Here is a 55,204-nt window from a genome sequence, read left to right on the forward strand (position 1 = left end):
CACGGCTCCTCCGGGGGGTCGGACGGGTACGGAGAGTGAGCCAAACGGTGGGCCGTCTGGGCCCGCCCGTGCCCGGGCGAGGGGCGGTTCGTCGTACCCACGACCCGTTCCGAGAGGATCTCCATGATCTCCGCTCGTCGCCTCACCGCCGCCGCGGTGGTCGCCGCCGGTCTGGTGGCCGCCGGTGCCGCCACGGCCTCCGCCGCCACCACCTCGGCCGCCGCCCCGAACGCCCGGATCGCCTGCGCGGCCGACTTCCAGGCCCACCTGGCCAAGGCCGTCGCCCTCGAGGCCCCGAACGCGGGCGCCGTCTTCGACACCCGCACCCCGGGCCGGGAAGCCTCCTAGTACCGGCAGTCCCGCCACCGACTCCTCGTCACCTGCACCTAGGAGCACCTGATGGACGCCAAGGGCGTGCTCGACACCACCCCAGCTGCCGAAACCGCACCGAAGTGGTGCCCGAGCGGACAGGCCCACGCGCCCGAGTCGGTCGTCCTCGGCGTCCGCTCGCAGGAGGACGGCGGCGTCACCTACCTCGCCGAGCCGATTCCCGCCGCCGAGGCCCTGCCGCTCATCCCCGAGGGGATCGAGCCGACCCGGGTGCTGCGCTTCGCCTCGCACTGCGTCAGCGCCTGTTCACACCGGTCCGGCAGCGAGTGCACCCTGATCTCCAAGATCCGCACCCTGCCGCCGAAGGCCGATGCGAACCTGCCGCACTGCCACCTGCGGCACGACTGCAAGTGGTGGAGCCAGGTCGGCGCCGAGGCGTGCGGGCGCTGCCCGGCAGTCGTCACCACCATTCTCGCCACCGAGACCACGGTCGGCATGGCCGCCGACCCCTCGGTCACCCCGGAGCAGCTCCAGGAGTGGATCGCCGCCAATCCGGCGGGGCCGTCCGGAAGTTGAGCTCCACTGCCCTGTTCCGTCCGACCTGAGAGGAACCTCATGACTCCCGTCCGCAGCCGCACCGGCCGCAGCACCCGCACGGTCGACTTCCACGCCCACCTGGCCAAGGCCGTCGCCATGGAGACCCCGAACGCCGGCGCCGCGTTCAACCAGCACCGCCAGGGCGTCCCCGTCCGCCGCACCGCCCGCGCCGAGTTCCAGGCCCACCTGGCCAAGGCCGTCGCCATGGAGGCCCCGAACGCCGGCGCGGTGTTCGAGGCCAACCGCCTCGGCAACTGGAACGTCGACTGACCGTCACCGTCCGGTAGCTGACGGGCCGCGATGTCCGAAAGCCGCCAGCAGCTGCCGCCCGCCCGGCACAGACTCGTGTCCTGGCCCGCCCGCACGGGGTGGGCCAGGACACGGGAGGCGGATTCCGCATGCACGTCGCACCAGGTCTGAAGGTGCTCTACTTCGGCACGCCGGTGGTGCTGGTCAGTTCCCTCAACGAGGACGGCACAGCCAACCTGGCGCCGTTCTCCTCCGCCTGGTGGCTCGGGCAGTACGGCATGCTCGGCATCGGCAATTCCGCCAAGACGGCCGAGAACCTGCGCCGCTCGGGCGAGTGCGTGCTCAATCTGCCCTCGGCGGCCCAGGTGGACGCGGTGGACCGCCTGGCCCTGACCACCGGGCGCCGCGAGGTCTCCCCCACCCGGGCGGCCCAGGGGTACCGGTACCAGCCGGACAAGTTCGCGGTGGCCGGGCTGACCGAGCAGGCCGCCGAGCTGGTCGCCCCGCCGCGGGTGGCCGAGTGCCCGGTCCAGCTTGAGTGCCGGGTCACGGCGGCGCACCCGTTCGGGCCGGGCGGCTTCGCCACCGGCTTCGAGGTCGAGGTGCTACGCGCCCACGTGGCCGAGGAGTTGGTGATCCCGGGCACCGCGTACGTCGACCCGGTGGGCTGGGATCCGCTGATCATGAAGTTCTGCGAGTTCTTCGGGGGCGGCGAACCCGTGCACCCCTCCCGGCTGGCAGCGGGCTGGCAGATGCCGCACCGGCTGGCACCGGCCGAGTAGCGCCGAGGGAATCCCCGGGAACTGACTCGCACACACGGCCGACAGCTCTGAGGACGGCGCCACAAGGCGCCGCCGGGAGCTGGGAGGACGGCCGTGCACATACCTGGACGCACCACGTCGGCGCACCCCGGGCAGGCTGCGGCCCCGGCGCCGATGGCGGTCCCACCGCCCGGCCGAGCGCGAAGGAGGCGGCGAAGAGGAGGCCGAGCAGCAGGGCGAAGGCCGCAAGGCCGGTCGAGTTGCGTTCACATCTGACCAGTCGCGGCCGCCCCGCCCCGGGTCCCCGCTGCTGCTGCGGGGTCAGATCCGGCCGGTCAGGACGAAGCCGGCCTCGTCGACGGCGAGGCGGACGCGCTCCTCGTCGATCTCCCCCGCGACGGTGACCCGGCCGGACTTGGCGTCCGCCTCGACGGCGGTGATGCCGGGGAGGGCGGCGAGACCGGCGCTGACGGTGCGCTCGCAGTGGCCGCAGCTCATGCCCTCGACGGCGAAGACGGCGGTGCTGGACATAGGTGGTTCCTCCGGTGACGGTGACAGCGGTGCCCGGCCCGTGGTGCGGACCGGGGTGCGTGCCCAGGACAGCGCACCGGTGGTGGCGGGGGCACCGGGACACGCCGTCCGGTGCCCCCTTCGGGTGGAGCGGGGAACTTCTCAGGCCGCCCGGCCGACCGGGACGCGGGCGGCGTGCTCCGCGTCGCCGAGCTGGCGGATCAGCGCCCCGCGCGCCCTGCTCACCCGGGAGCGGACGGTGCCGACCAGGCACCCGGTGAGCTGGGCCACCTCCTCGTACGGCAGGCCCACCAGGGTGGTCAGCACGAAGGCGTCCCGGCGCTCGGCCGGCAGCGCGTCGAGCAGCTCGCCCAGCGCGATGCCCTCCTCGAAACCGGGCAGGCCGCCGGGCTGGACCTTCTCGGCGGCGCTCTGCCAGTCGTCGGTGTCGAGCAGCTTCCGCCGGCAGGCCGCGAGGCGGTAGCGGTCCACGACCGTGCGACGGGCGATGGCGAGCAGCCAGGTGCGGGCCGAGGAGCGGCCCTCGAACCGGGGCAGGCTGCGCAGCGCGCGCAGGTAGGTGTCCTGGGTGAGGTCGTCGGCGGCCTGTGGCTCGCCGGTGAGGTGGGCGACGAACCGCCGGACGTCGGCGCGGGTGGCGCGCACGAACCGCTCGACGGCCGCCGGGTCGCCGCCGCGGGCGGCCAGCGCCCAGGCGGTGACGGTCCGGTCGTCGGAACGCACACGGCTGCTCACGGTGCATGGCGGGGGCAGGGCGGGGGTCAACTCCAGGTGTCCTTGACTCCCTGGACGCCGACAGTCGGGCCGGTGGCCAGCAGCTGGCCGCGCTCCCGGCCGGCCACCAGCCAGCCGAGCGCCCCGGCGCCGCCGAAGGCGGCGGCCGGCATCCACCCGGGGACGGCCAGGCCCGACATCAGGACGTGACCCGTGGCGGCGAGCAGCACGCAGGCCGCGGCGAACACCGCAGCCCGCCCCGCTCGTACGCCCCGTTCTGGTTCCATGACCAGCACATCCTCGCACTCTTCACACCGCCCGGACGCCCCTCTCCCCCGGTTCTGACCGGCCGGACGCCTGCGACCGACGTCACATCGGGCGCCCGGGAACCGGGGGAGCGGAGCAGCCGACCACCCGTACGGGCAGGCCCTCACGGACCGTCAGGCGGAGGGCCGGCGGCGCAGCCCCAGGACCCCCCGGCCCGCGCCGATCACGCCGACCACGATGCCGACCACGCCCAGCGTGCGGGCGGCGGAGTCGGCGGACTTCGCCTCGGCCTTCGCGGCCGGGGCCGGGGCCGGGGCGGTCATCCCGTGGCTGTCGGCATCGGAGGAGGAGGCCTTGGTGAGGGTCAGCACGGGCGCGGGGTGCTGGGGTTCGGGCTGGCCGGCCCTGGTCTCGTCGATCCAGCGCACGACGGTGCCGTCGTCGTAGGTCTGCAGCGCCTTGAAGACCAGCAGCACCTGCCCGAGGGCGGTCGCCCCGATGATCGACACCGGCCCACGGCGGCGGCCCGCCGCGAGGCTGCCGACGGAGAACAGGAACGACCAGCCGGCCAGCACCGGCCCCCACGCCAGGCTGCCGCAGGCGGCGACGTGCCCGGCCGACCCCAAGGCCGCCCCGGCGGACGCGAACGCGGCCGCGCGCACCAGCCGCACGTCGGATGCGGCCGTGCGGGGTTCCTCGGGGCGATGGGTGGTGACCATGGCGGGGACATTCTGACAGGCCCGCCGGCCCCGCGGGCCCTGATCCGCCGGACGCTCCGTCAGGTCACATCCAGCCGAACGGGGCGCCTGCCGTGTAGGAGACGGCGCGGGTGGCGGCGTCCAGCTCGGGGTCGGTGGCGCGCTGGTCGGTGAAGCGCAGCACCGTGACGGTGACGTACGGCCCGACGGCCTCGATCCGGGTGCCGGTGGCCGAGTGGCTGCCGGGTGCCGGGCCGGCCGGGTCGCTGGTGAAGGCGAAGACGGCGGGGTCGAGGCCCTGGCGGGCCTTCGCGGCGGCGGCCGCGTCCGCGTACCGCAGCACGGTGACGCTGGCCAGCAACTGCTGGTCGGACCGGACGAAGCCGAGCTTGAGGTAGCCCTGGCAGCCGGTGGCGGTGAGCACGTCGTGGGCCCGGTCGCCGAGCGTCTCGGCGCAGGTGGCGCCCTCCGCGCCGACCGTGCGGTGGCCCTTGAAGGCCTCCAGGTCGACGGCGCGGTCGGCCGGGAAGTACCGGGCGGCGGTGAACGGCTCGGGGGTGAAGGCCGGCGCGGGCGCCGGCGCGGCGGCGGCCGGCTTGGCCGGGTGGGAGCTGGCCGGCCCGAGGCCGGGGATCCAGTCGCCGGGGTGCGGCCGGGTGACGATCCAGCCGGCGCCGGTGGCCAGCACCGCCAGCCCGCAGCCGATCAGCACTCGGCGCTTGCTGCGACGGACGCGGTGAACGGGCGTGGTGGCGGCGGTTGCGGAGCCGTCCGCCGGGCGCGGATCGCGCTCCCCCTGCGAGGTCATGGCGCAGATTGTAAGCACATCAGTTGATCACTCCCGCTGCGAGGTGGTGACCCGCCTTGGCTCCGCGGTGGTGGCCGCTGCTTCCGAGGTGGTGGCCGCTACGGGGACCCTTGACCAGTCCGTGGACCACCGCGCTACCGTCAGCGGTGGCACTGTGACAACTCGCACACCCTCACGCCGATCTTCTGGCGGGTTCCCTCTAGCGACAGCCCAGGCCACCCAGGCAGGATCAGGCACATGGATCTGCTCGACACCCTCACCGCCAAGGGCCTCGCCCGGGAACTCCCCACCCGCGAGGAAGCGCTCGCCGTACTCGCCACCACCGACGACGACCTGCTGGACGTGGTCGCGGCTGCCGGGCGGGTCCGGCGGCAGTGGTTCGGCCGCCGGGTCAAGCTCAACTACCTGGTGAACCTCAAGAGCGGGCTCTGCCCGGAGGACTGCAACTACTGCTCGCAGCGCCTCGGGTCGAAGGCCGAGATCCTCAAGTACACCTGGCTCAAGCCGGAGCAGGCCGCCGAGGCCGCCGTCGCCGGTGTCGCGGGCGGCGCCAAGCGCGTCTGCCTGGTGGCCAGCGGCCGCGGTCCGACGGACCGTGACATCGAGCGCGTCGCCGACACCATCTCGGCCATCAAGGACGCCAACGAGTCCGTCGAGATCTGCGCCTGCCTGGGCCTGCTCTCCGACAACCAGGCCGAGCGCCTGAAGGCCGTGGGCGTCGACGCCTACAACCACAACCTCAACACCTCCGAGGCCACCTACGGCGACATCACCTCCACCCACACCTACGCGGACCGGGTGGACACCGTGCAGAAGGCGCACGGCGCGGGCCTGTCGGCCTGCTCCGGCCTGATCGCGGGCATGGGCGAGAGCGACGAGGACCTGGTCGACGTGGTCTACGCCCTGCGCGAGCTGGGCTCGGACTCGGTGCCGGTCAACTTCCTGATCCCCTTCGAGGGCACCCCGCTGGCCAAGGAGTGGAACCTCACCCCGCAGCGCTGCCTGCGCATCCTCGCCATGGTCCGCTTCGTCTGCCCGGACGTCGAGGTCCGCATCGCCGGCGGCCGCGAGGTGCACCTGCGCTCCATGCAGCCGCTCGGCCTGCACATCGCCAACTCGATCTTCCTCGGTGACTACCTCACCAGCGAGGGCCAGGCCGGCCAGGCCGACCTCGACATGATCAAGGACGCGGGCTTCGAGGTCGAGGGCGCGGGCGAGCCGACCCTGCCCCGGCACCGCAGCGAGGCCGCCGCGGGCGGCTGCGGCGGCGGCTCCTGCGGCCCGTGCGGCGACGAGCCGGCGGCTGCGGCCGCTCCGGCTGCGGAGGAGAACGACGAGCTCCGCAGCGACCTGGTCAAGGTCCGCCGCCGCGGCGCCGGCACCGAGCTGGCCCCGAACGCCTGACCCGACCCGCTGAGAACGGCACCTTGAGATTGGCCCGCACGTGAACTCCCCGCAGACCCTGCTCTCACTCGACCAGGCCCACGTCTGGCACCCGTACGGGCCGATGCCCGGCAAGGTGGCGCCGTACCTGGTCGAGTCGGCCTCCGGCGTCCGGCTCCGGCTCGCCGAACCGGTGGGCGGGCAGAGGGAGTTGGTGGACGGCATGTCCTCCTGGTGGGCGGCCGTGCACGGCTACCGGCACCCCGTCCTGGACGAGGCCGTCCGGGACCAGCTGGGGCGGATGAGCCATGTGATGTTCGGCGGGCTCACCCACGAACCCGCCGTCCGGCTGGCCGCCAAGCTGGTGGAGATCACGCCGGAGCCGCTGCAGCACGTCTTCCTCGCCGACTCCGGCTCGGTCTCGGTCGAGGTCGCGATGAAGATGTGCCTGCAGTACTGGCAGTCGCTCGGCCGCCCGGCCAAGCGGCGGCTGCTCACCTGGCGCGGCGGCTACCACGGCGACACCTTCCACCCGATGTCGGTCTGCGACCCCGAGGGCGGGATGCACCAGCTCTGGGGCGGCGTGCTGCCGCACCAGGTCTTCGCCGCCGAGCCGCCGGCCGGGTTCGACGCCGGCCTGGACGAGGCGTACGCGAGCGAGCTGCGCGAGCTGATGGCCCAGCACGCCGGCGAGCTGGCCGCCGTGATCGTGGAGCCGGTGGTGCAGGGCGCGGGCGGGATGCGCTTCCACTCGCCCGAGTACCTGCGGCTGCTGCGCGAGCTGTGCGACGAGCACGACGTGCTGCTGGTCTTCGACGAGATCGCCACCGGCTTCGGCCGCAGCGGCGCGCTCTTCGCGGCCGACCACGCGCAGGTCTCCCCCGACGTGATGTGCCTGGGCAAGGCGCTGACCGGCGGCTACCTCACCATGGCCGCCACCCTGTGCACCTCGCGCGTCGCCGAGGGGATCAGCCGGGGCGAGGTGCCGGTGCTGGCGCACGGGCCGACCTTCATGGGCAACCCGTTGGCGGCGGCCGTCGCCAACGCCTCGATCGACCTGCTGCTCGGCCAGGACTGGCTCGCCGAGGTGAAGCGGATCGAGACCGGCCTGCGGTCGGGCCTCGCCCCGGCGCTCGACGTGCCGGGCGTCGCGGACGTCCGGGTGCTCGGCGCGATCGGGGTGGTCCAGCTCGACCACCCGGTGGACGTGGCGGCCGCGACCGAGGCCGCCGCCCGCGAGGGCGTCTGGCTGCGGCCGTTCCGCGACCTGATCTACACCATGCCGCCGTACATCACCGGCGACGAGGACCTGGCCCGCATCGGCGCGGCCGTGACAGCTGCGGCGGTGGCGGGATGAGTACCGTTCTGTTCGTGACCGGCACCGGCACGGAGGTCGGCAAGACGGTCGTCACGGCGGCCGTGGCCGGGATCGCCCCGGGCCGGGTCGCCGTGGTCAAGCCCGGCCAGACCGGCGTCGCGCCGGACGAGCCCGGGGATCTCGCCGAGATCGCCCGCCTGACAGGCCGCCAGTTCACGGCGCTCGAACTCGCCCGCTACCCTGAGCCGTTGGCCCCCGACACCGCCGCGCGTCGCTCCGGCCTGCCCTACCTCTCCCCCGCTGCCGTCGCCTCGGCCGTGGCCTCGCTCGCCGCCGACCACGACCTGGTGCTGGTCGAGGGCGCGGGCGGCCTGCTGGTCCGCTACGACGAGCACGGCCACACCCTGGCCGACATGGCCACCGCCACGGCGGCCCTCGGCGTGCCGGTCGCCTTCCTCCTGGTCACCACCGCTGGGCTCGGCACCCTCAACAGCACGGCCCTCACCGCCGAGGCCCTCGCCGCCCGCAACCTCCCCCTCACCGGCCTGGTCATCGGCTCCTGGCCCGCCGCCCCCGACCTCGCCTCCCGCTGCAACCTCTCCGACCTCCCCACCGTCGCAGACGCCCCCCTCCTCGGCGCCCTCCCCGCCGGAGCGGCCGGCAAGCCCGGCGAGCCCTTCCGCACCCTCGCCGCCGCCTCCCTCGCCCCCGCCCTCGGCGGCACCTGGACCGAGGCCTCGCTCGGCTGACCCGTCCCACCCCTCGAAACCCGGTTCTGTCCCGTCAGCCGTGCTGGTAGGAAGGCCGGTATGAGTGATCTTCTGCTGCGCGCCGCCCGAGTGGACGAGATATCCGAGCTGCTGGCCTTCTGGGCCCGGGCGGCCGAGGGCACGAGCATCTCGGACGACGAGGCGGGCGTCGCCCGGCTGCTCGCCCGTGACCCCGGGGCACTGATCGTCGCCGAGCGCGGCGGTGCGCTGGTGGGCACCGTCATCGCGGGCTGGGACGGCTGGCGGGCGAGCCTGTACCGGCTGGCGGTGGCGCCCGAGGCACGGCGGCAGGGGGTGTCGAAGGCACTGCTCGCGGCGGCCGAGGAGCGGTTCGTGGCGCTCGGCGGCCGCCGGGGTGACGCGATGGTGCTGACGGCCAACGAGCAGGGGCAGCACGCCTGGGCCGCCGCCGGGTACCGCCCGGAGGAGCAGTGGCGGCGCTGGACCAAGCCACTGGCCTGACGGCCGGCCGGCCGCCCGGTCAGCCGTCGCTCCCGGGCGGTTCCCACACCGAGTGGTCGTGCGCGAAGAGCACCCGCCGTGGTTCGAACTCCGCGATCCGATCCAGCCAGGGCCGGTACCCCGGCAGCGGCTGCGCCACCCCGTCCAGCGCCGCCCGCCGGGCCAGCTCGGCCGCACCGAACTCCGAGGCACAGTCGTACGCCTGCCCGGCGAGCACCACCACTCCGTCCCGCTGCCGGACCACGAGCGACTGGTGCCCGTCGCTGTGCCCGGGCGTGGGCACGACCCACACCCCCGGCCACACCTCCACCTCCCCGGCGAGTTCCTCGTACCTCGCCCCGGCGAAGTCGACGAGTCCCTCCGCCGTGTAACCGCCCTGACGGGCCGTGGCCAGCTCGATCTCCTGCACCAGCACAGGCGTGCCGGCCAGCAGCGGGTTGCCTCCGCAGTGGTCGAAGTGGAGGTGGCAGGTGACGATCAGGGAGACGTCCGCGAAGGTGACTCCCGCAGCCGCCAGAGCCGCCCCCAACTCCCTGCGGCGAGGCCGGTAGTGAGCCTCGGTCTCCGGGCCCGCCGCGCCGATGCCGGTATCGAAGAGAATCAGCCCTTCCTCCCGCCGCACCAGGTACCCGAGCACGGGCTCCACCCTCGGTTCCGGCCCACCGGTCTCCACCGCCGGCCGGACGAAGTACCCGAGATCGAGCCTGCGGATCGCACTGTTCTCACCCATCCCGCCATCCTGGCACCCCGCACCGCCGCACCAGGGCGGATCTGCTCCCAGCAGACCGGGCCGGACCGCCCGCGGGAGCGTTCGCACCGCCGCCACCGGCGGCGGCCGCTCAGTGCGAAGGCGTGCTCGCGCCGATGGCCAGGACCGCCAGGCCGAGCAGCACGCTCGCGGCCGCCAGCGACCAGCGGGCCACTCGCAGCCGGCGGCGGCGGGGCAGCAGCCAGGTGGTGACGGCGGCCAGTGCTGCGGCACCCAGCATGGCGGCCACGGTGGTCTTCACCTCGTGCCCGGCGCCCATGCAGGCGCCGGAGCCGTCGTCGCAGCCGGTGTCGCCGAACTTCACCAGGGTGGCGATCACGTTCAGGATCAGGAAACCGAAGACCCAGACCGGCCACAGGACCGTACTGAGCAGCCCCGGGATCCACCACCTGCCGTCCTTCTCCACCGACACCTGTGACTCCGTCATCGATCTTCCTCCCGCGCGGAGCCTACCGCCTCCCGCTCCGCCACCCCGCCCGGGGAAGCCCCGACTCCGGTTCCGCAAAACTGATACAACGTCAACTCACTTCCTCCATAATCGAGTTGGCCTTGACCGAGGCCATACACGACCAGAGATCCGGGGGGATCATGCGCGACCGTACGCAAGCTCCGGCCGCCGGGGGGATGTCCGCGCAGCGGCCGGCGCTGCCGCTGCTGCTGGCCCTGGTGACGGCCCTCGCCGTGCTGTTCACCGCGCCGAACGCCGCCCAGGCGGCGAAGGCCGACCGGCCGAGCCGCCCGCACACCGGCCAGGACTGCCGGCAGGCCCGGCCCGGCCATGCGTCCTGCCGGGTGCTGACCCGGGCCGCCGCCGGCCAGTCCGACGGCTACGGGCCGGACGACCTGCGCAGTGCCTACGGCCTCGCGCCGGACCCGGGCCGCCCGGGCGACCTGGTCGCCCTGGTGGATGCCTACGACGACCCGAACGCCGCCGCCGACCTCGCGGTCTACCGCGCCAGGTACGGGCTGGCGGCGTGCACCGAGGCGAGCGGCTGCTTCACCAAGGTGAACCAGCGCGGCGGCATCGACAGCTACCCGGCGCCGGACGACAGTTGGGCCCGCCAGACCTCGACCGGCCTGGACGTGGTCGCCGCCCTGTGCCAGCAGTGCCGCGTACTGCTGGTCGAGGCCGACTCCGACCGCGGCGACGACCTCGGGGCCGCCGTCAACACCGCCGTCGCCCTGGGCGCCCGGTACGTCGCCACCGGGTACGGCACACCGGAGGACGCCTCCCAACTCGCCCTGGACGCCAAGTACTACGACCACCCGGGCGTGCTGATCACGGCCGCCGCGGGCGACAACGGCTACGGCACCTCGTACCCGGCGGCCTCCCCGTACGTGCTGGCCGTCGGCGGCACCACTCTCACCCGCAACCCCGACCCCGCCTCCCCCCGGGCCTTCGACGAGAAGGTCTGGGGTGACGCCACCGGCAGCAACGGCGGTACCGGTTCGGGCTGTTCGACGCTCGAGCCCAAGCCCGCCTGGCAGCGGGACACCGGCTGCGCGGGCCGGATGACGAACGACCTCGCGGCCGTCGCCGACCCGGCGACCGGGGTGGCCGTCTACGACAGCTACGGCGACCAGGGCACCGAGGGCTGGTCGGTGGCGGGCGGCACGGCCGTCGCGGCCGCCGTCGTCGCGGCCGCCGCGGTGCACGCGGGCCCCTCCGCGGTCGACGCCCGGCCGGCCTCGTACCCGTACCTGCCAGTCCACCAGGGGCTGACCTGGGCGGTGGGCACCGGGACGAACGGCACCTGCGACCCGGCCAATGCCTACTTCTGCACCGCGCAGAAGGGCTACAGCGGGCCGGCCGGCCTCGGCTCGCCCCGGGCCACGCTGGCCTTCTCCGACCGGCTCGGCGGGCACGGCGCGATCATCCTGACCTCGCCGCCCGCGCAGACCACCGCCGTCGGCTCGGCCGTCTCGCTGAAGATCTCGGCGAAGAGCCTCTGGTCGAACACGCTCCAGTTCACCGCCACCGGCCTCCCGCCCGGCCTGGCGATCGACCCGGCCACCGGCCTGATCACCGGCACCCCCACCCGCTGGGGCACCTGGACCACCTCGATCAGCGTCTACGACTACCACGGCCACGACCTCGGCGCCTCCTTCACCTGGCGGATCACCCCGGCGGGCGGCTGCTACCCCGCGCAGCTCCTCGCCGACCCGGGCTTCGAGACCGGCACCCCCGGCCCCTGGACGGCCACCGGCGCCTGGACCTTCGACACCGCCCACCCCGCCGCCACCGGCCACTACTCCGCCTACTACAACCGGCGCATTGCCGGCGGTACCCCCGACACCCTGCGGCAGACGGTCACCATCCCGGCCAACTGCACCTCCTACCACCTCGGTTACGACCTCTGGCCCTCCTCGGACCTCCCGGCCGGCACCCCCGCCGAGGACTTCCTCCGCGTCCAACTCCTCGACCCCAGCGGCGGCGTGGTCGCCACCCTGGCCAGCCACACCAACCAGGACGACACCGACCACTTCGTCCACCACGACCTCGACCTCACCCCCTACGCCGGCCGCACCCTCACCCTTGCCTTCACCACCGAAGCCGCCCTGCCCACGGCCGGACAGACCGACTTCGCCCTCGACAACGTCGCGCTGACCGTGGGCCTGTGACCCCTGCGCGAGGTACCCCGCTGCCGTGTGCCGTTCGAACGGGTCCGTCCGCCCGAAAGGGCACCGGTACCGGCGGCGGGTGCCGCGGCGGAGCGAGGCGCGCCAGACTGTCGGCATGCTGATCCCTGCCGAGCGCGACCGACCTCTGCTGCGGTTCTGGACGACGACCCGCGCGAACTTCTACGCCGACGACCGGGCGGCCCGGTGGACCGCGCGAGCGGCCTGGCTGATGGTGACCGCGTCGATCTGGCTGATACTCATGGCCACGGTGGTGTTCGGCCTGATGGTCGCGGGGGCGCAGCCCGGCATGGTGATGGTGCTGACGGTGGGGACGGCCTTCGCGGTGCCGATCATCTCGATGGTCGCGGTCACCTCCGGGCCGACGGGCCGGCTGGCGCCGCCGGTACTGACCGCGCTGGTGCTGATGGCCGCCGTGGTGGTCGGCTTCTGGCTGAGCTGAACCGCAGCCGGGCCGACCAGGTCAGCCAGACCTGGCCAGGTCGACGGGGCTCAGGCCCCGGAAATGCCGGACGGGCCGTCACCGGAATCTCGGTGACGGCCCGTCGTCGTGGTGCTCACGCGTTGGTGCTGGTCAGGAACCGGCGCTTGATCGAGCGCCGGGCGCGGCCGCTGCGGCGGACCTCCCGCGCGATGCGGTACTGCTCGGCCTCCCGCAGACGCTCGTCGATCGCGGCCCGCGCGGTGTCGAACTGGTAACCCATGATTCTCGCCCCCTGGCTACGGGCGACCGCCGACACCACCTTCGGTGTTGGCCCTTGGGCCGCCCTCATGCCTACGATTCTACATCGCTTCTCGCGCATCCGCCTTCTAATTCACACCCCGGCCGGGTGATTGCCATCTCATCGAAGGCCAGATGTCCGCTTGGTGACTATCTGTCATCCGAGCCCCGGACCCGCGCCGGACGCGACCTGGCGAAGTCGGCGATTCTTAGGTTAGCCTCACCTAATGAACAGTCTGCTGCTGGCCGCGAACACGGCCGGATACACCACGCCCCAGGCCTGGCGGGTGCTCACCAAAACCGGCTACTTTCTCGGCCTCAGCGGCGCGATCGGCGCCACGGTCACCTACGCGACCACCGTCCGCCCCGCACTCCGCGCCACCGGCCGCACCACCGGCAGCTCCGACCGCAGCTCCGACGGCGCGACGGCCCTGCGCTCACGCACGGCGAGCTACGTCGCCTGGGCAGGCGTGGTGCTGCTGGTCGCCGGCTACTGCCAGCTCGCCGCCCGGGTCGCCCGAGCCGGCAAGGGCACACCGTTCGGCGAAGCCCTCGCCCCGAGCAGGATCTGGGACTTCCTCCAAGCTCCGGCCGCCAAGGGCGCCTGGATCGCCCAGGGCACCGTCTATCTGGTCCAGAGCATCGTTCTCGTCGTCACCGCGGCCGCGATGATCAGCCTGTTCGCCCCCACCGCCCGCCGGCACACCGATCGCATCGCCCTGGCCGCCCTGCCGCTCAGCCTCGCGGTCACGCTCATCGCCGCCGTCCCGGCCACGACCCCCGACGGCCTCGACCGCTGGCTGGACCTCGCACTCGACCAGACCCACATCGTCTCCGGCACCGTCTGGCTCGGCGGCCTCGCCCTGCTCGCCGCCCTCGCCACCGGCCGGGGCCGCCTCGCGGACGGCGACGGCCTCCTGTGGGCGGAGCTCTGGCGTCGCTTCAGCCTGGTCGCCCTGGTCTGCGTCGGCGCCGTCCTGATCTCCGGCCTCTGGCTCAGCTGGAAGCACGTCGGCGCGCTCTCCCAGCTGTGGACCACCGGCTACGGCCTCGCCCTGCTGGTCAAGATCGCCCTGGTGCTCGGGCTGGTCGCAGCCGGTGCCTTCAACCAGTTCTGGCTCATGCCCCGCATCGCCCAGGCCCGCCGGGCCGACGACGCCGCCTCCCTCCGTCACCTGACGCTGCGGCACTTCCCGAAGGTGGTCCTGGTCGAGATCGCCCTCGGCGCCGCCGTCCTGCTGGCCATGCCGTTCCTCGCCGGATCCGCCCGCACCGAGGCGGGCAGCGCCAAGGCCGTCTCCTCCGGGAGCATCTTCATCGCCGGAGCCCTCCTCGCCCTCACCCTGGCCGGCTCCCTCTACGCCACGGCCAAGGCCTCCGAGGCGCTCGCCCGCCGGACCGCTGCCGCCCCCGCCGCGAGCTGACCGCGCCCGAAACGCCGGACGGGCCGTCACCGGAATCTCGGTGACGGCCCGTCGTCGTGGTGCTCACGCGTTGGTGCTGGTCTGGAACCTGCTCTTGATCGTGCGTCGGGTGCGACTACTGCGGCGGATCGCGCGGGCGATGCGGTACTGCTCGGCCTCCCGCAGACGCTCGTCGATGGTGGCCCGCGCGGTGTCGAACTGGTAGGTCATGATGCTCGCCCCCTGGTCCCGGGCGACCGCCGACACCGCTGTGGTGTCGGCCCTTGAGCCGCCCTGACACCTACGATTCTACACCACTTTTCGATGACCGCCTTTCAATTATTGCCCGAAGCGCGAAGATGCCAGGTTATCGAAGGCTTGATGTCCGATTGGGGTCAGTTTGATCCCTCCGATTCACCAGGCGTTCCCCGACAGGCGCCGGACCAGGGCATCAGCCTCCGCCGGGTGGCCCGCCAGCCAGCTGCCCAGCCGCGACCGCGCCTCCCGCTCGACCACGGCCGCCACCTCGGCGTTCCCCAGCCGGTCGCGCCTGCAGCACTCGAACTCCGGCCGGTCCAGCTGTACCGACACCACCGCCGTCAGCCCGGCCCCGACCTGGTCCGCCACGACGACGGGCAGACCGCGCCCCCGCCCGAAGTCGGTCAGCGCCGCCGCCAGCCCCGCGCGCAGTCCCACCTCGTGCGAACCGCCGCCGAGCGTGGCCATGCCGTTGGCGAAGCTGCGGACCCGCTCCCCACCGGAGTCCCGCCAGCGGAACGAACATTCCGCCGCTCCCGCCATGCGCTCGTCCTCGCACCCGAAACTGATCACCTCCGCGTCGTCCGAGTCCAGAAAGGCGACGAACTCCGCCGGCCCGCCCGGGGCCCGGTACCGCTCCGACCTGCCGCTCGCGTCGCTCAGCGAGAGATCGAGCTCCCGGTACAGGAAGGCCAGCTCCCGGAACCGCTCGGCCAGTGCGTCGAACGACAGTTCCGCCGTATCGAAGATCTCCCGGTCCGGCCAGAACGTGATGGCCGTCCCGCTGCCCTCGGCCGCTCCCGCCCGCACGGCCGGACCGAGTGCCACGCCACGCTCGAACTCCTGCGCCCAGCGGGATCCTTCACGCCAGGTCTCGGCCACCAAGCGGCTCGACAGCGCGTTCACGACGGCCAGGCCCAGCCCCAGCACTCGTCGGCCGGGCCGGGGCCACTCGCCCGGCACCGTCAGTGCCGCCTCCAGGTCCGCCGCTCCTGCCCCGTCGTTCCGGACGCGGACCCCGCCGTCGGGCAGCAGGCTGATGTCGACGACCGTGGCGGCGCCTTCCAGCACCTCCTCCATCAGCTCCTCCGCGGACTCCAGCACCATGTGCCGCAGTCCGCGCTCCCCGACGGAGCCGATGTACATCCCGGGGCGCCTGCGAACCGCCTCCGGCCACTCCAACACCACGATCCGACTGGCGTCGTACCCATGCTGATCGTCGCTCATGACATCCCTCCCGAAGGTGCCTCGACAGATCCCTCCACCCTAGGCAAATCCAGGAGAAACACCAGGTCAGACCCCTTGCGCCGAGGTCACGTACGCCCCCGTACCGGCCTCCCCCGAGGCGCCCGCCAGCGCACCTTCGGACCACCCTGGCGAGGGGGCCGCCCCCGTGCCCCGGCCCGGTGCGGAGGAGTTGGGAGCCGTCGCCACGGCACCGATTCAAAAAAGTTCGAACCCCCGTCAGCGGGCCCTGAGTTCCCACACATTGGTGGGCTTGAAGCTGGCGTCCTCGAGGTCGGCGACGACCTCGACGGTGTAGGTGGCCAGGGCCGTGAAGCGCTCGCGCGGGAGGTAGGCCCGGCCGGGGTCGCCGACGATCACCCGGGCGCCGCGGGCCTGGGCGCGCTCGAGGAAGGGGAGGAAGCGGGCGGCCATCGCGCGCTCGTAGAAGACGTCCCCGGCGAGGACCACCTCCGCCGGGGCGCCGTCCCCGTCCAGCAGGTCCTCGACGGCCGCCGAGACCGCGACGCCGTTGGCCGCCGCGTTGATCTCGACGGCGGCCACCGCGTAGGCGTCGATCTCGGCGGCGTGCACCCGCGCCGCCCCGCGCAGCGCGGCCGCCACCCCGACCAGGCCGGAGCCGGCCGCGAGGTCGAGCACCGTACGGCCGGCCACCACCTCGGGGTGGTCCAGCACGTACCGGGCGACGGCGACGCCGCCGGCCCAGGCGAAGGCCCAGAACGGCGGCGGCAGTCCGATCTCGCCGCGCTCGCGCTCGGTGGTCTCCCAGAGCTCGATGGCGTCCTCCGCCATGTGCAGCCGCACCTCCGGCAGGGAGGGCACGGGCTTGAGCTCGGTGTGCGCCCGGACGAACACGGCATCGGCGGCGAGCCCGGCGGCTTCGAGACTGTTCGGCATGTCCGCAGCATAGGGCCCGTGGAGTCGGCCGGTTGACGCCTCGGGGCGGGCCGGTGTCCGGCAACCGCCACCGTCGTGCGAACCTTCACCCGGAGCAGCGAACGGCTGCACGTCTACGGGGAGTGGGCCGGATGACCGGTGCGAAGGTGATCGAGGCCGCGGTGGCGCGGCTGCGGGCGGAGGGCTGCGGCGCCGGCGCCGAACCCCATCCGCGGGCCGGCGGACTCGTGCTCCCGGACGGCAGCCCGGCGCCCGAGTGCCTCCGGCTCTGGGCGGCCTTCGACAACCGCTACCCGCTCAACGGCGGCCGCACCACGGTGCCCCTCGCCGACCGCGAGGGCGTCCTGGCGGTGCAGCCGATGAGCCAGGTGCTGCGGTGGGTGTGCCTGGAGTCGATCGAGGACGAGATCGACGACGAGACGGCGGTGTACCTGGAGGAGCTGGTCGAGCGCTTCGCCACGGAACTCGGCGGCTACGGCGTGGTGCTGGCCGACGAGCACCCGGACCCGGTGCTGTGGATCTCCGCCGCGGGCGAGGTGAGCGTCCTCTGGTACCGGCACGACCGGTTCGACCGGCGGGTGCCGTTCCTCGACCTGATTGCCGAACTCTGAGGCCACGGGCCGGCTCTCAGTACCCGACGGTGAAGCGGGCCCGCCGGTGCCGGGGGTGCTCCGCCTCGTCGAGGAGTGCCACCGCGAGGTCCTCCATCGAGACGGCCGAGCGGCCGGCCGCGTCGGTGAGCAGCTCGTCCCGGCCGAGCCGGTAGCGGCCGGTCCGGGTGCCCGGGGAGAGTTCGGCGGGCGGGGCCAGGTACGTCCAGTCGCTCTCCGGTACGGCCGCCAGGCAGATCTCGTACTGCTCCCGGCAGGCCTCGGCGATCGGGCGTATCTCCGCCGGGAATCCGGGGGTGTCCACCAGCGGGGTGCCGTCCACCAGGAGGGTCGCCGCCCCGCCGACGAGCAGCAGCCTGCCACCGGTACGGACGACGGCCGCGAGCATCGCCCGGGTGACGGCGGCCAGCTCCGGCTCGCGCCCCGGAGCCGGGCGGGTCGCGCTGATCACCACGTCCTGGCCGTCCGTCAGCTTCGCCACCGTCTCGGCGTCACTGGCATCGGCCAGGTGTCCGGCCACTCCGGCGGGCAGCGCGGCCAGGCTCTCGGGCGAGCGGACCACGGCGGTGACGGCGTGGCCCCGGTCGAGCGCCTCGGCGACCACCCGCCTGCCGACGGCGCCGCTCGCGCCGAAGACGGTCAGGCGGAGGGGGTTGGGGTGCATCGGGTTGGGGTGCATCGGGTCAGACTCCTTCGGTGGTGACATCGGTGGAGGCAGTGGTGGAGGCGCTGGTGGGCACCGAGCGGGCCACCACCACGGATTCGCTCGGCGCCTTGCCGCCCCGGCGCAGCTGGGCTGCCGCGAGTGAGCCGAGGATGATCAGGCCGCCCAGCAGCTGAGCCGGCGTGAGCTCCTGCCCGAGCGCCAGCCAGCCGACCAGCGTGGCGACCAGCGGGCTGAGCAGGCCGAGGAAGCTCACCTGGGTCGGTACGAGCCGGCTCAGGCCCCGGAACCAGAGGACGTACGCGAGGGCGGCGCCCACCAGCGTGAGGTAGCCGTAGCCGAGCAGGTTGGCCGCCGACAGGCTGCTCGGCGGCGGGCCTTCGACCGCCCACATCACGGGGAGCAGCAGGAGCCCGCCCGCGACGAGCTGCCAGCCGGTGGTGGCGAGCAGCGAGGCCGGGGAGCTCCAGCGCTTGCCCAGCACCACGCCGGTGGCCATCACCAGCGCACTGCCGAGGGCGGCGAGCACACCGATCCCGTCGAGCCGGGCGCCGGCCCGCAGTACCAGCAGGCTGACCCCGGCGATGCCGGCCAGTCCGGTGAGGACGGTCCGCAGGGTGAGGCGCTGGCCGAGCAGTGCGCTGGAGAGGACGGCGACCAGCAGCGGCTGGACGGATCCGATGGTGGCGGCCACTCCCCCGGGCAGCCGGTAGGCGGCGACGAAGAGCAGGGCGAAGAAGCCGCCGATGTTGAGCGCGCCGAGCACGAGCGCGCGCCACCACCAGACGCCCTTGGGCAGCTGCCGGGTGAAGGCGACCAGGAGCAGACCGGCGGGCAGGGCGCGCAGCACACCGGCGAGCAACGGGCGTCCCGGCGGCAGGAGTTCGGTGGTGACCAGGTAGGTGGTGCCCCAGATGGCAGGGGCGAGGGCGGTCAGCAGGATGATCCCGAGTCGATTTCTTAGCACTAAGATAAAGTATCTCATCGCTAAGAGATTCGCTAGCCTGGTCGGCATGGAAGAGCAGACGGCAGCGCAGACGGCAGTACGGACGGACGAGCAGACGGACGACCGGATCGACCACGTGGACCACCTCCTCGGCCAGTGGGCCCGGGCGCGGCCCGACCTCGACGTCTCCCCCATGGGCGTGATCGGCCGCCTCAAGCGCCTCGCCCGCCTGGTCGACGCCGAACTCGGCCGCACCTTCGCCGAGCACGGCCTCGACCACGCCTCCTTCGACGTGCTCGCGACGCTGCGCCGCAGCGACCCGCCGCACCGGCTGACCCCGGCTCAGCTGATGAAGTCCTCGATGGTCACCTCGGGCGCCGTCTCCCAGCGGCTCGACCGGCTGCAGGCCGCCGGGCTGGTCTCCCGCACCCCCAGCCCGACCGACGGCCGGGTGGTCCACGTCGCTCTCACCGAGGAGGGGCGCGCGCTCATCGACCGCGCCCTCCCCGACCACCTCGCAACCGAACAGCGCCTGCTGGCCGCCCTCCCCCCGGAGCAGCGGACCGCCCTCGCCGAGACCCTGCGCACCCTGCTCCTGTCCCTCGGCGACGCCCACTAGGCACCGGCCTGGTCCGGACCACTGCGTACCGTTTCGATACCGAAACCGTTTTGAGCTGCGGAAACGCTCGCGAGCCGGGGAGCCCGCGAGTACGATCCGGCTCATCGCCCTCCGGCGCGCCACAGCCCGTGCCGCGACCTTCCCGGTGGGCTCGTTCGCGGGGCAACGGAGAGGTGGCCGCGCAGTCGGCACCGCGCGCCAGGGCTGTCGCGCGATCGCGGAAGGGCAGCGTCTTGGCGGATCGGCTCACCGGAGGGGACTCCTCGCTGCTGCGGCGGATCAACGCGGCGGTCACGCTGCGCGCGCTGCGCGACGGCCAGTCCCTCACGCTCACCCAACTGGTCGGCGACACCGGGCTCTCCCGGCCGACGGTCGAGGGCGTGATCGAGGGGCTGATGGAGGCCGGCCTGGTCGCCGAGGTCGAGCAGAGCCAGGAGAACGGCCGTCAGCGCGGCCGCCCGGCCCGCTGGTTCCGCTTCCGCTCCGAGGCCGGGCACGTCCTCGGCATCGAGATCGGCGTGCACGAGACCCGCGTCGTCCTGGCCGACCTCACCGGCCAGGTCGTCGGCAGCGACGCCAAGCAGGTGGAGGAGACCCTGGAGGCGGAGGCTCGGCTCGGCTGCGTCCGCTCCGCCGTGGCCGAGGTGCTCCGCAAGGCCGGTGTCTCCCGGGACAGCCTCTGGGCGGTGGCCGTCGGCACGCCCGGCATCGTGGACCGGGACGGCACCGTACGGCTCGGCACCGCGATGCCCGGCTGGACCGGCCTGGACCTGGGCGCCCGGCTGCGCCGCTCGTTCCGCTGCCCGGTGGTGATCGAGAACGACGCCAACCTGGCCGCCATCGCCGAGCACTGGCAGGGCGCGGCCGTCGGCAAGGGCGACGTGGTCTTCGTGATGGCCGGCCTCAGCCCGGGCGCGGGCTCACTCATCAACGGCAGGCTGCACCGGGGCTTCGGCGGCGCGGCCGGTGAGATCGGCGCCCTCCACCTGCTCGGCCAGGAGGCCACCCCCGAACGGCTCCTCTCCACCACCGGCAAGCCCCTCGACCCGCTGGACGAAGCCGCCGTGGCCCGTGTCCTGCGGCTCGCCGCCGAGGGCGACGCCGTCGCCCAGGGCGCCACCGACCGCTTCCTCCGGCGGCTCGTCCACGACGTGGCCGCCCTGGTGCTCGCGCTCGATCCCGAGCTGGTGGTGGTCGGCGGCTGGGCGGCGGGGCTCGAAGGCGTCCTGGAGCCGCTGCGGGAGCAGCTGGCGCAGTACTGTCTGCGGGCGCCCGAGGTCGCGCTCGCCGCGCTCGGCGAGGAGGTCGTGGCGATGGGCGCCCTGCGGGTCGCTCTCGACCACGTCGAGGAACAGCTCTTCTCGGTCGGGAACTGAGAGCAAGCACTCAGGGGCGCGGGGAGCTGCGCGAAGGCGGGAGGCGGCAGGCCGTCATCTTCCGTCTTCGCGCGGTTCCCCGCGCCCCTGAGCGGTGCGACTGAACCTATGCCGTCCTGGCGGCGCCGACCGGGGTGACCTCCACCAGGCCGGTCTCGCCGAAGGTGAGCTTGCAGGTGTCGGCCCGGTAGGTGGAGACGGCCAGGGCGACCAGGCGGCCGGCGGCGGCGTACTGGGTGGTGACCACCAGCACCGGCGTGCCCGGCGGGCGCTCGAGCAGGCCGGCCTCCTCGGCCTCGGCCACGCCCAGCTCGACCGCGCGGGACTCGCCGTCCACACCCAGCCGCTCCAGCTGCCGCAGCACCGAACGCGAGCGGTCGGTCTCGGTCGCGCCGCCGATCAGCTGCGGGACGGCCGGCAGGTGCGGCACCGCGGAGTCGGGCACGTGCAGCGACTCGACGGCCATGATCTGCCCCTGCACCAGCCGAAGCCGCCGCACGGTGTGCACCGTCTCGCCCTCGGGGATGCCCAGCGACTGCGCGAGCTGCGCGGGAGCCGGGGCGCTCACGCAGTCGACGCTGCGCCAGGCCTGGGACTGTGCCTGGCCGCGCGAACCGCCGGGCCAGCCCTCGTCACGTCGGCCGAGCGGCATGCCGACCCGGGGGGCGGCGATCAGGGTGCCGATGCCACGGCGCCGCACCAGGCGGCCCTCCAGCTCCAGCTGGTCCAGCGCCTGCCGCAGCGTCGCACGGGCGACACCGAAGCGGGCGGCCAGCTCGCGCTCGTTGGGCAGCACCTGGCCGGTGGAGAACTCCCGGTCGATGGTGGCGACGAGCACCGTGCGCAGGTGCCAGTACTTCGGCTCCTGAACGGTCGGCTGCGTGCTCGTGGTCGTCGGCGGCACCGCCGTCAGCTGTCCCTGTCCCACCGGGTCCTCCGCCCTTGAAGGACGGTGGGCCGGCCCCGTGCCCGGTCTTGCGGCAGGTGGGAGGGGCGGGCTTTATCCGTCCTTCTTTATTAAAGGTCTTTGCAGTAACGGACACTAGGGGGTGCCGCCGGAGATGGTCAAGACCAATGACGGAGGATCGATCGCCGACGGACGGCTCTCATGAGGCGTTCAGGTAGTGGGCGCGGCCGGTCGCACCCGCGCGGCCTGGGCGGCTAGGCTTCCCCGGTGATCGTGACGACTGTGAATGTGAACGGCATCCGGGCTGCGGCCAAGAAGGGCTTCCTGGAGTGGCTGGCCGCCACCGAGGCGGACGTCGTCTGCCTGCAGGAGGTCCGCTCGGAGTACGCCCAGCTGCCTGCCGAGCTGCGCGAGCTCGCCGGCTGGCACGCCGTCTGGGCCCCCGCCGCCGCGAAGGGCCGCGCCGGGGTCGCCATCCTCTCCCGCGCCCAGCCCTCCCGGACGCAGATCGGTTTCAACTCGGCCGAATTCGACAATTCGGGCAGGTATGCGGAAATCGACCTCCCGGGCATCACCGCCGCCAGCCTCTACCTCCCCTCCGGCGAGGTCGGCACCGAGCGCCAGGACGAGAAGGAACGCTTCATGGCGGAATTCCTCGTCCACCTCACGCAGCTGCGCGCGAGCGCGGCCGCCCAGGGCCGCGAGGTCGTCGTCTGCGGTGACTGGAACATCGCCCACCAGGAGGCCGACCTCAAGAACTGGAAGGCCAACCAGAAGTCCGCCGGCTTCCTCCCCGAGGAGCGCGCCTGGCTCACCCAGGTCTACGACCAGGCCGGCTACGTCGACATCGTCCGCCACCTCCACCCCGGCCAGGCCGGCCCCTACTCCTGGTGGTCCTACCGCGGCCGCGCCTTCGACAACGACTCCGGCTGGAGGATTGACCTCCAGGTCGCCACTCCCGCCCTCGCCGCCAAGGCCACCACCGCCTACGTCGAGCGCGCCGCCACCCACGCCGAACGCTGGTCCGACCACGCCCCCGTCACCGCCGTCTTCGATCTCGGCCAACTCCTCTAACGCTGACGGAAGATGAAGCGACCTGGTGAGGCTCCTCGGTCACAGTCATCTCCTCTCGGCGCAGACTCGTGGCCTTCAGCCGCCATCACTGCACCGCACACCACACGGCGGAGGTCACGCCGTTCGCACTGGAGAGGTCGGCCGGAGGGGACCAGGAAACGACTCGATTTCTAGAAATCGGCTGGCCGGCCTCAACCCGGGCCGCCGACACTGCCCCCGCCCCGCAGAGCAGCATGGGAGCGAAGGTCTACCTTGTGGAGACCACGGCGTCCAACCGCTCCGACCCCTGTGAGGAAACGCGGAGCAGTACCTGGCTCCGGCCAGCGGTGGAGCGAGACCATCGAGCTCAACAAGGACCATCGCCAGGACGACGGGCGAAAGAGCACCGGGTGACAGCCGGGCCCGACCTCGTCACCACCGGTGCCTGCGTCGGTGATGACGGGGTCCTTCGAGCTGGGCCGGGGTGTCGGGTGCTCGCCTTCCCCAGGGAGGCGGCCCGGGCGGGCCAGGGGCTGCCCTCCGGGCCTCGGCAGTGGACGCGGCGGGTCAGGAGGTTGAATTGGATGACAACCGAGTACCCGCGCGGCGCCGGGCACGGCATGCTCCTGGTCCAGCTGCACGGCTCCGACGCCGGGCAGCCCTGGGCCCCGGTCGGCGCCCGCCGGATGCTCGGCCGGGCCGGGAAACGCGCCGGCCTGGGGCTGGTGAAACCCCATGCCTTCCGGCATTCGTTCACCTCCGCGGTCCTCGACGCCGCCGACGGCAACCTGCTGATCGCCCGGGACGCTGGCGGCTGGGCCTCGGCCGCCACGGTCGACGAGGTCTACGGACACGTCGACATCCACGACCCCGCCTTCGACGCCGCTCTGCGCACGGTCTGGGGTGAGGGCAAGTGACCGCCCCATCCCTGCTGCCGCGACAGGATCCCCGCACCGGCCGGGACCGGCTGGAGGTCCTCACCGCACTGATCGGCCTCCGACTGCCTCGGCCGCTACCGCGGGCTGCCCATGCTCTGGCACGACCAGACCAAGGTCGGCAACTACGATCAGGCCCTGAGGATCCCCGAACGAGTCCACCAGCTCCTGCAGGACCGCCAGCGCAAGACCCTCGCCCTGTTCGAGACCCGGAACAACCGGCCGCCCGCCGCCGAGGAGCGGGCCCAGATGGCGCTGTTCCCGACGAACCAGCGCAACCGCAACGGACGCACTCCGCTGTCCTACAACTGGTTCCACAAGGGCTTCAAGCCGTGGATCGACGAGCTCGACATCGGCCGGTGGGTCCCTCACCAGGCCCGCCACTCACTGGCCACCAGCCTGCTGCGGGCAGGGGCGACCCTGACCCACGTGCGCCGCTACCTCGGCCACGTCTCCGAGCGGATGGCCGAGCACTACATCCACCTGACCCAGTCCGACCTGGAGGACGTCCTCCAGCAGGTCTGGGTCGCCGGCCCCGGCACCGCCCAGCCCGGCGAGCTCCTCACCAAGACCGCCGCCCCGCTCACCCGCGAGCAGGCCCAAGTCCTCGCGATCGACATGTCCCGCCGCAGCACCCCCGCGGAGGGCGGGTTCTGCACCTTCCAGCCCGTCGTCGACGGCGGCGCCTGCCCCTGGAACCTGGACTGCCACAACTGCGACAAGTTCGTCCTGCCCGGCGCCGACCTCCTCTACTGGCGGCGCAAGCGCGAGCAGTGGCGGCTTCTGGCCGAAGGCGCCCCCGACGACGCCACCGCCGACTACCTTCACCGCTACTTCGAGCCCACCGCCCGCGCCATCGACGGCCTGGAGAAGGCCCTGGCCGGCCTCGGCCTCCTCGACGACGCCCTCGCCCTGGACCTGCGAAAGCCCCAGGACTACTTCCACCGCGTGTGGTCCACCGCCTTCCGCGCCGCAGACCTCGCGGAGGCCGGTCACGACGATGCCGACACCGAACTGGATGCTGCATGAGGACCATCCCCGAACCCCGCACCGCAGCCGCGCTGGCCTCCCGCCGCCGCAAGACCGACACCGCCCTCCAGCGGGTCCACGAAGCCATCCGTCGGTTGCGGAGAGAGAAGGCCCAGGTCAGCGTCGCAGCCGTCGCCCGTCATGCCGACGTCTCACGCACCTTCCTCTACGACAACGCCGAGGCCAGAGCCGCGGTCGCCACGGCCATGGCCGACGCCGGCGAACGCAGGACCCAGATCCTCGCCGACCAGGACACCGAACGCGAGGCAACCTGGCGCGAACGCGCCCTGAACGCCGAGAACGCCCTCAAGGCAGCCCACGGCGAGATCCTCGCCCAGCGAACCCGTGTCGGTGAACTCCTAGGCCAGATCCGGGATTTGCAGGCGGAGTGGACTGAGGAAGCCATCCAGCGGATCACCACCGAGAACACCACGCTCAAGCAACGGGTCCGCCAGCTCACCGCCGACAACCGCACTCTCGACGAGCGCCTCAAGGCCGCCCGCTCCAACCTCCGCTTCCAGGACCGCCGCGTCGCCGACCTCGAAGCCCAGATCGCAGGCCCAGGGGCGAACGCCACATAGACACCGACGGCGGCTACCAGGAATCGGTGGTCTCCACGAGCACGAACACCCCGCGCTGACCATCCTGGACAGCGACGCACACCTGCTGCCGGTCAAGCAGCCAGCCTTCGGCGCGGCAGCCGTTCCAACTGCCGTCCGTATCCGGGGCCAACTGCCAGCCTGTCTGCGTCAAGTGGTCTCGGAGCTGTCGGACCACCGCGTCATCAGGGAGTCCTGTCGTGCTCCGCACCTGGATGTCCCGCGAGCAGATCGTCTGCGAACCGGAGCCGCAGCCCTCGCGGTTTCCCGCGACAGCCAGCCCGGCGGGCAGGGGCAGTACCTCCGCACTGGAAGGAGTTGAGGCCAACGGCCCATTGACCACAAGTAGGAAGGCCATCAGCAGGATGTAGCCGAGGCCGATGACGCAGTAGAGAGCCGAGAGGATCAGGCCGAGGACACTCCGAACCCCGGACGATCTCAGCTTGCGCACCCCGACGCGACGCCCCTCGACAACGATGCCCGCGATGAGGACCGCCACGGTCGCCAATGCGAACACCAGCAGCAGCGTGACCTTCGCGCCGGCGAGGATCCACTCCTCTGCCAGCGCGATCTCGGCCATCACGCAGAGCCCGAGCACGGTCCCGATGATCCAGCCCACCCTGAACGTTCGGGCCGCCAACGCCCAGCAAACAAGGGGGAACACGAAGCTCAGGATGATCACGGCCGACAGTCTGTCTCAAAGACCGTCACAGCGAAAGACCCGAACGCCGCATGCCGGACGGACAGGCGGACCGAGAACCACTCCAACGAGCGACACCCAACAGCAGCAGCACTACGTCGCGGACATGTAGTCTACGAGTCGTCGCAGTTCAGAGCGGGTATCCCGGCTCCTGCGGTCGGTAAAGCCGGCAACGAGGAACGGCTTCACTCCGCCCTCGACTACGTTCCGCCGGCCGAGTACGAACGCGACTACTGGCGAAGTCAGGAAGCCATCTCGCAGGCCGCCTGAACACACAATCACGGACTCCATGAAACTCGGGGCAAGCTCACATCAGCTACGGCCGTGTCATGAGGCGCGACGAGGTCGAACAGGTCAGGAGAGCAGGCCGTTGTAGTCCGGCAGCTTGAAGGTCCGCTCGGCGTGGCCGCCGTCCAGGTCCGTCCAGTTGTTGCCGACGCTGGCGATGATCGTGTAGCCCTCGTTCTCGACCTTGATCCGCTCGTCCGTCTTGTACTGCTGCACCGACTTGAAGAGGTCGCACAGGTCACGTCCGTGCAGCTCGTCCACGGTGTAACCCGCCCTCTGCAGGCTGTAGCGGCTGACCGGCTCGATGACGTCGACCCGCGCGCTGACGAAGATGACCGCCACCCCGTGCGCGTGGGCGTACTGCGCCAACTGCACGACCGGCGGGATGCCCGGCATCGTGAGCGGGTGGAAGTGCGTCGCGAGGGTGGTGTTGTCGATGTCGAAGACGATCGCGGGTGCCCCGGCCGTCGGCTCGGCCGTGCGCTGCTCGAGGTAGGCGCGGGCCGGCGCGATCGCGGCGGTGACGTCGGCCAGCCACTGCTGCTCGGTCACCTCGGCGCCACTGCCCGCCGGCGCGACCGCTGGGGCGACGGGGGCAGCTACCGCGGGGGCGGTGAGACCCGCGGTGATCGCGGCCGTCAGGGCCGTGGTGGCAACGAGCTTTGTCGTGATGCTCATGTGAGGACTCCGCCTCTGCTGGAGGGATGGTCGGCGGTAAAACTACAACCTGTAGTTTTACTTGGAGCGAACGTACACTGGTGACCGGCGAGCGCCAATACCCGGGGGGTATCCACCAGTGGGCGAGAGGACGATCAGATGGGCAGGCCCTCACGGCCACTGCTGGACCGGGACGGAATCATGCGGGCCGCTCTCGCGCTGGTCGACGAGGAGGGGGCCGCCGCGCTCTCCACCACCCGTATCGCGGCCCGACTGGGCGTGAAGGGGCCCTCGCTCTACAACTACGTCTCCAGCCGCGACGAGATCATCGCCGGAATCAGCGACCTCATCGTCGCCGAGATGGATCTCGACCTGACCGTCCAGCCCTGGACCGCCGCCCTGGACGCCTGGGCCCGGTCCTACCGCGCCGCCCTCACCCGCCACCCGAACATGGTGCCGCTGCTCGCCTCCCGCCCGACCCGGTCCCTCGCCGCCCTGCAGGCCTACGCCCACGCCTTCACACTGCTCCGGCAGGCCGGCTGGCCGGAGGATCACGTCCTCCAGGTGGTCCAGTCCACCGAGTACCTCCTGATCGGCTCCGCACTGCACCTCGAACACCCGCACGGCACGGCGTGGACCGACGAGACACTGCCCCCCGGACTCGAGCCACTGCGGCACGCCCCGCCCGACTTCCGCGAGCAGGCCTTCGAAACGGGACTCGCCGCACTGATCCGCAGCTTCCGGGAGACCCTGAACGACCTTCAGGCCAGGGGTGACAGCTGACCGTCCCACCGCGACGCGGCACGGAGGCTTGACCATACGAGCGGGTCGGGGACCGGTGCGCAGGCCTGCCGTTGGTAGGTCTGGTCTGCGCACCGGGTCGCCCTGTGCCCGCCGGAGGGTCAGCGGCAGAGGGCCGCGTCCAGGGCGGCCGCCATGTGCTTCGCGCCGACCGCGTCCGGGATGGCGGTGACCGTGATGGCGGCGGCGCGGCCGTCCTCGGTGACCCCGTTGCGGGAGCGGTAGCCCGGGACGGTCCCGCCGTGGCCCCAGGCGAGGCCGCCGCAGGAGAGCGGCTTGCTCTCCAGGCCCAGCCCGTATCGGATCCCCGGACCCAGCTCGTCCGCGGGGACGGTGGTGCGCATCTCGGCGAGCTGCGCCGCGGGCAGGAGCCGGCCGCCGAGGAGCGCGGTGAAGAACGAGTTGAGGTCGGCGTTGGTGGAGACTATCGCCCCCGCCGCCCAGGCCATCGAGGGGTCCATCTCGGTGTAGTCGTGGAGCGAGCCGTCGGCCTCCCGGTTGTAACCCTCGGGGTGGGCCTCGTGGACGGTCATGTCCCCCGGGGCGGGGAAGTAGGTGTGGCGCAGGCCGATGCGGTCGATGACGCGCTTGGTGATCTCCTCGCCGACGGGCCGTTCGGTGACCTTCTGGGTGAGGAGTCCGGCGACGATGTAGTTGGTGTTGCTGTACTCCCAGCGCGTGCCCGGGGCGAAGCGGGCCCGCTGGGCGAGGGCGCCGTCGAGGAGTTCGCGGGGTTCGAAGTAGCGGTGCTGGATCGTGCTGGAGTCCGAGAGCGCCGGGGCGTCCGTGTAGTCGGGCAGGCCGCTGGTGTGCTGGAGCAGTTGGCGGACGGTGATGTTGCGGCCGTCGATGCCGTCGCCGCGCAGCAGGCCGGGGAGGTAGGTCTCGACGGGAGAGTCCAGGCCCACCTTTCCTTCGGCGACGAGCTGGAGGACGACCACGGCGGTGAAGGTCTTGGTGTTGCTGCCGACCCGCACCTGCCCGTCCACGGGGACCTTCGCCCCGGTGGCGAGATCCCCGACGCCGGCGGTGTAGCTGCGGGTGCGGCCGTCACGGCCCTTGACCGACGCCAGCGCGGCAGGCAGGCCGTCGTCCTTCACCAGCGCGTTCAGGCTCGACTGGACACTACCCGGCTTACCGCCGGCGAACGCCGCGGTCGGCGCCAGCGCCCCGACCGCCACGACCCCGGCAGCCACGGCGGCCACGGCCACCGCCAATCCGCGCCGGTCCCGGTGGCGCCGCTGGGACCGGTTGTGCTGTACGTGCTCGTTCACGGGGTAACTCCTCTGCTGGATGGTGGAATTGGCAGGTCGAGCGGGTTCCGCACGCAGGCGCGCGCGGAACCCGCTGGTGGTACCGGTACGGATGCTCAGGCCGGATCGGAAGGGATCAGCGGCACAGGGCGGAGTCCACCGTGGCGTCCACGCGCTTCCCGGCGGCGTCACCCGGGATCGCGGTCACCGCGATGTTGACGGCACGGCCGTCATCGGTGGCGCCCCCGGCGGTGTAGTAGCCCGGAATGGTCCCGCCGTGGCCCCAGTACATGCCACCGCACGACAGTGGCGAGCTCATCAGGCCCAGCCCGTAGCGGACGCCCGGCCCCACCTCGTCCGCAGGGACGGTGGTGCGCATCTGGGCGAGCTGGGCCGCCGGGAGAAGGCGACCGCCGAGCAGTGCCGTGTAGAAGCGGATGAGGTCGGTGTTGGTGGAGACGACGGCGCCCGCCGCCCAACCCCAGGACGGGTCCAGCTCGGTGTAGTCGCGGAACGAGCCGTCGGCCTCCCGGTTGTAGCCCTCGGGGTGGGCCTCGTGGACGGTCATGTCCCCCGGGGTGGGGAAGTAGGTGTGGCGCAGGCCGATGCGCTCGACGATGCGCCGGTTGACCTCCTCGCCGAGTGGGCGCCCGGTGACCTTCTGGATGATCAGGCCCGCCAGCAGGTAGTTGGTGTTGCTGTACTCCCAGCGCGTGCCCGGGGCGGAGTGAGCCTTCTGGGCGAGGGCCGCGTCGAGCAGTTCACGCGGTTCGTAGTACCGCTTCGGACTGGTGAGGATCGCGCCCTTGTCCACGTATTCGGGCAGGCCGCTGGTGTGCTGGAGCAGTTGGCGGACGGTGATGTTGCGGCCGTCGATGCCGTCGCCGCGCAGCAGGCCGGGGAGGTAGGTCTCGACGGGAGAGTCCAGGCCCACCTTTCCTTCGGCGACGAGCTGGAGGACGACCACGGCGGTGAAGGTCTTGGTGTTGCTGCCGATCCGCACCTGCCCGTCCACGGGGACCTTCGCCCTGGTGGCGAGATCCCCGACGCCGGCGGTGTAGCTGCGGGTGCGGCCGTCACGGCCCTTGACCGACGCCAGCGCGGCAGGCAGGCCGTCGTCCTTCACCAGCGCGTTCAGGCTCGACTGGACACTACCCGGCCTGCCGCCGGCGAACGCCGCGGTCGGCGCCAGCGCCCCGACCGCCACGACCCCGGCAGCCACGGCGGCCACGACCGCCGCCGCCCGGTGTCGGCTGCCCCGGCAGGAGAGCGGGAAACGGCTGTGCGGTGCGTGCTCGTACATGAAAGGGCCCCTCCGATGAATGGCGCCGGTGATTCCCGGCCTCGATCAAGAAGACCATTCGGAGGCAGGGGAGTTCGTCCGTGCCCAGGACGAAACCGCGCCTGGGAGCTGACTCCCGGAGTCGCCCCCGGCCAGGACCGTGCTCCTGGCCATCGGTGCCGCTCGGCCCGCTCGCACCAGCGAGCTGCCTTGGCCGACCTCTGTTGACAGGTGCTGCCTCATCCGTTGCTAAAGGCGGTGACTCCGTGCATCGTGCCGAGGAACACCCGCTCGCCCGACAGCACCGGTGAGGCGAAGTGCGGTACCGGTCCGACGGCAACCTGGTCGCGGACCCGGCCGTCGGCCGGGTCGAGCACGTACAACTGCCCGCGGCCGTAGTCGACCACCCAGACCGCTCCCCCGCCGACCACCGGCGATCCGGCGCCGTGGAGAGGCACCCGCCAGCCAGGACGGATGGCCCCGTCCACGGCCACCGAGAACTGGGCGATGCCGTCATCGCACGGGAGGTAGACCGTGTCACGGTCGACCGCCGCTGCACCGTATGCGGCGCAGGCCTTCGCCTGGGCCAACTGCCCGCCGATTCCCCCGAGACGGTCCGCGGCCAAGGTGTAGGCGATGCCGTGTTTGCCGGCGATGAAGACATGACGGCCTACCAGAGCCGGGGAGAGCGAGCCCAGGTCGAGGTCGTTCGCATTGTCGTCGGCCCAGTCGGCCGGAGCGAAGAAGTCCGCACGGTGCAGATCGCCGGAGAGCGCAAGCACCGAGTCCGACCCGTCGTAGTTGGCCGGCCCGTCGGTGGAGGCGCCGTTGCCCACCGCCACCAGCAGCCGGTCGCCGTCCACCACGGGACCGCCGGGGGCCCAGATGCCGCCCTCCCGCGAGGTCGGCACCGTGTACTCCAGAGTCGGGCCCGTCCCGGTGACCGGCACCGAGAGGACCGCGCCGACGTACTGCGAGCAGTCGCCGAACAGCCCGCCGTAGGTGATCTGCACGCGGCCGTTCCACAGCGCCAGCGCGCCCCGCTGCTGGTGCGCCAGCCGCTGCCCCTTGGGCGGCTCGACCTCCCTGCTGACCAGTGGCTCGCCCGTGGCCGCGTCGAGCCCGACAAGTTGGTGGCGCCCCTGGGACAGCTCGGCGACCGCGAGGAGGATCCCGGTCGACGGGTCGTAGACCGGCGTCCCCGTGATGCCCAGGGGATCGATGTTGCCGCACGGCAGGTCGGCGCCCCGGGCCGGCTCTCCGACATGACGGCTCCACAGCACCGTGCCGGTGGAGGCGTCGAGAGCATAGAGGGTGTTGTTCTCCGTGGCCGCGAGCACCCTGCTCCCGACCACCAGCGGCTGGCCGTAGACGGCGCCGTCCAGCGCCGCCGACCACAGGCGCTTCGGCCGCCCGGGTGGCGTCGCCGAGGGTGCGAAACCGCTGCGGGCGGCATCGTGCTGGTACGTGGTCCAGTCGCCGGCCTGCGGTACGACGGCCGCACGGGCTCCGGGCGACACCGCCGCGGCACTGGGCATCCCTTCGGCGAAGGTCGCCACCGCCCCGCGCCCCGACACGCACGCGGGCACGGCAGCGAGCAGAGTCAGCAGGGCGGCCGAGACCGCCCCGCGCCGCAGCCCTGTGCGCATCCCGGCGGCCCCTTCGCTCGTACTGACTCGCTGATCATCACCCGAGGCCCGAAGGTTCACCGCGTACAACACGCAGAGTCTCGGCAGACGTCAGGGCGCCTCACGGGTTCAGGTCCTGGTGGTTCCGTGCAGGTGCGGGACTGGGGCGTTGGCCTTCTGCGGCTGCCGTGCGGAGCCGTGGATCAGGGGGCGGACGAACGGAGGTGCCTTGGGCAGTTCGCCGTGCTCGACGGATTCGACCGCGAAGCCGGCCGCCTCGATCGAGTCGAGGGTCGGTCGGTTGCACTCGCAGCAGACCATCAGGCGGTTGAGCCAGTTGAAGCGGTCCTGGGTGCGGGCGAGCCGCGGGTCGCGGGAGCGTACGTGTTCGAGGAAGAGCAGTTGCCCGCCAGGACGCAGTACTCGGCCGATCTGGCGCAGGGCGCGCTGCTGGTCGGCGACGCCGCACAGGACCAGGGTGGAGACGACCGTGTCGAAGCTGTCGTCCTCGAAGGGGAGGTCCTCGGCCGGGGCGCGGAGCACGGTGGTCCGCGGTGCGCGCTCCCGGACGTGCCGTTCGAGTCGGCGGAGCATCGCGGCCTCGGGCTCGGTGACGGTCAGGGAGACCACGTCGGGGCCGTACAGCTCGAGGTTGGCGCCCGTCCCGGCACCGATCTCCAGGACGTCCCCGGTCGCCCGGGCGACCAGCCGGCGCCGCAGCTCGTGCAGCCCCGCCTCCTCGGCCCGGGCCATGGCACGGTCGTAGGTCAGGGCGAAGAACGCCGTGTGGATGCTCATGGCTGCCTCGATTCCTCGGCCCCGGGCTCATGCGCCCGGTACGCCTTCGACGCTACGGACCCGGGGGCGGGCACCGCATGGGGCGGTTGCCCCATCTTCGGCGGTGGCCTCAGGCGGTGGCCGCCTCGGTCTGCGGCAGCAGGCCGTGCTCCAGGGCGAAGAGGCAGGCGCCGGCCCGGCTGGAGGTGTCGATCTTGGCGTAGATGTGCTCGACGTGGTTGCGGGCCGTCTTCGGGGAGATGACCAGCCGGCTCGCGATCTCCTTGTTGGACAGGCCGCGGGCCAGCAGCCGCAGCACGTCGATCTCGCGGCCGGTCAGACCGGCGGGGCCGGCGGTCCGCCGGGGGACGCGATGGCCCGCTGCGGCGAGCACCGCCGTGACGGCCTCCGCGTCGAGCCGGCCGGCCACGGCCTCGGCGCGCAGCTCGGCGGCGGCCTGCGGTGCGGTCAGGGCGTCGCGGTGCGGCCGCGGCTCGATCATGGACCGGTAGGCGTCCGCCGTGCCGAGGATCCGGGCCCGCCGGGAGATGGCGGGCGCCGTGAGTCCGCGCGGGTAGCCGGAGCCGTCCAGCCGCTCCCGGTGTTGCACGGCGATCGCCCCGAGCGGAGCCAGCGTCGGCGACTGGCAGAGCATGCGCTCCGTCAGGTAGGGCTGCAGGCGCACCCGTTCCCGTTCGCCCGCGCCGAGCGGCCCGGGCTTGTCCCAGATCGCGTTCGACACACCCAGGCGTCCCAGGCCGTGGAGCAGGGCGGCCCGGCGCAGTTGGGTCCGCTGGTCCTCGGCCAGGCCGAGGCCGGCGGCGGCCGCGTCGACCAGCTCGGCCACGGCCCGCGCATGGCCCAGGGTGTAGGGCGACTTCAGGTCGACGAAGTCGGCGACCGCCAGCAGCGCCTGCTCGAACTGCTCCCCGCCCAGCCACACCCCCAGCGCCGGTTCGGCGGCGATCACGGCCTCCCAGGTGTGCACCGCGTCCAGCTCGCCGAGCACCGTGCCGGCGTCCCGGCACAGCACGGCCACCAGCCGGGGATCGAACTGGGAGCCGGCGCGCCGTTCGGCCAGCGCCGTGGCGGCCGCGGTGCCGCCCAGGCGGTGCGCGACCTCGATGAACTCGGCCAACTGCGCCAGACGCGACGCGATCGGTACGGCTTCGCCCTTGAGCTCCCCGGGCCAGCCGCGTCCGTCCCACTGCTCGTAGGAGGTGGCCACCGCGCGCCGGACGGAGTCCGGCAGTGCGAGCCGCCCGGCCAGTGAGGCGGCCACGGCGGCGTGGCCGCTGATCATCCGGTCCACCTCGTGGAAGCCGCCCAGGGCGAACTCCAGCCCGACCCGGAACCGGTGCAGCGGCGGGTTGCCCGACCCGATCAGCCGCACCGCCGCGACGGCACCGGCCAGGCTGCGCTGCTCGTACCGGTACTTGCCCGCCTTCAACGCGATGTCGTCGCCGAACCACTTCGCCTGCTCGTGGGCGTCCGAGTGGCAGCCCACGTTCACCAACAGTGCCGTGTAGTAGACGGCGACCCGGTCCTCGTCGTCCAGACCGATCCGCTCGGCCAGGCGCAGGGCGATCAGGCACTGTCGCAGCACGTGCTCCATCGGCTGGCCGAAGCCGAGGTCGACGCCCAACGACAGCGCGGCGACCAGCTCGGCCAGCCGCAACCGCGGACCGGCATCGCCACCGCTCACACCACGACCCTACGCCGCCGCCGAACCGGCCGCCGCCCACGCCGAGCGCTGGTCCGGCCACACCCCGGACATCGCGGAGCGCCTCCCGGTGAGCCCTGCCGGCGGCGATCGACGCCTTCGAGATGTCGGCAGTGCTGCGGGAGGCGCTCGGGGCCGGGCTGGACGACGGCAGGCTACTCCTCGGGCTCCCAGGCGATCAGCTGCTCGAACACCTGCGGGTCGCCCTCGGACTTCAGGTCGCTCAGCGTGAGGCGGCCCCAGACGAAGAGGAGCAGCTGCTCGGCCGTGCCCGTGGCCGAGGCGGAGGCGGGCGCGGCGGCGTCCGTGAGGGGCGCGGGCCAGGCGCCGGTGTCGTCCAGGGTGAGGAGCCAGGAGCGGCCCTCGGTGGCGTGGTAGTGGATGGTGGCGGCCTCGTGCGGCCAGGCCGCCGGGGTGGAGTTGCAGGTGTCGAGGAACTCGGCCACGCCGTCGACCGCGACGTCCGCGGGCATCGGCTGGACGGCGCCTGCGGCGAGCTGGGCGTCGTAGGTGTGCACCAGCACCTCGTGCACCCGGCGCCGGGCGACGCCCCAGGAATTCGCGGGCGACACGCCGTTGCTCCACCACGTCCAGCACTCGCGCTCCGGGCCGGCCTCGCGCAGCGCGCTCAGCAGCAGCTCGTTCGACTCGGCGTACCAGGCCAGCAGCGCCTCGAGCTCGCGCGGCGCCGCCACGGTCTCCTTGGCCGGCGGAGCCTCGGCCGGGCCCGCGGCGACGATCGCGGCCCACCAGCGCTGGCCCGTGCCCAGGTGCTGCACCAGGTCGAAGACCGTCCACCCGGGGCAGGACGGCACTGGCGCGTCAACGCCGGGCGCGGCGGCGACCGCGCTCCGGAATGCGGCCGACCGCTCGTCGACCAGCTGCAGCAGGGCGGAATACTCAAGACTGTCTGTCACATCGCCTGTCTATCAGCCCAGCTCAGCGGTCCGCACCCGATTTTCGACCGAGCGACCGAGCGACCGACCGGCCGTCAGTCGGTCAGCCGGTCGGTCGGTCAGCCGGTCTGTGACGGCCTAGTGGCGCGCGTGAACCGCGGCGCGTTCCGCGCAGGCCTCCTGCTGGAGGATGACGGAGATCTCGTCGACGTCGTCGTTGACGTCGAAGAAGCCCTGGATGTCCGGTGCGGCGGCGCCGTTGACGCCGACGAAGAAGGTGTAGAGGTGGCCGTCGTCCGCCTCCAGGTAGCCCGCGTAGGTCTGGGCGTTGATGGCGAGCTGCTGGTTGAGCAGGTCGAAGCCGATGATGGTGCCGGGCTTGGCGAAGACCTTGCCCTTGGCGGGGCAGTTGGTGGTGCAGAAGAGGGCGCCGGTGCCCGACACGCCGAGGATCGGCAGCGAGGTGCGGAAGGCGTCCGCGTCGGGGGTGCGCAGCCAGTACGCGAGCAGCTGGTTGAGCCCGGTGGGCGTGACGCGGTCGACCGGGACGTCACCGCGGCCGTCCGCCAGCTGGAACTGGGTCGGGTCGACGTTCGCCGTGTGGAGCAGGAAGTCGTGGATGACGGGGAAGCCGTCGAAGCAGCTCTTGCTGCCGTTGGCCGCGGCGATGTTGCACAGGGCCAGGTTGGCGCCGAGGTTGTGGCTGACGTTCAGGATCAGCTTGGCGTAGTCGCGGTAGGGCGGGGAGACGAAGGCGGCCACCTGGGGATCGCCGGCGTACGAGGCGGGCAGCGCGCCCTCCGGGTTGGGCCCGGTCGGCGGGGCGGTGACGGTGACCCCGGCACGGCCGAGGGCCTCGATCAGGGCGGTGCGCCCGAACGCGTTGGGATCCTGGACCTGGGAGACCTTCAGGGCCGGCTGGGAGTCGGCGGCGATCGTGCCGGAGAGCGTGATGTTGGTGCCGTCGGGCGAGGTGGAGACCTGGATGTCGGTGGTGCCGCCGGCCGCCACCGTCTGGACGGTCGAGGTGACCTGGTACGGCGCGATCTGCGGGCGCCAGCTCAGCTGGGCGGGCTGCCCCGGGGCGGTCGGCGTGCTCAACAGGTCGATGAGGTTGTCGTTGATGATGAGCGGCGTCGGCTGGGGGGTGATCATCGGCGGGGGCGTGAACAGCCGCGGGTCGATGACGACATCGCCGTCGACCGCGGTGATGCCCGAGTCACGGACCTGCTGGGCGATCTGGTCCAGGCCGGCCAGCGGGTCCTCCGGTGTGAGGGTGGCGCCCGGGAGGTCGTCGGCATAGGTGTGGTCGATGGGGGTGAAGTCGACCGAGCCGTCCGGCTTGGTCCGGCCGCCCATGGTGAGGTCGCCCTGGGCGACCAGCGCCAGGTTCCCGGTGAGGGTCGATCCGTTGAGCCGGCCGATCGCGTGCACCGGCGTGGTGAAGCGGTGGTCCGGGCCCAGGGCGTGCCAGGCACCGGAGATGGTGATCAGCTTGACGGTCGAGCCCGGCATGAACATCTGGTCCGCGTTCATGGAGTGGACGACCCGCCCGTTCTCGGGGTCGACCTCCAGCAGGCCCCACTGCGCGTGCTTGTACGCGGGCTTGTTCATGATCGCTGTGATGTCGGGCGAGAGGCTGCTGTCAGCACTCTGCTGCGGTGCGGCGGCGGCCGTACCGGCCACGACCACGAGCGTGGCGCCGATGGTGGCCCAGGCTCGAAGCCGACCACGGATTCCTGATCTCATTCACCCAGCCGTTTCTGCAGTCGGAGAAGGCCCGATTCCCGGGCGCTCACGGCGCATCATGAGGCACTGCCCCCGCGAACGGGGGCCGCTGCGCCGTGTACTGACGGCATGGGATGTGAAAATCATTCACTCGGTCGAAGCCGGGCGGTCGGGGCGCTGTCCGGCCCCGGCCGCCCGGTTCGGTCAGCTGCGGGTGATGCGGGTCCAGGTGAACGGTCCGAAGGAGGTGTCGGTGGTCGGGTGGTGTGCGCCCGGGGTCGCGGTCAGCTTGAGCCACTCCAGGGGGACGGTGCTGCCGTGGACGACGATGCGGTGGAAGTTCGGGACGTCGTAGGCCGGGTGGCTGGTCCAGGCGTCGTGGGCGCAGACGCCTTCGTCACCCGTGCAGGGTGCGCCCTGGGTCAGGGGGTTGTCCGAGCGGTAGACGTGGGAGTCGCCGACCAGCAGGAGCACCGGCTTGCCGAAGGCGGTGGTGTGCGAGGCCAGGCTCGCGACGATCGGCTCGTAGCCCGCCAGGTGTGCGGCGGTCTTGCCGTCCACGTCCCACATGTCGGCCTGGGTGCTGACCACGACGCTGGAGATGCCGCCGGTGCGGGCGAAGGCGAAGGCGGTGTCCAGCCAGCGCAGGTCGGCGGCGGTGCGCCGGGCGGCCTCGTCGAGCTGGGCCTGGGAGGCGGTGGGTGCGCCGTACCAGGGGTCGGCGTCGTTGTTGGAGCCACCGGGCACGTTGATGGTCACGAACAGGGTGCCGTTCTTGACCCAGAGCACGTTCTCCACGTACTCGGCGTCCTCCGGGTGGGCCCGGTTCGGCAGCTGGGCCTGCGACAGCACGCGCAGCGTCCCGCTGCCGAGGGTGCGGCCGGGGGCCGGGAAGAAGGTGCGGCGCACGAGGTCCAGGTTCGCGACCGGGTTGCCGGAGGCGTAGTCGACGGGCTGTCCGGTGGCCGGGTCGAGCACCGGGTCGACCTGCCCCGTGGCCGGGTCGTACTTGCCGCCGCCCTCGCCGGGCTTGTGGCAGTCGGCCCACTCGTTGTCACCGGGGGTGTAGACCAGCGGGTCGGCGAAGGTCTTCCACAGCGCGGCGATCGACCGGTCGTACGCGGCGGTGCAGTACTGCTTGCCGGAGTGGATGTCACCCACGTGGATCACGGTGCTGACGTCCGGGTCGGCGTTGACGTGGGCGATGAACGCCGGCGTCGCCTGGAACTCGGCGGTGTCGGTCGGCGAGGTGCCGTAGGGCGCGTCGCCGTACACCGCGAGTGTGAACGGAGCGCGGGCGCCGTGCGTGTGGCCGTGGCCGGCGGCCTCCGCGGCGGTGGTGGGCACCGTGCTCATCGCGAGGGCGAGCGTTGCGGCCGCGTACAACCTTCTGGTCATTCAATCTCCCGGTGTTCGCCGTGTCGGAGCAGTGTCCTGGGCGTCTGCACCGCACCGGGAACGGCCAGGTGAACGGGAGTACAAGGGGAAGCGGCCGAGCGGGCCATTGCCCGCCTCCGGTGGCTCAACGCGAGGAGAGGGACGCGGAGGGTTGTGATCGGATGATCACGACCCCTCCCGGACGCCGTCGCCAGCGGCGTCCGTCCCGTCGATCGAGAGGTTCCCATGTTCTCCACCGCACGTCGCAGCACCCGTGGGCGGCGCCTCGCCCGCCGCCTCGGTGTCGTCGGTGCCGCACTGGCCGCGACCGCCGCCCAGCTGCTGGCCGCCCCGACGGCCGGGGCCAGGGGCCCCGGGCCGGCCACCGCACAGACCGCCGGGCCCCACGCCACCACGCTGGGTGAGAACCAGCTGCCGTTCACCACCCGGTACGAGCACGACATGCACGGCTCGATCACCCGGATCAGCAACAGCCTGATGACCTGTGACGAGGCCAAGGTGCCGCCGCTCGACGCCAACCAGGCGACCTGCGTGGACGCCCGCAAGGGTGACGGCCGCCTCCCGATCAACAACAACTTCTACATGAAGTACATCAACATCGACCCGAACGGCGTCGGCCCGGGCGGTGACCCGATCTACTCCGCCAGCTCCGCCGACCTCCACCTGCTGGACGGCTCCGAGGTGAAGTACGCCCGCCTCTACTGGGGCGGGACACGGGGCATCGGCACCAACGTCCTGCCGGAGAGCCGGATCGACGAGGTCTACCTCAAGGTGCCGGGCGAGACGAAGTACCGGAACGTCGCCAACGACCAGCCCACCATCGGGTACATCACCACCACCGACGAGAGCAGCTACCAGGCCTCCGCCGACGTCACCGAGCTGGTGAAGGCGCACGGCAACGGCACCTACACGGTGGCCAACATGGACTCCGTGGTGCAGCCCCACAGCTGGGGCGGCTGGACGATCGTGGTCGCGTACGAGAACCCCTGCCTGCCGTACCGCAACATCCGCCTCTGGGACGGCTTCCAGGTCGAGCTGCCCGACGGACCGCCCCGCACGATCGAGCTGACCGACCTCAAGACCCCGGTCACCGCCGACACGGACGTGCGCGGCAAGCTCGGGTACGTGGTCTACGACGGCGACCTGAAGTGGACCGGCGACACCGTGGCGGTCCGGACCAACACCAGCCCGATGACGCACTTCACCGACGTCAACCACCAGGCCGACGACGCGTTCAACTCCACCATCGAGGAGCTGGACCCGATCGACCGGTTCAAGCGGAACCCGTACAACCGGAACAACTTCGGCTACGACTCGGACACTTGGGACATCTCGAACCTCCTGCACGTGGGTGACGACACCATCACCGTCACCTTCGACACCGTCAAGGACGGCTACAGCCTGGGCGTCTTCTTCACCCACATCGACCTGAGCTGCCCGCCGAGGCTCTGAATCGCGGGAGGCACGCCGCGCGGCAGAGGTGTCTGCCGCGCGGCGGCGCCGCGTCAGCGCAGCGGCGTCGTGATGGTCGCGGTGTTGTTGTCGAGGTCCGGGTCGGGCGTGGTGGCGGTGGCCCGCGCGGTGTCGGTGATGCTGCCCCCACCGGTGGTGACCGGCCTGACCACCAGGGTGACCGTGGCCGTGGCGCCGGAGTCGAGCAGGCCGACGGTGCACTTCACGCTGTCGGTGGAGCCGACCGGCGGGGTGACGCAACTACCCTTGCTGACAGTGGCGCTGACGAACCGTCCGTTCGCGGGCACCGTGTCGCTGACGGCGACCCCCTCCGCGCTCGTCGGGCCGCTGTTGCGCACGGCGACGGTGTACGTGAGGTTGGCGGCGTTCACGACCGGCTCGGGTGAGGCGGTGATCGATACCGCGAGGTCGGCCTGGGGCCGCACCACGGCCGTGGTGAACTCGGTGCCGCCGCCGATGGCGGTCACGCCTTCGAGGAAGCGGCCGCAGGGCGCGCTCTGGCCGGCGGCGCAGACCCGCACGGGCGAGTTCCGCTGGGTGGTGGTGCCGTCGCCCACCTGGCCGCTGGTGTTCCAGCCCCAGCCGACCACGCTGCCGTCGGAGCGCAGCGCCACGCCGTGACCGGTGCCGGAGGTGACGGCGGTGACGCCCGTCAGGCCCTGGGCGCAGGGCGCGCTCTCGCCGACGGCGCAGACGGCCACGGGCGTCAGCCGGTTGGTGGTGGTGCCGTCGCCGAGCTCGCCGATGAAGTTGTCCCCCCAGGTGCGGACGGCTCCGGTGGTGGTCACCGCGGCGCTGAGGGTGCCGGTGCCCAGGGCGGCGACGCCGCTCAGGCCCTGGGTGCAGGGCGCGCTCTCGCCGACCGCGCAGACCAGGACGGGCGCGAGCCGGTCGGTGGTGGTGCCGTCGCCGAGCTCGCCCTCGGCGTTGAGGCCCCAGGCGACGACGTGGCTGTCGGAGCGCAGCGCCATGCTGCGGCCGCCGCCGGCCGTGATGGCGGTGATGCCGGCCAGCGAGGAGGTGCAGGTCTGGTCGCCGCAGACCGGGTTGGCGGTGAGGGAGTTGGCGGTGGTGCCGTTGCCGAGCTCGCCGCGTTCGTTGGCTCCCCAGGAGAAGACGAGGCCGCTGGAGAGCAGGGCGAGGCTGCCGCCGCCGGCGGAGACGGCGACCACGTTCGCCAGCGGGGAGTCACAGGTGTACTGGCAGGTCGTGACCGGTGTGTTGCGCCCGCTGGTGGTGCCGTCGCCGAGCTGACCCTCGGTGTTGGAGCCCCAGGCGAGGACGGTACCGTCGGCGCGCAGCGCCAGACTGTACGAGTAGCCGGCGGAGACGGCGACCACGTCGCTGAGGAACGCCGAGCAGGGGGCACTCTGGCCCGGGGCGCAGACCGGTGTCGGGGTGGCCTGGTCGGTGTAGGTGCCGTTGCCGAGCTGGCCGGAGGCGTTGAGGCCCCAGCCGACCACGGTGCCGTCGGCGCGCAGCGCGAGCGTGTGGAGGCCGCCGCTCGAGATCGAGATCACGTTCTGCAGCGGCCCGGTGCAGGGGGCGCTCCCGCAGGCGCGGTCGGGCGTGGTGCGGAAGGCGATGGTGGTGCCGTCGCCGAGCTGCCCGTTGTTGCCCTTGCCCCAGCCGACGGCGGTGCCGGCCACGCCGGGGCGCAGCGCCCTGGCTCCCTGGCCGGCCGCGGCCTGCCCGGGGCCGACGCCGAGGGCGCCGAGCAGCGCGGCGAGCAGCGCGAGGACGAGTGCGCGGGCTGCTCGCGGGGACGGCGGCCGCGGCGGCCCTGGCCGGTGGTCCGGGGTGAGGAGGCCTGGCATGCGTGGTTCCTGTCGTCGTACGGATCGGTACGGACCCAACATGCGCAGCCCGTCCCGCACGGGCCCGGGCGGCAGCACCGGGAGGTCACTCCGCTGGGTGCACCGGCGCCGCCGGCCGGCGCGCGGGTGCGCCTCATCGAAACCTCACCCGGCCTTCGGCAGTCTCGGTCGCGTTGGTACACCTGATCGAGAGGACACAGCGTGCGGTTGTCGGTGCGGAAGATACGCAGGCCGGTCCGGTGAGCCGGGGCAGGGGGCGGCGTACGGGCCGGGCCCGGCGGCTGGCCTCGTCGGTCTGGCTGCCGTGGACCACCGGCCTGCTGGCGCTGCTGGCCGTCGCGGGCACCGCCCTCGCGGTCGGCGGCCGGGTCGAACGGGGTGTCACGGTGCCCACGGCGGTGCTGGACGGGCAGCAGCAGGTGACCACCGGGGCGGCCCAGCACGTACGGACCGCGCTGCGGGCCGGGGAGCTCGACCTGGACCAGCTGGCCGCCGGGCTGTCGCTCGCGGCCGATCCGGGCCGGTTCTCCGGCCAGCTCAAGGAGTTCAAGAAGCGCTACGGGCGCTACCGCAGCGTCTACGTCCTGGACGCGGACCGCAAGGTGCTGGCCAGGGCCGGCGGCGAGGCGCGCCCCGAGCTGGCTCCGGGGCAGCCCGCGAGCCCGGGCGCCACCGACGCGGTGACGGTCGACAAGGTGCCGGTGGTGGTGCAGTACGCGCCGTTCACCTACGGCGACGGCGCCAAGGGCCTCGCCGTGGCGGAGTACGACCTGGCGCATCTGCGGGGCGCCCTGGCCGTCGTCGCCCCGGCCACCGCCTGGGTGGTGAACGCCAAGGGCGAGGTGGTCGCCTCCACGGCCGGGTTCACCGCCTTCCAGCAGCTCCCGCGCGAGGAGCTGCGCGGGGCCGGCCGGGCGGAGCGGCCCGCGGTGTCCCTGGCCGGCGGCAGCGCCGACGCCCGGGAGATCGTCGGAACGGCGCCGGTGCGCAGCGGCAGCGGGAAGGCCCCGGGCCCGGCCTGGCGCGTGGTCACCTCGCGCAGCGTCAACACCGTGCTGCTGCCGCAGACCCAGGCCCGCCAGCAGGCCGAACTGGTCGCCCTCGCGGTCGTGGTGGTGACGCTCGGCGTGTTCGGCTGGCTGTACGTCGCCTGGCTCCGGCCGCTGCGCGCGCTGGTGCGCGACGCGGAGGGGATCGCCGCGGGTGATCTGCACGGCGGGGTCGAGATCCGCCGGCACGACGAACTCGGTCTGGTCGCCGCCGCGTTGGAGCGGATCCGGCTCGCGCAGGTGCGCCGTGCGGCGCCGTCCGAGGACACCGTCAAGATCCCCCGGCAGGTGCCGTGATGTTCGCCTACCTGTACGGGGTGTTCACGGTGACCTTGGCGGTGCTGTTCCTCGCGGGCCTGGCCGAGCGCCGCGCCCACGAGCGCAACCTGGCCCGGATCCCGGTCCGGGTCCTGGTCAACGGCATCCGCGGCAAGAGCTCCATCACCCGCCTGACCGCCGGTGCGCTGCGTGGCGGCGGCCTGCACACGGTGGCCAAGACCACCGGCACCGCCGCCCGGTTCATCCACCCGGACGCCTCCGAGGAGCCGGTGCACCGCAAGTTCGGCATCGCCAACGTGGTGGAGCAGATCGGCATCGTCCGCCGCGCCGCCGCGGCCGCGCCGGACGTGCTGGTGATGGAGTGCATGGCCGTCCAGCCCGCGCTGCAGGAGATCAACCAGCAGATGCTGGTCCGCTCCACCATCGGCGTGCTGTGCAACGTCCGGGAGGACCACCTCGAGGAGATGGGGCCGACCCTGGACGACGTCGCGCGCTCGCTCTCCCGCTCGATGCCGCGCGGCGGGGTCTGCGTGACCGCCGAGCAGGAGCGGCGGGCGGTCCTGGAGCGGGAGGCGGCCCGCCGCGACTGCCGGCTGGTCGTGGTGGACCCGGAGAGCGTCACCGACCGGGAGATGGCGGGCTTCGGCTGGATCACCTTCAAGGAGAACGTGGCGATCGCCCTCGCGGTCGCCGCCGAGCTCGGCATCGGCCGGGAGCAGGCGCTGCGCGGGATGTACGCCGCGCCGCCGGACCCGGGGGTGCTGTCCGTCCAGGAGTACCAGGTCGCGGACGGCACCGTACGGCTGGCGAACGTCTTCGCGGCCAACGACCCGGAGTCCACGGTCATGAACTTCCGCCAGCTGGCCGCCGCCGGCCAGATCGAGCCGCCGTACATCACCCTCATCAACTGCCGCCCGGACCGGATCGAACGCAACGGCCAGATGGGCCGGATCGTGCCCGAGCTGGAGACCGAGACCCTGGTGCTGATCGGGCACCCGACCAAGTCCGCGGCGGACGCCGTGCCGGCCGGCTGGCCGGGCCGGGTCGTCGACCTCGGCGGCCCGCAGCGCGACCCGGCCGACATCTGGCAGGCCATCGGCTCCCAGGTCGCCGGACGGGCGTCGCTGGTCGCGATCGGCAACATCCACGGCCAAGGAGAGCGCTTGCTGCACCATCTGGAGTCCGTCCCCAAGGGGGCCCGGTGACCACGCCACTGTCCGCCGAGGTCGCCACGCTCGGCCTGGCCATCGGGCTGCTCTTCGGCCTCGGCTGCTACCTGGTGACCAACCTGTCCCCCGGCGGCATGATCACGCCGGCCTGGCTGGCGCTCACCCTGGTCGAGGACTGGCGCCGGATCCTGCTGATCGCCGCCGTCACCCTGCTGACCTGGGCCGGTGCCGCCGGGGCGCGGAAGGTCATCATCCTCTACGGCAAGCGGCTGTTCGCGAGCGTGGTCATGCTCGGGGTGTTCCTGCAGATGACGCTCTCGCTCTTCCTGCTCAAGCAGTACCCGTTGCTGTTCAGCCACCAGACGCTCGGCTTCATCGTGCCCGGGCTGATCGCCTACCAGTTCCTCCGCCAGCCGAAGCTGGCCACCGCCACCGCGACCACCGCCGTCACCGGCCTGACCTATGCCGTCCTCGCCAGCGGGCTGCTGCTGAACCTGACGGGGTGACCGCCATGATCCGAACCGAACCGAGGCGGCGGGGGCTGCTCCTGGCCGGCGCCGCCCTGCTGGTCGCCCTGTGCCTGCTCGCCGGCCTCACCCTGCTGGGCGGCGGCGGCGAGCACCACCGACGCCTCGACGGCCCCGCCCGGACGGTCATCACGGACGCGGACGGGAAGACGGTCGCGGTGCTGACCGACGGCGCCCGCACCGTCCTCATCGCCGGGGCGAAGCGCACCTTCGCCGAGCCCGGCTCCACCACGGCCACCGTGACGCTCACCGACACCGTCCGCCTCGCGCCTCGGCCCTGGCACGCCGGGGCGGAGCACGAGGGCTGGTTCAAGGACTGGTTCGCCAAGGCCCGGGACAGCCGTGAGCCCGACCTCCTGGACACCGCCGCCCAGTACCTGCCCGGCGCACCCGACCGGCGCGACGCCCAGGGCCTGCGCTACGCGGGTGCCGCCACCTACGGGCCGCTCGACGATGACGACGAACGGCAGGCCACCGCCGACTTCAACGACTACCTCGGCATCGACTGGACCTTCCCGAACGGCCGCCACAACCAGGCCCGGAGCGACTTCCACGGCTCCCTGGACTGTTCGGGCTTCGTCCGGATGGTCTACGGCTACCGGTCCGGCTATCCGCTGGAGTTCAAGCAGCCGACCGGGCGGGCACTCCCCCGCCGCGCCGTGATGATCGCCGAGGACGGCCCGGGCGTCTCCGTCATCGCCAACCGCCACCGCCAGGCCACCGACTTCACCACCCTGCAGGCCGGGGACTTGGTCTTCTTCAACGCCAGCCCCGACCGCGGCCCGCAGATCGACCACGTCGGCATCTACCTCGGCCTCGACTCCACCGGCCACCACCGCTTCGTCTCCAGCCGCAAAACCGCCAACGGCCCCACCCTCGGCGACACCGGCGGCACCTCCCTCCTCGACGGCCCCGGCCTCTACGCCCACGCCTTCCGCTCGGCCGAACGCCTCTGACACCCCCGCCGGGGGCGGTTCCGTCAGAAGCCTTGACACGGGGGTGAGCTGGGCCGTTCGATATCCCTCGCCATGTTCGATCTCGTCGGATTTTGGCGAATGATGTGCACTTCTGGCAACTGTCGGTGACTGGGGTAGCGAATGGCAACGAGCGCGAGGCGGTGGCCGCGACTGCGGCGGGTGGCCGTGGCGGCGGCGGGGATTCTGGTGGCAGGGGTCGGTGCGGTCCCGGCCGCAGGTGCCGATGCCGTGACGCCGCTGCTGCAGGTTCCCCCGATGGGGTGGAACGCCTGGAACACGTACGGGTGCAACGCGACCCAGTCGCTGGTCGAGTCGGTCGCGGACAGCATGGCCGCGAACGGCATGCGCGACGCCGGCTACCGGTACGTCAACGTCGACGACTGCTGGATGACCCGGGACGCGAACGGGCACCTGACCGGCAACTCCAACTACCCGGACCTCAAGGCCCTCGGCGACTACCTGCACGCCCGCGGCTTCAAGTTCGGCATCTACGAGTCGCCGGGGGCGAAGACCTGCGCGGGGTACTCCGGCAGCGCCGGGCACGAGGTCGACGACGCCAACACCTTCGCCTCCTGGGGCGTCGACTACCTCAAGTACGACTACTGCGAGAGCGCCTCCTCGATCGCCGCCCAGGTGACGGACTTCGCGAAGATGCGCGGCGCGCTGCAGGCCACCGGCCGGCCGATCGTGCTCAGCATCAACCCGAACAGCGGCAGCAACACCGGCGCCGGCGTCGTGCGGGCCTGGGGCGACGTCTCCGACCAGGCGCGCAGCACCGAGGACATCGGCAACCAGTGGTGGGGCCAGAGCTGGCCCAACGGCATCGCCAACATCGTCAGCGAGAACGCCACGCTGGCCTGGCGGGCCAAGCCGGGCACGTTCAACGACGCGGACATGCTGGAGGTCGGCAACGGCGGGCTCAGCACCACCGAGGAGCAGACCCACTTCGCGATGTGGGCGATGATGGCCTCGCCGTTGATCGCGAGCGTCAACCCGGCGACGGTGAACGCGACTTCGCTGGCACTGCTGAAGAACCCGCGGCTGATCGCGATCGACCAGGACACCCTGGGCCTCCAGGCCCGGGTGATCGGCGGCAGCCGGCTGGTCAACTCCTCGGGCTCGCTGGTCCTGGCCAAGCCGCTCAGCAACGGGGACGTCGCGCTCGCGCTCTACAACGGCTCCGACAGCGCCCAGACGCTCGGCACCTCGCTGGCCGCCGTGGGCATCCCCGGTACCGGCACCTGGACCGACCAGTACACCGGCGCCGTCACCCAGAGCGGCGCCACGGGCATCAGCACCCAGGTGCCGGCCCACGGCACCGCCGTCTACCGGGTCACCGCGCCCGGCGCGCCGGCCGGCTGGTACAGCGCGCTGATCAACCCCACGGCGGGCGCGCACGGTTACGAGGCGGAGGACCCGGCCCGTTCGATCGTGGCGGGCCGCTGGATCTCCAACTCGGGCGCCGTCTTCTCGGCCTGCTCGTTCTGCTCGGGCGGCATGAAGGTGGGCTGGATCGGCGGCACCAACAAGCTGCACCTCAACGGGATCTACGCCCGGAACGCCGGCACCTACCCGGTCACCGTCCAGTACGTGAACGGCGGCGGCGACCGCTACGCCACGATCTGGACCAACGGCGAGAACCCGCAGAAGGTCTCCTTCCACGGGAACGGCAACTGGAACTCGACCCAGACCGCGACCGTCCCGCTGACGCTGAACGCGGGCTACAACGCCGTCACCTTCGGCAACGAGTACGGCGGCTGGGCCCCCGACCTCGACTCGGTCTCGGTGCCGGCCACCGGCTGAGCCGACGCGGCCGGGCCCGCCGACACCCCGTCGGCGGGCCCGGCCGGGCGGTCAGCGGCCGCCGTGGATCAGGTTGACGGTGAAGGCCTGGTCGGTGGAGACGGACGGGGTCTTGATCTGGGTCACGCCGGTGGCGGCGTCGAAGTACCAGCCCGAGGCGGCCGAGGCGAGGGCGTCGGCGGAGCCGAGCTGCCGCAGCGGGCCGCCCTCGGTGACGACCTGGCGCGGGGCCTTCGCCTCGTGGACGGTCAGGCGGTAGGCCCGGGCCGCCGGCTTGCCGGTGTAACTGCCCGTGCTGGCACCGATCTTGACGACGGTCGCACCCTGGCCGCCGCCGGGGGCGTGGAGTTCGACCTGCTGGGTGGCCGAGGCGCCGCCGGCGAACTGGCGGGTGGTGCCGTCGTCCTCGTAGAGGGTGTAGGCGGTGTCGCCCTGCGGGTAGAGGTCGTAGTCGAGTTCGGCCTTGTCGCGGGTCTGCCAGGAGGTGGTGCCCTGCGGCCACATCGGCACGATGGAACCGCCCTTGACGAACAGCGGCAGCGTGTCGAGCGGGGCCGAGTAGCCGTTGACGGTGGTCGGGCCCTGGTAGGTGCGGCCGGTCCAGTAGTCGGTCCAGGTGCCGGCCGGCAGGTAGATGCCGTCGCGGGTGCTGGTGTCGCTGTAGACAGGGGCCACCAGGAAGTCCTGGCCGGCCAGGAACTCGTAGGTGGCGCCGAGGGCCTGCGGGTCGTCCGGGTACTCGAGGGCGAGCGGGCGGACGGCGCCGATGCCGGTGCCGGTGGCCTCGTGCGAGAGGGTGTACATGTACGGGAGCAGGCGCTCCTTGAGCTGCAGGTACTTGCGGTTGATCGAGGTGTAGGGCTCGCCGTCCAGCCAGGGCTGCTGGTCGTGCGGCTTCTTGGTGGTGATGTCGCTGGCCCAGCCGTCCATCGTCATGATGGTCGGGATGAACGCCTTCCACTGCAGGTCACGGGCGTACATCTTGGGGTCGTGGCGGAAGATCGAGCCGACGTCGCCGGTGTCGTAGGCGATGCCGGACATGGTCGCCCCGGCGTAGGTCGGGATCTGCCAGCGGATGTAGTCCCAGGACAGGCTCTGGTCGCCGCTCCACAGCACGCCGCAGCGCTGCGCGCCGGCCCAGGAGACCGGGAGCCAGACGAAGCCGCGGGCGTCGCTGTTGTTCTCGATGCCGGCCTTGGCCTGGTCGCAGGCGTTGAGGGCGAAGTCGTAGCCGTTGCCGACCCAGGCGACGTCCAGCTTGCGGACGACGGCACCCGCCTTGACCTCCTCGGCCTGGTTGGGCAGGCCGTTCTGGGTCCACAGGCCGAGCTGGGCGTGGTCCTTTCGCAGACCCTCGCCGGTCTGCGGCAGGTTCTCGTAGCCGCAGCCGTAGCCGTCGTTGACCAGCATCCAGCCGAGCGGCATCTGGTTCTGCACGTAGCCGTCGGCGACCTTCAGCGCGTCCGTGGTGTGCCGCTCGCCGCGGTTGGCGTTGTGCAGGTAGCAGTCTGAGTCGCCGGGCTCGAGGCCGTAGACCGGCGGCATGAACGGCTTTCCGACCAGCGCGGTGTACTTGCCGATGACGGACTTGGTGTCGCCGAGGAAGTAGTAGGCGTCCAGGCGGCGTTCCTGCTGGCCGGTGCGGACCGAGGGGCCGAAGTCGTAGATGCCCGGCGCGAAGGTGTTGCGGAAGACGCCGTAACCGGCGCTGGAGACGTAGAACGGCTGGGAGTTGTTGTAACCGCCCTCGTTCCAGTTGAAGTTGTTGGCGACGTGCATCACCTGGTCGCGGTGCGAGAAGCTGCCGTTCTGCTCGCCGCCGCCGAAGAACTGCTCGTCCGCGCCGCGGGTCAGGCTCTGCCGCAGGCCGCTGGTGGACCAGCGCAGCGGCGCGTTCTCCTGCCAGACGACGCTCTGGTTGTCCGCCTTGTAGAGGGCGAAGCGCAGCGGCTGCTTGTAGACCCGCAGCACCACGTCCTTGGACCGGATGCCGTAGTACGCCCCGGCGTCGAACGAGCTGGTGTCGCGCTGGGGTTCGGGCTGCTTGCGGACGATCGTGCTGCCCGCCGGGTCGGTGAGGACGCCGTCGGGGGCGGCCTGGAGCCGGAGTTGGTCGTCGGCGAGGAAGTCCACCTTGGCCTTGAGGGTGCCGGCGGCTATGTCGTAGCTGCCGCCGGAGCCGCTGAAGGAGGTGAGGTTGCCGGCGTCGGTGGTCTGCGGCAGGTAGACGTGGCCGGTGAACTGCGCGGCGTGCACGTCGTACGGGACGACCAGGACGTGGTAGGTGCCGGAGGCGCTGGGGATGACCGTCGCCTCGGGGTCGGCGGTGCCCGCGCTCTCGGCGACCTCCTTGCCGCTCGCGTCGTAGACGTAGAGGTCGAAGTCGTTGCTGCCGTCCTGCCACTGGATCGAGATCGGCACCCCGCCTTCGGGGTTGTCGGCCCAGTAGCCGCTCGGCACGTTGACGGTCAGGTCGAAGCGGTCGCAGGCCGTGCTGCCCTGCGGGCAGGTCTCGGGGCCGCCGAGGGTCCCCTTGTCGAAGACCGGGCTCTGCCAGGTCAGGTCGGCGTGGGCGGGGTCGAGGACGCCGGTGGCGGGGGTGGCGGCGTGGGCGGGCAGGGCCGGCCCGGCCAGGGCCGTGACCGTGAGGACGGCGGCGGGCAGCGCTGACCGCCGGAGCCGGGTTCGGAGTGGGCGCACGAGGAAGTCTCCCGTCGGGTGAGCAGTTGGTGCATGCGGCTGCTCAAAGTTGATTGAAATCGGGGAGTTGCGCACCAAGATTCGCGGCCAACTGAGAGCATGTCAACCGTTCGACGGAGAAACCGGACTCCGGTCAGTCCGTCTGCCGGCCTTCGGTCTCGGGCGGGAGCCAGAGCTGCGTCGCCTCGCTCGGCGCGAGCCGGTGCACCACCTCGGCCAGGTCCTGGCAGGCCTGCTCGATGGTCCTCAGCGTGTTGTCGCGCTCGGTGGTGACGGCGGCGAGCAGCAGGCCGGTCAGAGCCGCGGCACCGTTCAGGGCCTGCAGGACGACCATCGTGGCGAGCAGGCCGTGGCCCTCGAACGGACCGGCCCGGTCGACGGCCGCGGGGACGGCGACGACGGAGACCACCAGGGCGCACGGCGCGGCGCCCGCCAGTTGGAAGCGCAGGGCCGCCCACATGACCAGCGGGAGGACCAGGAAGAGCAGGGAGAGCGAGCTGCGGGTCGCCAGCATCGCGACGGCGGCGGTGCTGGCCAGCAGCAGGGCGGCCTCGGCCCAGCGGTGCGGCGGCACCTCGCGGGGCAGCCGGGCGGCGTGGGCGGCGAGCAGCAGCGGGGTGACCACGAGCACGCCCATCGCGTCCCCGGTCCACCAGGCCGACCAGACCGGCCAGAACTGGCCGTCGGGCAGCGCGCCGTCGGCGAGCAGTACCAGGCAGGCCACGCTCGCGCTGATCAGGGTGGAGGCGAGCGCCCCGAGGAAGACCAGCGCCACGCCGTCCCGCAGGCGGTCGAGCTCCACCCGGAAGCCGACCCGGGCGAGTATCAGGACGGCGGCCACCGGAGCGAGCGTGTTGCCCGCCGCGATGGCGACGGAGTAGAGGTTGAGCGGGCCGAATCCCGCGATCACCAGCAGCGCGCCGGCCGCGATCCCCGGCCACACCCGCAGGCCGAACAGCAGCAGCCCGGCCACCGCGACCCCGGTCGGCGGCCAGAGCGGGGTGACGTGCACGCCCCCGACCACGACCTGCGCCAGCAGGCCGAGCCTGCCCCCCGCCCAGTACCCGAGCGCGACACCCAGCATCGACAGGACGGCTCCCGCGGCTCTCCTGGCCTCCGTGTTGCGCAGCACAGCAGCCATCAGACCGCACTCCGGCCCCCGGCCCCGGCCGTGACACGCCCGGCGGCCCCAGCACGATCACCCGTTGGCGGCCGGACCGGGCCTGGGGTCCGTCTACTCGTGGCAGATCACCAGGACGGCGGCGTCGTCCTGGTGGCCGGTGAGGTCGGCCACCTTGATCACCTCGGCGGCCAGCTCGCCCGGGTCGGTGCCGACCCCGGCGCGGACCTTCTGCAGGACGTGTTCCAGGCCCGTCTCGAGCGGGAACGACGGCCCTTCGACCACGCCGTCCGTGACCAGCACCACCGCCTCCGGGCCGGAGAACCGCCGCCGCGTCACCGGGTAGACCTCGCCGGACTCGATGCCGAGCGGCAGCCCCACGTACGCCGTGTCCTCGGTGTCCTCCACCCCCGACCGGCCGTCGGCGCTCGCCCAGACGGCCGGGACGTGGCCGGCCCGGGCGGTCGACAGGACCCGGCTCACGGGGTCGAAGTGCAGGAAGCAGCAGGTGGCGAACATCCCCTCGCCCAGGCCCTCGGACATCGACAGCAGCAGTTCGTTGGTCCGGCTCAGCACCTCGCCGGGGTCGCTCGAGGCGGTGGCCATCGCCCGCAGGCCGATCCGGACCTGGCTCATGTACACGGCCGCCTCGACGTCGTGGCCCTGCACGTCGCCGATGGACAGCCCGAGCGTCCCGTCCGGGAAGACGAAGCCGTCGTACCAGTCGCCGCCTATGTCCAGTCCGTGCCGCGCGGGCGAGTACCGGGCCGCGGCGCGCAGCCCCGGCAGGCCGGGCAGCGCGGCCGGGAGCATCTCGCGCTGCAGCGCCATGGCCAGCTCGACCCTGGCACGCTGCAGCTCGACGTGCTCGAGCGCCTGGGCGGTGAGCCGCTCGAGCCGGCCGAGGAGCTCGTTCGCACTCGCGGGGTGGGAGGAACGGCGACGGGTCATGGGCGGCTCCGGGGCGGCGTCGGCGCGCGGACGGCGGCAGGGCAGCAGAAGGGCGGCGGCAGGGGCCCCTGCCGCACACGTCCCATTCTCACCTCACCCGTTCGGCCCCGCGCCCGGGCGGGCCCGTGGCGGACCGGATGGTGATGTGCATCACACCCGGCGCCGCGGCCCGCCTCAGCCGGCGCAGCGGCCGGTCGACCAGTCGACGGTGGCGGCGGCCTGGGAGTAGCGCCACTCCGGGGCGAGCAGCTCGCGGTCGAGCTGGGCGGCCGCGCCGGTGTCCTCGACGATGTAGCCGAAGTCCTGGAGCCAGGCCGGGTAGAGGTTCTTCGAGCCGATGAAGAAGGCCGAGCCGTCGACCGAGACCAGCTTGTGGTGCAGTGCGTACGGGTGGCCGTCGGCCCAGGTGGCACTGTCGGCGGCCCGGAAGGTGGCGAGCTGGAGGTTGCCGCACAGCACGGCGGCGGCCTTGGCGCTGTCCCCGGTCAGCTTGGCGAGCCGGGCCTTCAGCACGTCGCTGATGTCCGCGAGGGACTTGATCTGCGAGTAGCCCCCGCTGCCGACGGCGCCCCGGTTGGCCGGGTCGCTCACCACGATCCGGACCTTGACCCCGGCGGCCAGCTTGGCGGCCAGCGCGTCGTAGAGGCGGGCGTCGTAGCGGGGCAGCGGCGGGCAGGTGCCGTTCAGGTCCTGCTGGGAGATCTCGATGTGCTGCCGCGCGCTGCCGACCAGGGCACGCAGGGCGTTCTCCTCGGGGTTGACCGTCTCGTAGTCGCGGTCGGCGTTGGTGTTGTCGTGCAGGGTGAGCGGGCTGCACTTGGCGTCCGCCGCCCCGGCCACCGGTGCCGGTCGGTAGGTGGAGGCGGGATCGGCGTCCTTGATGCCCACGCCGAGGCCGCCGACCGCGATCACCGGGACTCCGCCGGTGGCGGTGGCGGGCGGGTTGAGCTCCCGCTCGACCGAGGGGCGGCAGTCGCCGCCGTCGGAGGAGGCGAACCAGGCGTTGTCGAACAGGCCGGTCCGGCCGCAGGTCCACTCCCAGAGGGTGTCCAGGTAGCGGGCGGCGGAGGTGGCGGCGGGCCCGCTCATGGCGAGATCGACGTCCGAGACGGGGTGGGTGGTGTCGAGGTAGTCGCCCTTCCACCCGTTGATGCCGCCGGTGATGACGGTCCGTCCGTCGACCACGAGCAGCTTGGAGTGGTTCCAGGAGAAGGCCGTCCGCGAGGCGGTCATCGAGGCGATGTTCAGGCTGACCGAGGCGGCGGCCGGGCCGAGCTTGGCCACCAGCTCGTCCCGGTAGCGCGAGGGCAGCACATTGGCGTTGTAGACCGGCGCCGCCCCGACCAGGATCCGCACCACCGGCCGGTTCCCGGCCGCCACCGAGGCCTTCAGCCCGGCCACCAGGGCGTCCTCGAAGCCGCCGTTCGGGAAGGGCGCGAGCGTGGAGACGTCCACGGTGCGCTTGGCCGCTGCGACGTCGGCGGTCGTCCGGGCCAGCAGGGCCCGGGTGCCGGGCCGGTCCGCGCAGGCGGCGTCGCCCCAGCACCCGGGGGTCTGGAGCAGCCAGCCGTCGCCGAGGTCGTTGCCCTCGGTGCGCTCCCAGACCGTCCCCTCCAGGCCCGGCGACACCTCGCGCAGCACCTGCTCGACGGCGTCGAGGTGGCTGGCCGCCGCCCCGGTGTCGGCATGGGCCGGGGCGGCGAAGAGGGCGGAGGCCGCTACGGCGGCGAGGGCGGCGCAGAGCAGGCGGCCGGGACGGCGGAAGCCGGATCGGTACACGTGACGTTCCTTCGGAGCATGGTGACGGCCCACAGTTCATCCGTGGGCCATCAAGATGCTACTTACCGGTAATCACTGTTCCAACCCGCCGTCTGACGGGTCATCAGCAGTGGCCGAGGGTCTCGCAGTCCTCCCAGCGGGTGCCGCCCTCGGGGGTGGCGGTGGACGCGGCCGGGGCGTTCAGGGACTTCAGGCGGGGCGCGAAGGCGGGCGCGTTCGGGGTGGCGGGGGCGCTCGACGGGGCGGCGGCCGGGCCGGTGGCGAGGCGGACGGCGATCGCGTCGATGACCGGGCGCGGGCTGGTGCCGGCGAAGTTGCTGACCATCACCGAGAAGACCAGCTTGCGGCCGTCGGGCGCGGTGACGTAACCGGTCAGGTTGTCGACGCCGCTCATCGAGCCGCTCTTGGCGTGCACGTTGTTCTCGGCCTTGGTGCCGCGCATCCGGGCGGCCAGCGTGCCACCGGTCATCCGGTCGGGGTTGCCCGCCACCGGGAGGGCGTTGTACCAGGCGTCGAACCACGGCTTGGTCCGGGCGACCTTCATCAGCCCGGCCATCTTGGCGGGGGTGGTCAGGTCGTAGCGCGACAGGCCGGAGCCGTCGACCTGCCGGCCGGCCGGGGCGTCCAGGCCGTTGGCCTTGAGGAAGGCCTTGATCTGGTTGATGCCGGTCGGCCAGTCACCCTTGCCGCCCTTGACCTTGCCGAGCTCCTTGGTCAGCTGCTCGGCCATGCCGTTGTTGCTGACCTTGAGCATCGGGACGACCAGCTCGGCCAGCGACTTGGAGTCGTGCGAGACCAGCGGCTGCGAGTCCTCGGTGCCGGTCGCGGCCTTGACCCCCCGCAGCACCCGCACGCCGTGCCGGGCCAGC

The 55,204-nt window shown here is 72.5% G+C and carries 55 protein-coding genes (1 of these 55 cut by a window edge); 25 read left to right on the top strand and 30 right to left on the bottom strand.

The window, feature by feature from the left end:
* The first annotated feature begins 123 nt into the window (after positions 1–123).
* The 4 genes from ABT095_RS29000 to ABT095_RS29015 all read left to right on the top strand — a co-directional run bounded on the left by ABT095_RS29000 (position 124) and on the right by ABT095_RS29015 (position 1,958).
* A complete protein-coding gene (locus tag ABT095_RS29000) occupies positions 124–348 on the top strand; it encodes a hypothetical protein (RefSeq protein WP_350532499.1) in 225 nt (74 codons plus the stop codon).
* Between the two features lie 51 nt (positions 349–399).
* A complete protein-coding gene (locus ABT095_RS29005) occupies positions 400–906 on the top strand; it encodes a hypothetical protein (protein ID WP_350532500.1) in 507 nt (168 codons plus the stop codon).
* 39 nt (positions 907–945) lie between these two features.
* Positions 946–1,197: a hypothetical protein gene (locus tag ABT095_RS29010; protein WP_350532501.1), complete on the top strand. Its 252-nt coding sequence runs from the start codon at positions 946–948 to the stop codon at positions 1,195–1,197.
* Between the two features lie 128 nt (positions 1,198–1,325).
* A complete protein-coding gene (locus tag ABT095_RS29015) occupies positions 1,326–1,958 on the top strand; it encodes a flavin reductase family protein (protein ID WP_350532502.1) in 633 nt (210 codons plus the stop codon).
* A 300-nt stretch (positions 1,959–2,258) separates the two neighbouring features.
* Here ABT095_RS29015 and ABT095_RS29020 read toward each other — a convergent pair whose 3' ends face one another.
* The 5 genes from ABT095_RS29020 to ABT095_RS29040 form a co-directional block, all read right to left on the bottom strand.
* The gene (locus ABT095_RS29020; protein WP_350532503.1) at positions 2,259–2,468 is read right to left on the bottom strand and encodes a heavy-metal-associated domain-containing protein; all 210 of its coding nucleotides are present in this window, start codon (positions 2,466–2,468) and stop codon (positions 2,259–2,261) included.
* A gap of 141 nt (positions 2,469–2,609) precedes the next feature.
* A complete protein-coding gene (locus ABT095_RS29025; protein ID WP_502885043.1) occupies positions 2,610–3,233 on the bottom strand; it encodes a sigma-70 family RNA polymerase sigma factor in 624 nt (207 codons plus the stop codon).
* Positions 3,230–3,469 (bottom strand): hypothetical protein, encoded by a 240-nt coding sequence (locus ABT095_RS29030; protein WP_350532505.1) that lies wholly within the window; start codon positions 3,467–3,469, stop codon positions 3,230–3,232. Before ABT095_RS29030 ends, ABT095_RS29025 begins: the two co-directional genes overlap by 4 nt.
* Before the next feature lie 153 nt (positions 3,470–3,622).
* On the bottom strand, positions 3,623–4,168 hold the full coding sequence (locus tag ABT095_RS29035; RefSeq protein ID WP_350532506.1) for a DUF1775 domain-containing protein: 546 nt from the start codon (positions 4,166–4,168) through the stop codon (positions 3,623–3,625).
* 64 nt (positions 4,169–4,232) lie between these two features.
* Positions 4,233–4,955, bottom strand: coding sequence for a hypothetical protein (locus ABT095_RS29040; RefSeq protein ID WP_350532507.1), 723 nt, complete (start codon positions 4,953–4,955; stop codon positions 4,233–4,235).
* A 237-nt stretch (positions 4,956–5,192) separates the two neighbouring features.
* Between ABT095_RS29040 and bioB the strand changes: the two genes are divergently transcribed.
* From bioB to ABT095_RS29060, 4 genes are read left to right on the top strand one after another with little or no spacing between them, the layout of a single operon-like run.
* Complete coding sequence (gene bioB, locus ABT095_RS29045) at positions 5,193–6,359, top strand: biotin synthase BioB (protein ID WP_350532508.1); 1,167 nt, start codon at positions 5,193–5,195, stop codon at positions 6,357–6,359.
* A 40-nt stretch (positions 6,360–6,399) separates the two neighbouring features.
* Entirely contained in the window at positions 6,400–7,695 is a 1,296-nt protein-coding gene (locus tag ABT095_RS29050) for an adenosylmethionine--8-amino-7-oxononanoate transaminase (RefSeq protein ID WP_350532509.1), read from the top strand.
* Positions 7,692–8,405: a dethiobiotin synthase gene (bioD, locus tag ABT095_RS29055; RefSeq protein WP_350532510.1), complete on the top strand. Its 714-nt coding sequence runs from the start codon at positions 7,692–7,694 to the stop codon at positions 8,403–8,405. The genes ABT095_RS29050 and bioD overlap by 4 nt, the downstream gene beginning before the upstream one ends.
* Positions 8,406–8,465: 60 nt before the next feature.
* Complete coding sequence (locus ABT095_RS29060; protein WP_350532511.1) at positions 8,466–8,888, top strand: GNAT family N-acetyltransferase; 423 nt, start codon at positions 8,466–8,468, stop codon at positions 8,886–8,888.
* Between the two features lie 19 nt (positions 8,889–8,907).
* On the opposite strand, the gene ABT095_RS29065 is transcribed toward ABT095_RS29060, so the two are convergent.
* Positions 8,908–9,618, bottom strand: coding sequence for an MBL fold metallo-hydrolase (locus ABT095_RS29065; protein WP_350532512.1), 711 nt, complete (start codon positions 9,616–9,618; stop codon positions 8,908–8,910).
* 109 nt (positions 9,619–9,727) lie between these two features.
* Complete coding sequence (locus tag ABT095_RS29070; protein ID WP_350532513.1) at positions 9,728–10,084, bottom strand: hypothetical protein; 357 nt, start codon at positions 10,082–10,084, stop codon at positions 9,728–9,730.
* Positions 10,085–10,245: 161 nt separating this feature from the next.
* Between ABT095_RS29070 and ABT095_RS29075 the strand changes: the two genes are divergently transcribed.
* Together ABT095_RS29075 and ABT095_RS29080 are read left to right on the top strand one after the other, a co-directional pair.
* Positions 10,246–12,279: a putative Ig domain-containing protein gene (locus ABT095_RS29075; RefSeq protein WP_350532514.1), complete on the top strand. Its 2,034-nt coding sequence runs from the start codon at positions 10,246–10,248 to the stop codon at positions 12,277–12,279.
* Positions 12,280–12,394: 115 nt separating this feature from the next.
* Positions 12,395–12,739, top strand: coding sequence for a hypothetical protein (locus ABT095_RS29080; RefSeq protein ID WP_350532515.1), 345 nt, complete (start codon positions 12,395–12,397; stop codon positions 12,737–12,739).
* Positions 12,740–12,854: 115 nt separating this feature from the next.
* On the opposite strand, the gene ABT095_RS29085 is transcribed toward ABT095_RS29080, so the two are convergent.
* Positions 12,855–13,001, bottom strand: a complete 147-nt coding sequence (locus ABT095_RS29085; RefSeq protein ID WP_350532516.1) for a hypothetical protein — start codon at positions 12,999–13,001, stop codon at positions 12,855–12,857.
* 244 nt (positions 13,002–13,245) lie between these two features.
* Here ABT095_RS29085 and ABT095_RS29090 point away from each other — a divergent pair, with 244 nt between their 5' ends.
* Entirely contained in the window at positions 13,246–14,442 is a 1,197-nt protein-coding gene (locus ABT095_RS29090; protein ID WP_350532517.1) for a CopD family protein, read from the top strand.
* Positions 14,443–14,505: 63 nt separating this feature from the next.
* On the opposite strand, the gene ABT095_RS29095 is transcribed toward ABT095_RS29090, so the two are convergent.
* The 3 genes from ABT095_RS29095 to ABT095_RS29105 all read right to left on the bottom strand — a co-directional run bounded on the left by ABT095_RS29095 (position 14,506) and on the right by ABT095_RS29105 (position 16,821).
* Positions 14,506–14,652, bottom strand: a complete 147-nt coding sequence (locus tag ABT095_RS29095; RefSeq protein WP_350532518.1) for a hypothetical protein — start codon at positions 14,650–14,652, stop codon at positions 14,506–14,508.
* Positions 14,653–14,835: 183 nt separating this feature from the next.
* Positions 14,836–15,906 (bottom strand): DNA gyrase subunit B, encoded by a 1,071-nt coding sequence (locus ABT095_RS29100; RefSeq protein ID WP_350532519.1) that lies wholly within the window; start codon positions 15,904–15,906, stop codon positions 14,836–14,838.
* A 237-nt stretch (positions 15,907–16,143) separates the two neighbouring features.
* The gene (locus tag ABT095_RS29105; RefSeq protein ID WP_350532520.1) at positions 16,144–16,821 is read right to left on the bottom strand and encodes a class I SAM-dependent methyltransferase; all 678 of its coding nucleotides are present in this window, start codon (positions 16,819–16,821) and stop codon (positions 16,144–16,146) included.
* A 131-nt stretch (positions 16,822–16,952) separates the two neighbouring features.
* Here ABT095_RS29105 and ABT095_RS29110 point away from each other — a divergent pair, with 131 nt between their 5' ends.
* Positions 16,953–17,432 carry a hypothetical protein gene (locus tag ABT095_RS29110; RefSeq protein WP_350532521.1) on the top strand — a complete coding sequence of 160 codons (480 nt, stop codon included), beginning with the start codon at positions 16,953–16,955 and terminating at the stop codon, positions 17,430–17,432.
* 16 nt (positions 17,433–17,448) lie between these two features.
* Here the strand turns inward: ABT095_RS29110 and ABT095_RS29115 are convergent, their stop codons facing one another.
* Together ABT095_RS29115 and ABT095_RS29120 are read right to left on the bottom strand one after the other, a co-directional pair.
* The gene (locus ABT095_RS29115) at positions 17,449–18,111 is read right to left on the bottom strand and encodes an NAD(P)-dependent oxidoreductase (RefSeq protein ID WP_350532522.1); all 663 of its coding nucleotides are present in this window, start codon (positions 18,109–18,111) and stop codon (positions 17,449–17,451) included.
* A gap of 4 nt (positions 18,112–18,115) precedes the next feature.
* Positions 18,116–19,063 carry an EamA family transporter gene (locus ABT095_RS29120; RefSeq protein ID WP_350532523.1) on the bottom strand — a complete coding sequence of 316 codons (948 nt, stop codon included), beginning with the start codon at positions 19,061–19,063 and terminating at the stop codon, positions 18,116–18,118.
* 46 nt (positions 19,064–19,109) lie between these two features.
* On the opposite strand from ABT095_RS29120, the gene ABT095_RS29125 reads away from it, so the two are divergent.
* Positions 19,110–19,661, top strand: a complete 552-nt coding sequence (locus ABT095_RS29125) for a MarR family winged helix-turn-helix transcriptional regulator (RefSeq protein WP_350532524.1) — start codon at positions 19,110–19,112, stop codon at positions 19,659–19,661.
* 233 nt (positions 19,662–19,894) lie between these two features.
* The gene (locus ABT095_RS29130) at positions 19,895–21,037 is read left to right on the top strand and encodes an ROK family protein (RefSeq protein WP_350532525.1); all 1,143 of its coding nucleotides are present in this window, start codon (positions 19,895–19,897) and stop codon (positions 21,035–21,037) included.
* Positions 21,038–21,143: 106 nt separating this feature from the next.
* Here ABT095_RS29130 and ABT095_RS29135 read toward each other — a convergent pair whose 3' ends face one another.
* Positions 21,144–21,965: a GntR family transcriptional regulator gene (locus tag ABT095_RS29135; protein ID WP_350532526.1), complete on the bottom strand. Its 822-nt coding sequence runs from the start codon at positions 21,963–21,965 to the stop codon at positions 21,144–21,146.
* Between the two features lie 252 nt (positions 21,966–22,217).
* Here ABT095_RS29135 and ABT095_RS29140 point away from each other — a divergent pair, with 252 nt between their 5' ends.
* The 4 genes from ABT095_RS29140 to ABT095_RS29155 all read left to right on the top strand — a co-directional run bounded on the left by ABT095_RS29140 (position 22,218) and on the right by ABT095_RS29155 (position 25,542).
* Positions 22,218–23,018: an exodeoxyribonuclease III gene (locus ABT095_RS29140; protein ID WP_350532562.1), complete on the top strand. Its 801-nt coding sequence runs from the start codon at positions 22,218–22,220 to the stop codon at positions 23,016–23,018.
* Between the two features lie 563 nt (positions 23,019–23,581).
* Positions 23,582–23,914, top strand: a complete 333-nt coding sequence (locus tag ABT095_RS29145; RefSeq protein ID WP_350532527.1) for a site-specific integrase — start codon at positions 23,582–23,584, stop codon at positions 23,912–23,914.
* A gap of 111 nt (positions 23,915–24,025) precedes the next feature.
* Positions 24,026–24,961: a tyrosine-type recombinase/integrase gene (locus ABT095_RS29150; RefSeq protein WP_350532528.1), complete on the top strand. Its 936-nt coding sequence runs from the start codon at positions 24,026–24,028 to the stop codon at positions 24,959–24,961.
* Positions 24,958–25,542, top strand: coding sequence for a DUF6262 family protein (locus ABT095_RS29155; RefSeq protein WP_350532529.1), 585 nt, complete (start codon positions 24,958–24,960; stop codon positions 25,540–25,542). Before ABT095_RS29150 ends, ABT095_RS29155 begins: the two co-directional genes overlap by 4 nt.
* Positions 25,543–25,555: 13 nt before the next feature.
* Here the strand turns inward: ABT095_RS29155 and ABT095_RS29160 are convergent, their stop codons facing one another.
* Both ABT095_RS29160 and ABT095_RS29165 read right to left on the bottom strand, forming a co-directional pair.
* The gene (locus tag ABT095_RS29160) at positions 25,556–26,242 is read right to left on the bottom strand and encodes a hypothetical protein (protein ID WP_350532530.1); all 687 of its coding nucleotides are present in this window, start codon (positions 26,240–26,242) and stop codon (positions 25,556–25,558) included.
* A gap of 372 nt (positions 26,243–26,614) precedes the next feature.
* Complete coding sequence (locus tag ABT095_RS29165) at positions 26,615–27,226, bottom strand: HAD family acid phosphatase (RefSeq protein WP_350532531.1); 612 nt, start codon at positions 27,224–27,226, stop codon at positions 26,615–26,617.
* A gap of 138 nt (positions 27,227–27,364) precedes the next feature.
* Between ABT095_RS29165 and ABT095_RS29170 the strand changes: the two genes are divergently transcribed.
* Positions 27,365–27,988 carry a TetR/AcrR family transcriptional regulator C-terminal domain-containing protein gene (locus tag ABT095_RS29170; protein ID WP_350532532.1) on the top strand — a complete coding sequence of 208 codons (624 nt, stop codon included), beginning with the start codon at positions 27,365–27,367 and terminating at the stop codon, positions 27,986–27,988.
* 119 nt (positions 27,989–28,107) lie between these two features.
* Here ABT095_RS29170 and ABT095_RS29175 read toward each other — a convergent pair whose 3' ends face one another.
* From ABT095_RS29175 to ABT095_RS29210, 8 genes are all read right to left on the bottom strand, one after another.
* The gene (locus ABT095_RS29175) at positions 28,108–29,280 is read right to left on the bottom strand and encodes a serine hydrolase domain-containing protein (RefSeq protein ID WP_502885045.1); all 1,173 of its coding nucleotides are present in this window, start codon (positions 29,278–29,280) and stop codon (positions 28,108–28,110) included.
* Positions 29,281–29,395: 115 nt separating this feature from the next.
* Complete coding sequence (locus ABT095_RS29180; RefSeq protein WP_350532533.1) at positions 29,396–30,562, bottom strand: serine hydrolase domain-containing protein; 1,167 nt, start codon at positions 30,560–30,562, stop codon at positions 29,396–29,398.
* Between the two features lie 218 nt (positions 30,563–30,780).
* Entirely contained in the window at positions 30,781–32,190 is a 1,410-nt protein-coding gene (locus tag ABT095_RS29185) for an outer membrane protein assembly factor BamB family protein (protein WP_350532534.1), read from the bottom strand.
* A gap of 108 nt (positions 32,191–32,298) precedes the next feature.
* Positions 32,299–32,967 carry a class I SAM-dependent methyltransferase gene (locus ABT095_RS29190; RefSeq protein ID WP_350532535.1) on the bottom strand — a complete coding sequence of 223 codons (669 nt, stop codon included), beginning with the start codon at positions 32,965–32,967 and terminating at the stop codon, positions 32,299–32,301.
* A 109-nt stretch (positions 32,968–33,076) separates the two neighbouring features.
* The gene (locus tag ABT095_RS29195) at positions 33,077–34,651 is read right to left on the bottom strand and encodes an HD domain-containing phosphohydrolase (RefSeq protein ID WP_350532536.1); all 1,575 of its coding nucleotides are present in this window, start codon (positions 34,649–34,651) and stop codon (positions 33,077–33,079) included.
* Between the two features lie 173 nt (positions 34,652–34,824).
* On the bottom strand, positions 34,825–35,586 hold the full coding sequence (locus tag ABT095_RS29200; RefSeq protein ID WP_350532537.1) for a maleylpyruvate isomerase family mycothiol-dependent enzyme: 762 nt from the start codon (positions 35,584–35,586) through the stop codon (positions 34,825–34,827).
* 117 nt (positions 35,587–35,703) lie between these two features.
* A complete protein-coding gene (gene dacB / locus ABT095_RS29205; RefSeq protein ID WP_350532538.1) occupies positions 35,704–37,251 on the bottom strand; it encodes a D-alanyl-D-alanine carboxypeptidase/D-alanyl-D-alanine endopeptidase in 1,548 nt (515 codons plus the stop codon).
* Positions 37,252–37,497: 246 nt separating this feature from the next.
* Positions 37,498–38,691 carry a hypothetical protein gene (locus ABT095_RS29210; protein ID WP_350532539.1) on the bottom strand — a complete coding sequence of 398 codons (1,194 nt, stop codon included), beginning with the start codon at positions 38,689–38,691 and terminating at the stop codon, positions 37,498–37,500.
* Between the two features lie 225 nt (positions 38,692–38,916).
* Between ABT095_RS29210 and ABT095_RS29215 the strand changes: the two genes are divergently transcribed.
* Positions 38,917–40,143: a hypothetical protein gene (locus tag ABT095_RS29215; protein ID WP_350532540.1), complete on the top strand. Its 1,227-nt coding sequence runs from the start codon at positions 38,917–38,919 to the stop codon at positions 40,141–40,143.
* 53 nt (positions 40,144–40,196) lie between these two features.
* On the opposite strand, the gene ABT095_RS29220 is transcribed toward ABT095_RS29215, so the two are convergent.
* Positions 40,197–41,981: an RCC1 domain-containing protein gene (locus tag ABT095_RS29220; protein WP_350532541.1), complete on the bottom strand. Its 1,785-nt coding sequence runs from the start codon at positions 41,979–41,981 to the stop codon at positions 40,197–40,199.
* A 239-nt stretch (positions 41,982–42,220) separates the two neighbouring features.
* Here ABT095_RS29220 and ABT095_RS29225 point away from each other — a divergent pair, with 239 nt between their 5' ends.
* From ABT095_RS29225 to ABT095_RS29245, 5 genes are all read left to right on the top strand, one after another.
* On the top strand, positions 42,221–43,327 hold the full coding sequence (locus tag ABT095_RS29225; protein WP_350532542.1) for a HAMP domain-containing protein: 1,107 nt from the start codon (positions 42,221–42,223) through the stop codon (positions 43,325–43,327).
* Positions 43,327–44,514: a poly-gamma-glutamate synthase PgsB gene (gene pgsB, locus ABT095_RS29230; RefSeq protein WP_350532543.1), complete on the top strand. Its 1,188-nt coding sequence runs from the start codon at positions 43,327–43,329 to the stop codon at positions 44,512–44,514. Before ABT095_RS29225 ends, pgsB begins: the two co-directional genes overlap by 1 nt.
* On the top strand, positions 44,511–44,984 hold the full coding sequence (locus tag ABT095_RS29235) for a poly-gamma-glutamate biosynthesis protein PgsC/CapC (protein WP_350532544.1): 474 nt from the start codon (positions 44,511–44,513) through the stop codon (positions 44,982–44,984). The genes pgsB and ABT095_RS29235 overlap by 4 nt, the downstream gene beginning before the upstream one ends.
* Positions 44,985–44,989: 5 nt before the next feature.
* Positions 44,990–45,961, top strand: a complete 972-nt coding sequence (locus ABT095_RS29240) for an NlpC/P60 family protein (protein WP_350532545.1) — start codon at positions 44,990–44,992, stop codon at positions 45,959–45,961.
* Between the two features lie 249 nt (positions 45,962–46,210).
* A complete protein-coding gene (locus tag ABT095_RS29245) occupies positions 46,211–47,785 on the top strand; it encodes an alpha-galactosidase D (RefSeq protein ID WP_350532546.1) in 1,575 nt (524 codons plus the stop codon).
* Between the two features lie 51 nt (positions 47,786–47,836).
* On the opposite strand, the gene ABT095_RS29250 is transcribed toward ABT095_RS29245, so the two are convergent.
* The 5 genes from ABT095_RS29250 to dacB (ABT095_RS29270) form a co-directional block, all read right to left on the bottom strand.
* On the bottom strand, positions 47,837–50,485 hold the full coding sequence (locus tag ABT095_RS29250) for a glycoside hydrolase family 31 protein (RefSeq protein WP_350532547.1): 2,649 nt from the start codon (positions 50,483–50,485) through the stop codon (positions 47,837–47,839).
* A 133-nt stretch (positions 50,486–50,618) separates the two neighbouring features.
* Positions 50,619–51,626, bottom strand: coding sequence for an MASE1 domain-containing protein (locus ABT095_RS29255; RefSeq protein ID WP_350532548.1), 1,008 nt, complete (start codon positions 51,624–51,626; stop codon positions 50,619–50,621).
* A 93-nt stretch (positions 51,627–51,719) separates the two neighbouring features.
* Positions 51,720–52,556 carry a PP2C family protein-serine/threonine phosphatase gene (locus tag ABT095_RS29260; RefSeq protein ID WP_350532549.1) on the bottom strand — a complete coding sequence of 279 codons (837 nt, stop codon included), beginning with the start codon at positions 52,554–52,556 and terminating at the stop codon, positions 51,720–51,722.
* Positions 52,557–52,730: 174 nt separating this feature from the next.
* Entirely contained in the window at positions 52,731–54,335 is a 1,605-nt protein-coding gene (locus ABT095_RS29265) for a phospholipase D-like domain-containing protein (RefSeq protein WP_350532550.1), read from the bottom strand.
* A gap of 103 nt (positions 54,336–54,438) precedes the next feature.
* Positions 54,439–55,204: the final stretch of a D-alanyl-D-alanine carboxypeptidase/D-alanyl-D-alanine endopeptidase gene (gene dacB, locus ABT095_RS29270; RefSeq protein WP_350532551.1), read on the bottom strand. It continues 854 nt past the right edge of the window; 766 of the gene's 1,620 nt are visible here — the last part of the coding sequence; its start codon lies off the right edge, out of view; it ends in the stop codon at positions 54,439–54,441.

Source organism: Kitasatospora sp. NPDC002227, from assembly GCF_040296285.1.
GTDB lineage: Bacteria > Actinomycetota > Actinomycetes > Streptomycetales > Streptomycetaceae > Kitasatospora.

What these genes read in the sequence shown, in the direction of transcription:
- ABT095_RS29000 (WP_350532499.1), top strand. Translation starts at nt 124, where the DNA reads ATGATCTCCGCTCGTCGCCTCACCGCCGCCGCGGTGGTCGCCGCCGGT.
- ABT095_RS29005 (WP_350532500.1), top strand. Translation starts at nt 400, where the DNA reads ATGGACGCCAAGGGCGTGCTCGACACCACCCCAGCTGCCGAAACCGCA.
- ABT095_RS29010 (WP_350532501.1), top strand. Translation starts at nt 946, where the DNA reads ATGACTCCCGTCCGCAGCCGCACCGGCCGCAGCACCCGCACGGTCGAC.
- ABT095_RS29015 (WP_350532502.1), top strand. Translation starts at nt 1,326, where the DNA reads ATGCACGTCGCACCAGGTCTGAAGGTGCTCTACTTCGGCACGCCGGTG.
- ABT095_RS29020 (WP_350532503.1), bottom strand. Translation starts at nt 2,468, where the DNA reads ATGTCCAGCACCGCCGTCTTCGCCGTCGAGGGCATGAGCTGCGGCCAC.
- ABT095_RS29030 (WP_350532505.1), bottom strand. Translation starts at nt 3,469, where the DNA reads ATGGAACCAGAACGGGGCGTACGAGCGGGGCGGGCTGCGGTGTTCGCC.
- ABT095_RS29035 (WP_350532506.1), bottom strand. Translation starts at nt 4,168, where the DNA reads ATGGTCACCACCCATCGCCCCGAGGAACCCCGCACGGCCGCATCCGAC.
- ABT095_RS29040 (WP_350532507.1), bottom strand. Translation starts at nt 4,955, where the DNA reads ATGACCTCGCAGGGGGAGCGCGATCCGCGCCCGGCGGACGGCTCCGCA.
- bioB (WP_350532508.1), top strand. Translation starts at nt 5,193, where the DNA reads ATGGATCTGCTCGACACCCTCACCGCCAAGGGCCTCGCCCGGGAACTC.
- bioD (WP_350532510.1), top strand. Translation starts at nt 7,692, where the DNA reads ATGAGTACCGTTCTGTTCGTGACCGGCACCGGCACGGAGGTCGGCAAG.
- ABT095_RS29060 (WP_350532511.1), top strand. Translation starts at nt 8,466, where the DNA reads ATGAGTGATCTTCTGCTGCGCGCCGCCCGAGTGGACGAGATATCCGAG.
- ABT095_RS29065 (WP_350532512.1), bottom strand. Translation starts at nt 9,618, where the DNA reads ATGGGTGAGAACAGTGCGATCCGCAGGCTCGATCTCGGGTACTTCGTC.
- ABT095_RS29070 (WP_350532513.1), bottom strand. Translation starts at nt 10,084, where the DNA reads ATGACGGAGTCACAGGTGTCGGTGGAGAAGGACGGCAGGTGGTGGATC.
- ABT095_RS29075 (WP_350532514.1), top strand. Translation starts at nt 10,246, where the DNA reads ATGCGCGACCGTACGCAAGCTCCGGCCGCCGGGGGGATGTCCGCGCAG.
- ABT095_RS29080 (WP_350532515.1), top strand. Translation starts at nt 12,395, where the DNA reads ATGCTGATCCCTGCCGAGCGCGACCGACCTCTGCTGCGGTTCTGGACG.
- ABT095_RS29085 (WP_350532516.1), bottom strand. Translation starts at nt 13,001, where the DNA reads ATGGGTTACCAGTTCGACACCGCGCGGGCCGCGATCGACGAGCGTCTG.
- ABT095_RS29090 (WP_350532517.1), top strand. Translation starts at nt 13,246, where the DNA reads ATGAACAGTCTGCTGCTGGCCGCGAACACGGCCGGATACACCACGCCC.
- ABT095_RS29095 (WP_350532518.1), bottom strand. Translation starts at nt 14,652, where the DNA reads ATGACCTACCAGTTCGACACCGCGCGGGCCACCATCGACGAGCGTCTG.
- ABT095_RS29100 (WP_350532519.1), bottom strand. Translation starts at nt 15,906, where the DNA reads ATGAGCGACGATCAGCATGGGTACGACGCCAGTCGGATCGTGGTGTTG.
- ABT095_RS29105 (WP_350532520.1), bottom strand. Translation starts at nt 16,821, where the DNA reads ATGCCGAACAGTCTCGAAGCCGCCGGGCTCGCCGCCGATGCCGTGTTC.
- ABT095_RS29110 (WP_350532521.1), top strand. Translation starts at nt 16,953, where the DNA reads ATGACCGGTGCGAAGGTGATCGAGGCCGCGGTGGCGCGGCTGCGGGCG.
- ABT095_RS29115 (WP_350532522.1), bottom strand. Translation starts at nt 18,111, where the DNA reads ATGCACCCCAACCCGATGCACCCCAACCCCCTCCGCCTGACCGTCTTC.
- ABT095_RS29125 (WP_350532524.1), top strand. Translation starts at nt 19,110, where the DNA reads ATGGAAGAGCAGACGGCAGCGCAGACGGCAGTACGGACGGACGAGCAG.
- ABT095_RS29145 (WP_350532527.1), top strand. Translation starts at nt 23,582, where the DNA reads ATGACAACCGAGTACCCGCGCGGCGCCGGGCACGGCATGCTCCTGGTC.
- ABT095_RS29150 (WP_350532528.1), top strand. Translation starts at nt 24,026, where the DNA reads ATGCTCTGGCACGACCAGACCAAGGTCGGCAACTACGATCAGGCCCTG.
- ABT095_RS29155 (WP_350532529.1), top strand. Translation starts at nt 24,958, where the DNA reads ATGAGGACCATCCCCGAACCCCGCACCGCAGCCGCGCTGGCCTCCCGC.
- ABT095_RS29165 (WP_350532531.1), bottom strand. Translation starts at nt 27,226, where the DNA reads ATGAGCATCACGACAAAGCTCGTTGCCACCACGGCCCTGACGGCCGCG.
- ABT095_RS29170 (WP_350532532.1), top strand. Translation starts at nt 27,365, where the DNA reads ATGGGCAGGCCCTCACGGCCACTGCTGGACCGGGACGGAATCATGCGG.
- ABT095_RS29180 (WP_350532533.1), bottom strand. Translation starts at nt 30,562, where the DNA reads ATGTACGAGCACGCACCGCACAGCCGTTTCCCGCTCTCCTGCCGGGGC.
- ABT095_RS29185 (WP_350532534.1), bottom strand. Translation starts at nt 32,190, where the DNA reads ATGCGCACAGGGCTGCGGCGCGGGGCGGTCTCGGCCGCCCTGCTGACT.
- ABT095_RS29190 (WP_350532535.1), bottom strand. Translation starts at nt 32,967, where the DNA reads ATGAGCATCCACACGGCGTTCTTCGCCCTGACCTACGACCGTGCCATG.
- ABT095_RS29210 (WP_350532539.1), bottom strand. Translation starts at nt 38,691, where the DNA reads ATGACCAGAAGGTTGTACGCGGCCGCAACGCTCGCCCTCGCGATGAGC.
- ABT095_RS29215 (WP_350532540.1), top strand. Translation starts at nt 38,917, where the DNA reads ATGTTCTCCACCGCACGTCGCAGCACCCGTGGGCGGCGCCTCGCCCGC.
- ABT095_RS29220 (WP_350532541.1), bottom strand. Translation starts at nt 41,981, where the DNA reads ATGCCAGGCCTCCTCACCCCGGACCACCGGCCAGGGCCGCCGCGGCCG.
- pgsB (WP_350532543.1), top strand. Translation starts at nt 43,327, where the DNA reads ATGTTCGCCTACCTGTACGGGGTGTTCACGGTGACCTTGGCGGTGCTG.
- ABT095_RS29240 (WP_350532545.1), top strand. Translation starts at nt 44,990, where the DNA reads ATGATCCGAACCGAACCGAGGCGGCGGGGGCTGCTCCTGGCCGGCGCC.
- ABT095_RS29255 (WP_350532548.1), bottom strand. Translation starts at nt 51,626, where the DNA reads ATGGCTGCTGTGCTGCGCAACACGGAGGCCAGGAGAGCCGCGGGAGCC.
- ABT095_RS29260 (WP_350532549.1), bottom strand. Translation starts at nt 52,556, where the DNA reads ATGACCCGTCGCCGTTCCTCCCACCCCGCGAGTGCGAACGAGCTCCTC.